We start from the raw sequence: 55,183 nt of genomic DNA, 5'->3' as shown, positions 1-55,183 counted from the left end.
CCGTCCAAAAAGGACGGGCGGGACGCCCATCCCACAATAACAATTAAAATTGTAAGTTATTTAATTCGCGAGCCTTACTATAACGAGGACGGGTTTTGGGCTTTCGACAGAAAGTATTGTTGGCAATCAAAAACAGTCCGAATTGTTGAGAGGCGGACATGGTATAATTCCTGATATTGTAGGGTGCGTCAGCCTCATAATTTTTTACAGTTATGTCAAAAATTGATCGAGCTGACACACCCTACGATAATTTGAATATGAGCTAGATCATAGAAAGATTAGGCAGAATTTGGTAAACTGAGATTAAGGTTACATAGGAGGTCAATTTAATGACCAATACTGCTCTTAATTTTAAGACTGCACCGGGACATGAAGTGCTCGCGGCGGCTGGCAAGAAAATGCTGAGGCCGGGGGGGAAACTTGCTACGGAACAGTTATTTGAATGGGCGGATTTTCAGCCTGGGGAGACTGTTTTGGAGTTGGCTGCTAGTTTTGGATATAGTTCGATCGCCCTTGTTGAACGTTTTGGCGTAAAAGTAGTGGGAGTTGAGAAAAATCCCGACAGTGTGGCCCGCGCTCGTGCTAATGTTGCAGCAGCCGGTTTGAGCGATCGAGTGGAAATTGTGGAAGGAGATATTTTTCACTTGGATCGGATTTCCCAACAGTTTGATTGGGTATTGGCTGAAGCTATTCTGACAATGCAGTCACCGTCGGGGAAAGCTAAAATTGTATCGGGAATTTGCGATCGTTTAAAACCAGGCGGCAAGTTTCTCTCTCACGAACTTTTAGCTAGAAACCGAGAATCAGAAATTCAAAAAGCTTTATCAGAAGTGACTCGGGCTAATTCAACGCCTTTGTCTGAGTCGGGCTGGATTGCTGCTTACCAAAAGGCGGGTTTGCAAGTAGAAAAGTGTCAAACCGGGGCGATGGGACTCCTAAATTTGTCGCGAATGCTGCAAGATGAAGGGTTTGTGGGTACTGTGCGGATTGTGTGGAATATTTTAAGTCGATCGCAAATTCGCGATCGTATCTTAGCAATGCGTCGAGTTTTCCAGCATTACCAACAGGATCTAGGCTACATCGTTATCTCTGCCAAAAAACAATCTTAACCGACTCAATCGATTTTCGATTTTCGATGGAAGAAAGTGAAGCCACTGATAAATTCGAGACTTGTGACCAAATTAATTAATTGTCAAAAACTATGACTACTACTCTTTTACCGCTACAATCTTCAGCAATCCAACTCCGAGACGCAATTGAATATCCCGCCGCCGGAGTGCTTAACAAAATTTTAGTCAAAGACAAAAATTGTCAGTACAGTTTATTTTGTCTGGCTGCAGGAACGGAAATTTCGGAACACTCTTCGGCAAGGAATGCCACAGTTAATGTCATCGAAGGAAAGGGTATTTTGACTCTTGAAGGCAAGGATATTGTTTTGGAACCGGGGGTATTTGTCTTCATGCCCGGTAAAGCTCTTCACGCTTTGAAAGCCGAAGAAAATTTGGCGTTTATTTTGACACTTTCCGAGGCTCATTAATTTCTGCAATATTGCTTGGGGGGCGGGTTTTATACTTGCCTAAAATCAATAATCTCATCAACCCGCCCCGATTCACAGTAGGGGCGGGTTTTACCAACCATAATTGCCTAAAATCAATAATCTCATAAACCCGCCCGATTCACAGATTGTCGGGGGCGGGTTTATGTAGATAGTGAGTTGCAGTCAAATATTGTTTGTGAAACCCGCACTACAAGAATTGGGATTTTAACATTTAGTCTATTTCTTCTCCAGAGGCGGTATCCTCCAATTTTTCCCAATCCAATACAATAATTTTACCGCCTCGACTGTAGGAGACAAACGGCTTGAGTTTCTTAAATAACCGCACGCATTCTTCGTAGGTAATTCCAATGCTGCGAGCGATTTGATAGTAGGGAAAACGTTTTTCTAAACATACACTATTATCAGCAAGCTTCGTACCTTGCTCGACGCCAAAGTAATGAATAAATCGGGCTAGTCGCACGATCGCCCTTTCCGACACCAACCCGTGCACAGTCTCGTGCAGTTGCTGCAACCGCTGATTAAAAACCGCCAATATTCGCAAAGCAATCTCAGGATTTTCCCGAATAGCTGCTAGCAAAAATTCCCGTTCTGTGGTAAGAACTTGCACATCAGTTTCTGCAGTCACCGTTGCGGGGGCAATGCCGTTGCCTAGCAAAGCAGGTGCAGCAAAAATATCTCCCTGAAACAAAGTGCGGAGAATTGTTTCTTTGCCCGCCGTCGCTGTTTTTGCAACCCGTAGAGAACCGCTCAAAAGAGTGTATAATTTTTCGGGGATGCGATCGCCCTCATACATCACAACTTCTCCCTGTCGGTAAGTGCGAATTGCTGTATGTTCTTGCAATCGCTCTAATTCAGTTTGGTTTAAGCTGGTAAATATTCCAATTTTAGCCAGTTGCTCAACAGTTGATTTCATACTTTTAACTCTACCCGCTCGGAGTCTATTTACAGTATAATAACGGTGAATTCAGAATATATCGAAACAAGCAGAGCCATCTACGAAAATGCAGAACCAGAATATCGGCGATATTATTTTGATGAGATAGCTGGCGGATTTGTGCTAATTCACCAACAACATAATCTTAATAATTCGGAAATCTTTATTGCTGAAGTTTTGGCTAAAATAGGGAAGAGAGTTAGAATGTTGAGCGAGCAAGCAGCAGAGGGTGTCAGAACGCCAGATGCTGAGATAGACGGTGAGATTTGCGAATTTAAGGAGTTGACAGAACAGACTCAAAACATCAGAGACCGAGTGCAAGAAGGCATCAGTAGAGCAAAAAAACAAGGTGCAGTAACGGTTATTTTTCACGTAAACCGAAAGAGTTACGAGTTTTGGAAGGTAAACGACGGCATCAGAAAAGCTTTTTATTGGGACGACACACAACGGATTCAGAGCATTATATTAGTATTCAATAGCGAAGAATCTCAAGAAATTACTAGGGAGGAATGGGAAAATGGAAGACGTTTTTAATGAGTTTGAAGAAATTATACAAAGAGGATTAAAAAATAATATGCCGCGAGATGCCAAATTGATAACTGTTGGGCAAATTCTTTATGCAGTTACCCGCGATGAGCTGACAAATAAAGAAGGTTGGCAGCTTGAAGCAATGCTGGGAGGCAGAAAAAACTGGGAAGAGGCACTTGAGTACAGCATTTTTGGCTATCCAGTAGATACAGAAATGCCATCTTTAGACAAACCTCTAATTATTGCCGGCAAAACTTTTCATTCTCGTTTGATGACGGGGACGGGAAAATATCGCAGCATCGCAGAAATGCAGCAAAGTGTCAACGCTAGCAGGTGCGAAATTGTGACTGTAGCTGTGCGGCGAGTGCAAACAAATGCTCCGGGGCATGAAGGATTGGCAGAGGCTCTCGATTGGACTAAAATCTGGATGCTGCCAAATACTGCCGGTTGTCAAACTGCGGATGAGGCGATTAGAGTAGCTCGTTTAGGGCGGGAAATGGCGAAACTTTTAGGGCAAGAAGACAATAATTTTGTCAAATTAGAAGTGATTCCCGATGCTAAATATTTGCTGCCCGATCCGATCGGCACTTTGGAAGCTGCAGAACAATTAGTCAAAGAAGGTTTTGCCGTTTTGCCCTACATCAATGCCGATCCCCTGCTGGCAAAACGCCTAGAAGAAGTCGGTTGTGCGACAGTCATGCCTTTAGGTTCGCCCATCGGTTCCGGGCAAGGGATCAACAATGCGGCCAACATTCAAATAATTATTGACACGGTGAAGGTTCCTGTGGTAGTCGATGCGGGTATCGGAACCCCCAGCGAAGCGGCGCGAGCAATGGAAATGGGAGCAGATGCACTGTTGATTAATTCGGCGATCGCCAATGCCCAAAATTCCCCGGCAATGGCAAAAGCAATGTCCATGGCAGCAGAAGCGGGGCGGATGGCGTACTTAGCAGGCAGAATGCCGATCAAAGATTACGCGATCGCCTCTTCCCCCCAAACAGGCACCGTCACATCCAAATAAATTCCTGAATTTTCCTGGGCGCTTTTTTGGTAGAGTTGTAAGCATCAAAAATATTAAGGATTGTGACTGATGCCTTACATCAAAGATGACGATGGACGCCTGAACAACTTTGCTAAAGAGCCGAAGGTGTATGAAGCCGTACCTCCCAACAAAAATCAGCAACGCAACTACATCATCATGGGTATTGCAGCAGCCATGTTAGTCGCCGGTTTGGTGTACGTGGCTGCCTCCGTCTGAAAACTGGCCTGAGACTCAAAGCTGCTTCAAATCGCAATTTTAAATAATCCTTCGAGAAACCATGTTTTCCTTTCCCAAGGAAACATGGTTTTTGTGTTTCAATACAAAGCAGGTAGTTGCGACAATCCTGAAGCGTGCCGAGCGAGCCCGAAAGCTAAATAAGACCAGCATAAATTTGGTGTTTTCCTCTCTGCTGTTGGGCTCAGGGACTTGGGTTGCAAATACTAACACGGGTTCGTCACTCACATAAAATTGCCAATTGAAAATCTACAATCCTTTAGTCATCACCGGTGCGATTGACAATTCCCGCATCCAGGATACCCGCCACGTGATTCATCCGTCCAGAAATAAAAAACCTGTATCCGAGAAACTTGCCGAACGTATTTATCTCGCGCAAGTCAAGGCTTCAATCTAAAATCTAAAATCTAAAATCTAAAATCGATTGACTGCCTTCGGGGCGCAAGTTGTGAGTTATGAGCGATCGAGATTTCAATTTTCAACTTTCAACTCTACAATCTAAAATCTACAATCCAAAATCTAAAATCTAAAATCTAAAATCGGCTGATCCTGATGTCTATTCCTTCCCAAAAAGTTTCTAGCTCGAACAAGCTGATCTACCAACGCTTGAAACAGGCGATCGACCTCAATTTACGCCGTCAAATTTTTATTGCCGCCTGCGACGACTTGTGCTTGCGAGACTGTCTGGCAGCCCGCTTGCAGACAGAATTAGCCGCAGAGAGCGCAGGCTCCGATCCTCGCTCCCCGATCGACTACCCCCGATTTGTCAGCTTGGAACTCGACTTGAGCGATCCAAATCCTTGGGGTTCGATCGCCGCGTGGCTGACTCAACACCCACCGCCCCAAAACAGGGGCAGCTACAGCCCTTTGCCGGGATTTCAAATTATCGGGGCAGAACACCTGACAAGGCAGTCAGCAGCCGTGCAGTGGTCGTTCCTGAGCTATTTGAGAGACATCGAAGCAAACCTGCAAATGTGCGAGTCTACTCTGTTGCTGTGGGTGTCGCGCCCCTGGCTGAGTTCGATCGAGCAATCGGCCCCAGAATTTTGGCACTGGCGAACCGGAGTATTTGAGTTTGAAGGCGAACCAACTCCAGCTAAGGAAGACTTCGGGCACTTTGAGGACTTCGGAAACTCAGGAGACTTGCGAAACCTGCGCGACAGCGGAGACTTTGGCAACAAACTTTTAATATCTTCTTTGTCTGGACAATCCCCAATTCCCGACGAACAATTCCCAATTTCCTATCCCCCGTCTCCAGCCCCTGATTCTAAATCCGTCCAACTGGCAGATGAGGAACAATCCCCAATTTCCTATCCCCCGTCTCCAGCGCCTGATTCTAAATCCGTCCAACTGGCAGATTTGGTTTTAGCAGCAGCTTCTGAGGATTTGGCAGCCGAAAATAATCCCGCATCAGAGGAGAATTTTCTGCCGCTGCAAACCCTGCAATACATCGAACTGCTGCAAGAACATCAGTGTTGTTGTGAAGCATTAGCTTTGGCTTATCACGGTTTGGGAAATTACTACCGCGATCGCATTCTGGGCGGAGACATTTCAGAGCAAAACCTGACCATCGCCATTGGTGCGATCGAACAAGTGATTGCGTATCTCGAAGTTGACAGCAAGTCGCAGCAAAATCAACCACTAACTGAGGAATGCGCGCGGCTGATTGCCCAATTGACACAAAATTTAACTCAGTACGCCCAGGAGTCCCACAGCCTACCGCCAATTTCCGATCTGCTCAACGATCTCGGCACTCTCTACTGGATGCTATCGCGCGATCGCACGCAGCATAACGCCTCAGATCCAGTATCCAGCCTTGAACGCAGCATCGCCCTCTACCTTGAAGGTTTGAACCGAACAGATGCCGAAACCGTACCCCAAACCCGCGTTAGATTAAACAAAAATTTGGGAATCGCCTCGGCAGATTTAGCTCGCTATCGAGACAAGACAGAGAACTTGCAGCACGCAGTTGCAGCTTACCAACAAGCGCTGCTGGATCTCGATCCCGCCGTGGAGCCCCAGCAGTACGCTGCAGCTCAGAATAATTTGGCGACAGCATACTGGAATTTAGCTCAAGATGGTGAGCCGATCGTATATCTCAAAAGTGCGATCGCAGCTTACACCCAAGCCCTCTCCTGTTACAGTCCCGAACGAGAACCCCTCAACTATGCCGGAGTGCAAAACAACCTCGGTACCGCCTGCTGGAACCTCGCCCAGCACCAACCCTCAGAACCCCTGCTAGTCAGGGCGATTTCCGCCTACCGCGAAGCCTTGAAATACCGCACCAGAGAATTAGTACCCGCAGCAGCAGCAGCCACCTACAACAATCTCGGTACCGCTTATTGGCATTTGGCGAACCAGTTTCAGCAGAAACAGGCGCGGACGGAATCATTGCAGCAGGCGATTACCGCCTACGAAGCCGCCTTGGATATCGCCGGAAAGCTCGATCGAACCCAACTCACCTTTGACGCCTTGGCCGCCCGCAACAATCTCGGACTAGCCCACTATCAACTAGCCACCGACCCAGATTTCGCCACTAACAAAGTCGCACAGACAAGCCATCTAGAAGCAGCACTGCACCACCAGTTGCAAGTGTGCGCCGAATGGGGACAATATCTCAATGACAAAGGGTTAATATATGGGGATAAACTCAACCTGCAAGCCACGGCAAACTCCCAAGCTGCTGATTCCCGGCAAACAGCATTGAGCTATATTGTCAAAACGATTAGAGCTTTCTATAGTGAATGTGGGCTGCCAGGCCAAAATTTAGCCTTATCCAAAGTTCCCGGAGATTTATTGCCCGAAATCTTGCGTAGGTTATAAATATGGCTATAACTATTAAAAGCTCAATTTTTTCGAGATTTGTATCCAGTTTTCTATTATTATGGCTGAATATTCTTGCCTAATTCTTCAAGCAAACTTGTGGTCATGGCCCCTGTAAAAATTCTTGTGGTTGATGACGACCCGGCAATCCGAAATTTAATTCACCGTTTTTTGAGCCAGCAAGGTTATCAAGTTGAGTCTGGCGAGGACGGTCAGACTGGTCTGGAATTATTTGAGCAACTCAATCCTGACTTAGTAGTTCTAGATGTAAATTTACCTGATACAACTGGCTATAAACTGTGTCAAGAAATGCAAAGACGCACGGGCGTGTTTGTGTTGATGCTGACTGCCCGAACCGATGAAGCTGACAAAATGAAAGGGTTTGCCGAAGGTGCTGACGACTACATTACTAAACCTTTTAGTCTTGTAGAGATTGGAGCTCGCGTTGCAGCAATTTTGAAGCGTAAACGCATTGTTACTCCCGCGGAACAACAAAGTCTTACTTTTGGAGAGCTACTAATAGATCCGGTTCGCCGCGAGGTAATTCTCGGCAGCCAGATAGTTGCTTTGACTGCTTTAGAATTCGACCTGCTGTACTGTTTGGCTAGCAAACCCGGTCGCGTGTGGAGGCGATCGGAATTGCTGCATGAAGTGTGGGACTACGAGTATGTAGGAGCCGATCGCGTGGTGGATGTTCATATCGGTCAAATTCGCCGCAAAATTGAACTAGATCCCAATCAAATGCCGATGATTCAAACCGTCAGGGGGGTGGGTTACAAGTTTGAGCCAACAACCTAGTAGCATTCGCCGGCACGTCCGTCGGCACACCAGGCAGAAGGCAGTATAGGGGCGGGTTCACCAATATCTCTGATTCACATCCTCGATATTTGTAAACCCGCCCTCCCCACACAAGAATTCAGATCGATCGAGTATCTGATTGTTTTTTCTGCAAATACTCGCCCACTTCTCGTGCACGCTCAAAACCCCTTCGCACGCAATCTCCCAAAGCCACGCCGCCAACGTAGTTACTGCACAAATACACCCCCGGCAAAGATTTTAAGCCCTCATCGATTTGTTGCAGGCGATCGAAATGCCCCAAATTGTACTGAGGAATCGCCCGCTTCCACACATTCACCGCTAAAACTTTTGGCTGTGGCACATCTGGTTTCAGCAAAATCCGAGACAAATCTCGGTGCACCTCCCGAACGATTTCTTCTGAGTCGAGATTGCCAATTTCCGAGTCTGTTGCGCCGCCGATGAAACTGGTGAGAGTGTGCCAGCCTGCAGGCGTGCGATCGGCAAATAAACTAGATGTCCAAATCGTCCCCAGAGTGCGAATTCCCTGCCCCCTCGGAATTAAATTTCCAAAACCTACTAATTTACTCTTGACATCCGAATGCGGATATGCTAATACAACGCAGGCAACCGTAGGATAAGTAAAAGCTTGTAAAGCAGTGCTAACTTCCGGTTGCAGAGGCTGCAACAAATCGGCTGTAACGTAAGCCGGCGTTGTCAAAACCACGGTACGCGCCTCAACTTCCTGCTGTCCTTCGGGCGTCGAGAATACAGCAATGTAAGTTTCGCGTTGTGTACGATCGAGGCGAGTCAGATGCCAGTTGAGTTTCAGTCGATCGCCCAATTCAGCAGCGATCGCCTCTGGCAAAGCTTTCAACCCCTGTTTAAACGAACCCAACTCCCCCGGCCTAGTTTTAGGAACATTCGGGTCTGCAACAGTCTTTAGCCCCCCCTTGGTAAGGGGGGGTTGGGGGGGTCTTTTCCTAGCAGAAAGCAGCGCCCCCGCCACCAGCCCGCCACCCAGATCGGCCATCTTTGCTACCCGGCCAAAAGCCGCCGCTGCGCTAAGTTGTTGCGGATCGCCCGCATAAACCCCAGAAACAAAAGGTTCCACCAACCGCTGCATCACTTCCGTCCCCAGATGACGGCGGAAAAATTGAGAAACAGTTTCCTCGTTACCCTGCTGCGAAAGTCCAGCGCCCATTGCCGGCGCGACAAACCCCAAAGCCCCGAACAACGCCCGCAGTTTCCCCGGAAAACTCAGTAACTGAGACTGAATCATCGCCGGTGGAGTCATCGGCACCGGTTGCAGCTTTTTTTGCCAATACACAAAACGAGGCAATTTGCGATCGGCAAAAATCAACTCCTGCTTCAATCCCACATCCACAGCCAACTTCATCAATTCTGGCGTCGGCGAAAAACTGTTCGGGCCCTCCTCCCAGAGAAACCCCCCCGCTGTCACAGTGGTGATGTTCCCGCCCACACGTCCCTGACTCTCAGCGACTAAAATCTTCAGCGAGGATGGACTCGTTGCTTCCTTGTGAAGTGCGTGCGCCAAACTCAAACCGCTAATACCCGCACCCACAATCAAGGTATCTAATAGTTCCATATTACATAGAAAAATATCGCAATCTTTATGTTACATGGCTTTGCACGGCTTGCGTTCTTTGCTGGGCGTACTGCCAAACCGCTTTCAGATTACCGAATTGGGAATTGGGAATCGGGAATTGGGAATCGGGAATTGGGAATTGGGAATCGGTAAGCTGTCGGGCATTTCTGAAGCATTTTTCTCGCAGGTTGTGGATTAGCCTCTGCCCACCTCCCCGTCTCCCCGTCTCTCGATCTCGCTTTTGTATCCGCTGGGTCTGCTTTAAAAAAAGAGCATCTGCTTTAATTAAGCTATATTCCCAAAAATACTATTTGTTTAAAATTTTTGTATTATAGGGAACAGCGCCGAAAATTGCACCGGGAAACGCAGCAGTACAGTGTCCAAAAAGATTTGACTGGGTTAAACTAACTTTAGGAAAATTGGAGAGCTTAAGCAAGTCAGCACCCCGCTCGGAAGAGATGGGGCTTTATGCCCTAATCAAAAGACATAGTTGACCAGCTATCGTCTTAACTGATTAGGTTATCAAAAATATGGGTGTAGCTCAAGCTGCTATGAGATAGCGGGTGAAATATTTGAAACGGTAATTGTTCCGTGGAAAGTAGATCGCAAAAGTACCAAGTGACCAAGTAGCCCTGTGTAGTAATAATCAATATTCAAGGCGGTTAAAACTGCCTGATGAGTGCTACCTCGATCGGTCTACTCACATCTTGCACCATTCTCGCTTAACAGGCTTTCCGGCTTGTTCCACAAAGATTTAATTTCTTGTGGGTTTGGCATCCTGCCCGCTCATAAAAGCTTATTGAAAATGGTGCAACATATGAGCCTAAAGACACGAGGTTTCCATAATACTAAGCTTTTCTCATGAAAAAATACCCATGCAGGAAGTTATCAACTCGTTTCAGTCTTTTTTCTCTAACTCTGTTGATGCTTTCCTAGAGTGCGATCGACAGCAAAAGTACCTATCGATAAATCCAGTCGCTGCTGCTTGGATGGGATTGGATCCGGCTGAAATAGTCAACAAAACTAATCAGGAATTATTAAAATTATATCCCAATAATGCTGCTGTTAAAAATATAATCTCGCAGATTGATTCTTGCCTGCAACAAGTATTTATTACCGGGGAAAAACGGCTGGCAATTCATGAGGTGACGACGGCAGACGGCGGGATTAAAATTTACGAAACTGCTTACACGCCAGCGGTGGATGCCTCTAGCAAGCAGATGCGGGTTTTGGGCGTCGGTAGAGATATCACCAGGCATTACCGCTGGCAGCAGCAGAAAACTCAACAGTTGCGCCGATCGAACCATTTACTGTGGTTGAATGCAGCTAACAGTCCCCTGGCAATGGTAGGCTGGGATGAAGATTTTCGGATAGTTCAATGGTCGAAACGCGCCGAAGAAATCTTTGGCTGGACATCCGATGATATGATGGGCAAGCAGTTCGGCGATTTAGATTTGGTTTGCGAGGAAGATAGAGAGACTGTAAGCGCGATCGAGCTTGAACTAGCCACTGGCAACGGCAATACTTCAATTAACCGCAACTATACTAAAAGCGGACAGGTAATTTGGTGTCGCTGGTTCAACTCGATTATTCGCAGCGGCGACACTTTTACTGTGCTTTCTTTGGTGGAAGATATCACCGATCGCAAACGGTTGGAAGCAGAAAAAGCCCAAGCTTCTCGCCTCACAGCAATGGTAGCCGATGTGGGTATTGCCCTCACCAGACACCCTCAAGATATCCTGCTTCCCTGCTGCGAGGCACTGGTGCGAAATCTCGATGTCACTTCGGCGGAAATTTGGACTTTCAACACTCAACATAATGTTTGCCAATTGCAAGCAGTATCGGGAATATACAGCCGCACAGACGATCGCGCTAGCTTTATTGAAAGTAAGGTTAACTCGATCGCCAAACAGCAAAAACCAGAGTTTGACTGCGGATTTGAACTGAACAATTTTGGACTCCCAGAGGAAGAATCCCCGAAAGCAACAGAGGCGCAAAAGTCCGAAGTAGCCATTATCAACACCAGTCAAAAGCCGACAAATTGCCAAATTCCCAACCAAATTATAACCTTCGCCGGCTACCCTTTGATAGTCGAAGAACGGCTGGTGGGAGTCATGGTAATTATCAGCCGCCAGCCGCTGAGTGCACCTTTTCAGGAAACTTTAGCATCGGTTGCTGATGTCATCGCTTTAGGCATCGAACGCAAGCGTGCCGAAGCTGAATTACAATCAGCGAGAGGGTTCCTCAATTCCGTAGTAGAAAATCTGCCGGTGGGAGTTTTTGCTAAAGATGCTTCTTCGCTGAAATTTGTGCTGTGGAATAAAGCGGGAGAAACGATCGCAGGTGTTACCTCTGATGAGGCGATCGGCAAAAATGACTACGATATTTACCCCAAAGAACAAGCTGATGTTTTTACTGCTCAAGACAGGGAAATATTGACAGGCGATCGCAACCAATCTAATGTTAAAGACATAGCCGAAGAGCCGATCCAAACTCGCCACAAAGGTATGAGAATACTGCACACCCGCAAAGTGCCAATTCTCGACGCCGCAGGCCGTCCTCAGTACGTTTTGGGGATTACTGAAGATATTACCGAACGCAGGCAGGTAGACGAAAGCGTGCGCCTCTACGACCAAATTGTGGAGAATATGCAAATTGGTTTGTACGTCTACCATTTAGAAAATATAGACGATGATAGCACTCTCAGGGCGATCGCCTCCAATCCTGCAGCTACCCTATTTACCGGATTAGAAATGGCTGATGTTTTGGGAATGACAATCGACGAGATTTTTCCCCACCTGCGATCGAAAAACATTCCCCAAGCATTTGCTTCGGTAATTCGCACCCAGAAAGCCGTAGAACTTGAAGATATTGACTGCGATGAAGGGGGTCGAATAACTCGCGCTTTTTCTATTAAAGCTTTTCCATTACCCAACAACTGCGTCGGTGTTGCTTTTGAAAACATTACTGCTCGCAAGCGCCTAGAACTAGAACTGCAGGTAGCTTTGGAAAAAACCGAACGTTCCGAACAATTCCTGCGTACAGTTATAGACAAAACCAGCGACTGGATTTTTGCCAAAGACAAAAATTTTTGCTATATTTTGGTCAACAATAGTTTCGCTCGATCGATTGGTAAAACAGTCGAAGAAATCCTTAGCAAATCTGATTTAGACTTAGGGTTTTCAGTAGAGCTAGTGTTTGGAAATTCTGCCAAAAATATCCGAGGCTTCCGCACAGACGACTCTGCTGTACTGGCAGGCGAAATTATCCACAATCCCTGCGATATGGCTACTGTTGCAGACGGTTCAGTACATATTTTGGACACCCAAAAACTTCCCCTGCGCGACGCTGAAGGCAATGTATTTGCAGTGCTAGCTTTCGCTCACGATATTACAGAAAGACATGAATCGGAAGCAGCTTTGCGTAGAAGTGAATCAAGATTTAGGTCTTTGGTAGCTAATATTCCCGGAGTGGTTTATCGCTGGAAGTGCGATTTTTCGACTAATTTTATTAGCGATGCCGTTTACTTATTAACTGGCTACCATGCGGCAGATTTTATTTGGGTTTTGGACAGGAGAAGCCGGACTTTTGCTAGTATTATTTACCCGGAAGATTTGGCAAAAGTAGAAGAAACTATTCGGCAAGGCATAGAAAACAAAGAGTCTTATAACTTGGAATACCGCTTGCTCGCAGCAGACGGCACGGTTAAATGGGTTTGGGATAAGGGTTCTCCTGTGTTCGACGCAGAGGGAAACGTTTGCTATTTGGACGGGGTGATTTTTGATATTAGCGATCGGTACTACGCAGAGGAAGCATTGCGCCAAAAAACTTTAGAGTTAGAAGCTGTTTTTCGCGCTTTACCTGATTTGTATTTTCGACTAGATGCTGACGGTAAAATCGTGGATTATTTGTCAGGAACTTCCTCGGTTTTATACGTGCCTCCCGAACATTTTATTGGTCAACGAATGACAGACATATTGCCACACAATGTCGCCTGCCAATTTACCCAAGCAATCTTTGAAGTTTCCGAAACAAGAAATTCCATCGATATAGAATATTCGCTTTCCATGTCGGAAGGAGAAACAACTTATGAAGCCCGACTGTTGCCGTTTAATTCAGATCAGATTATTATTCTAGCTCGCAATATTACCAAGCGCAAACAAGCCGAAGCTCAATTAAAACATAAAAATCGCCAGCTAGAGCAAACATTGAAACAATTAGGCCGGACTCAAGCTCAACTAATTCAAGCGGAAAAAATGTCTGGTTTGGGACAGCTAGTGGCGGGAATTGCTCACGAAATCAATAATCCTGTTAGTTTTATTTACGGTAATATCACTTACGCTAGTGAGTATGCCAAAAACTTGCTGCAACTGTGCAGTTTGTACCAAGCACACTACCCGGAACCTGTGGCGGTTATCCAAGAATTGGCAGAAGAAATAGAACTGGAATTCATGAAAGAGGATTTCCCGCACCTGCTGAGCTCAATTCAAACCGGAGCAGATAGAATTCGCCAAATAGTTCTGTCTTTGCGTAACTTTTCCCGCCTGGAAGAATCCGATCTTAAGCGTGTTAATATTCACGAAGGAATAGACAGTGCTCTGTTGATTTTGCAACACAAGATTAAAGAAAATGGCAGAAATCGTCCTATTCAAATAGTTAAAGAATATGGGAAACTGCCGCAGATACAGTGCTACGTGGGACAGTTAAATCAAGTGTTTATGAATATTTTAAATAATGCTGTTGATGCTTTAGCAGATGTCAGGCAGCGGAAGTTGGAATTGTCTAGTTATTCGGAAGAGGAGCGGCAAGATTTTCCTAGTTTACCTTTAAGTTGCGCGGCATTGCCGTGGATTCGGATTCGCACGGAGTTGCTGGAGAACAATCGGGTGGCGATCGTAATTTCAGATAACGGGTATGGCATGGCAGAGCCTGTTAAGTGTCGGGTATTTGACCCGTTTTTTACTACTAAACCAGTAGGCAAAGGTACAGGTTTGGGACTGTCTATCTCCTATCAGATTGTGGTGGAAAGACACGGAGGGACGCTGCATTGCATTTCCGCGCCTGGAGAGGGAACTGAATTTGCGATCGAGATTCCAATTCGGCAGAGGTAATTAGTCATTGGTAATTGGTAGTTGCACCAGAAAAATGATAATCTAATTAAAGGTTCTAAAAGTCAGGAATATTAGCATGGTATACAAAAACATACATACTTCTAGTGCCGTTGCCAAACAAATTAAAGAAGAAGAAGATAATGATGATGATTCCTATGTTGACTATTTTTATGACGATCAGGGGGCTCCGCCGGGAACTCTCGACTTAGAACCCGATGCGCCGCCTCCGGAGATTGTATTAATTGACTATTGCGACACAGCAGCTACTCGCGCCCACTTGGCAAATCCTCAAAAAGCGGCTGCGTATTTAGATACAGCATCTGTTTCTTGGGTTGATATGTTGGGATTAGGAAACAAAGAAACTTGGCGGCAAATGGCCGAAGTATTTAATTTGCACGTAATGGCTCAGGAAGATGTAGTTAATGTTCCCCAGCGACCGAAAGTAGTAGACTATGAAGAACATCTTTTAATCATTGCTTGGATGGTGATGCTGCATCCAGAATCAGATACTTTTCATAAAGAACAAGTAAGTTTTATTTTGGGCAAGCATTACCTGCTAACTGTTCAGGAAGAACCGGACTATGATTGTTTTGAACCAGTGCGCGATCGCATTCGTAAAGGACAAGGAATGATTCGCAAACACGGCGCAGATTATCTGGCTTATACTCTGTTAGATTCGATTATAGATGGATTCTTCCCTGTATTAGAAGTTTACGGAGAGCGCATTGAAGAATTAGAGGATGAAGTGGTGGTGAACCCCACCCGCAAAACCCTGGAAAAAATCTATAAAATCCGGCGAGAATTGCTGACGCTGCGCCGCGCCATTTGGCCGCAGCGGGATGCAATTAATGTTTTGATTCGAGATAGTAGTGATTTGATTAGTCCAGAGGTGCGAATTTACCTGCGGGACTGTTACGATCACACGGTGCAGGTGATGGATATGGTGGAAACCTATCGAGAGTTGTCTTCTGGTTTGATGGATGTTTACTTGTCTTCGGTTGGTAATAAAATGAATGAAATCATGAAATTGCTGACGGTAATTTCGAGTATATTTATTCCTCTAACTTTTGTGGCGGGAGTATACGGGATGAATTTCAATACAGAGAAATCGCCCTTGAATATGCCGGAGCTGAATTGGTATTTTGGCTATCCGCTGTGTTGGGCTGTTATGGTAGGAATCGCATCTGGTTTAGTTTACTTTTTCTGGCGCCGCGGCTGGTTTGATAATTTTTCTACTATCAAAGATGACTCATTAAAGTAACCGAATTGAAGATTTGAGATTGGGTATTAAAGATTGAAGAATTCAAAATCCTGTTAGGTGAAAAGGTTTCCTGCCCCTAGTTGAATCCGTGCGATAAATCCTTGGATGATAATTGCCAACTTTTGTGCCCCCTGATTCATCCGTGAGTGATTTTAAGGGAGTTGCAGGGAAATTTACAGCATATTCCATATATGTGTAGTACAGAGAAACCGGGTTTCTTGAACAGAATCAGTTTAAAGGCTAGAACTGTAAAGAAACCCGGTTTCTGAGGTGTACTTCACAAACCTGGAATATGCTGTAATTGTTGGGCGGGCTTTCGGGCCCACCGTACAAGAGTTTGAATAAACACAAATGTTGCACCATTGTCAAGAACAGGCTTTCCGGCCTGTTCCACAATAAAATTCATCTCTTGTGGAACAGGCCGGAAAGCCTGTTCATAAAAAGCTTATTGACAATAGTGCCAGATGTGAGAGTAAACACAAATGTCCAAGTTAAGTGGGCGACAATTTAAAATATTCAATCTCAAATCCCAAATAGATTGACGAACGATCGCGTACAATAAATCTGGGGAAAAAGTAGGCGCAGGCGGTTGCGGATTAGCGAAAGCTTGTCTGAGGAAAGTCCGGGCTCCCGAAAAACCAAACTTGCTGGGTAACGCCCAGTGCGAGCGATCGTGAGGATAGTGCCACAGAAAGATACCGCCAATTAGTCATTAGTCAGCAGTCATTGGCCATTAGTAAGTAACTGAGGATTTTTGACTGGGAAGCAACAACTAATTTGGTAAGGGTGCAAAGGTGCGGTAAGAGCGCACCAGCAGCATCGAGAGGTGCTGGCTCGGTAAACCCCAGTTGGGAGCAAGGTCGGAGGGACTATGGTTGGTTTTTTACCAGTTCCGTTTTTTGGTACCGCTTGAGGCGTCTGGTAACAGGCGTCCCAGATAGATAACTGCCCTCGAAAACTGCTTGCAGTTGAGAGAACAGAACCCGGCTTATGTCCGACTTTTTCCTCCCCCCATTTAATTAAAACTACCGCTTGGGAATCAGGTCAACAAATCTTTTCGACCTGTTTTATGTTGGGAAAGGTGTGCACTGCACACCCGGAGGAAGATTTTGGGTAAGGTGCACCATAAGCACCCGGAGGAATATTTAGTCTTTAAACTAATTTTTTTTTATTAATATGAATCTGATACCTGTTAAAAAAAATAATGCAACTTTTGAAAAGCTCCAAACCCGGATAGTCATCCGTGATTCCCACTTCTAAAATCTAAAATCTAAAATCTAAAATCTAAAATGGTATGATTTATCCGGGTCGCCAAAAGCAACTTGAAACATTAATTGAAAAATTGGGACTGACGAAGAATGCTTCGATAAAATGGCATCTCGTCGATTTAGCTTTGACTCATGCGAGCGCGTCAGCTAAGGCGAATTACGAGCAACTAGAGTTTGTGGGGGATGCAGTAGTGCGGCTGGCTGCGTCGGAATTGTTGTTTGAGATTTATCCTGACTGTACAGTGGGGGAATTTGCTGCTATTCGATCGATCTTGGTGAGCGATCGCATTCTTGCTAAAATCGCTGAAAGTTACGGGTTCGATCGCTATTTAATTGTTTCCAGCAGCGCCGCTGCAGACAAAACAGGCGCTGAGCCCCGGCTGGCCGATGCTTTGGAAGCGGTACTGGCTGCGCTTTATTTGAGTACCCAAAGCTTAGAATTAATTCGCCCTTGGCTAGATTCTCACTTTCAACGCTTAGCGGCGGAAATCCGCAGCGATCCGGCTCGCCAAAACTACAAAGCTGCTCTCCAAGAGTTGACTCAAGGCAAATACAAAACTTTGCCTAAATATAGCGTGCAAGAAACTGGGACAGTGCAGGGCGGAGAGGATCGTTTTACCGCAGAAGTTCTCATTCAGGGAAAGTTGGTAGCAGAGGGAAAAGGTCGATCGATCAAAGCGGCCGAACAAGCAGCGGCTCAGGCAGCTTTCAATAAATTAGTTGGTAGTGAGTAGTCAGTTGACTGTTGACTGTTGACTGGTGTTATCAGTTATTGGTTATTTGTTAGGAGCGCGAATTAAATAACTTACAATTTTAATTGTTATTGTGGGATGGGCTCTTATAGCCCGTCCAAAAAGGATGGGCGTCCCGCCCATCCCACTTTCAAGAGTGGAAGTTATTTAATTCTCATTCCTTAGCTGATACCAATAACCAATAACCAATAACCAATAACTACTGCAAACAGTCAACAGTCAACAGTGATTTTTTTGAGTTAAAACATAGATAATAATAACAAAATATGCTAAAATTGCTGTGCGATTTTTGAACTTATAATTAATGAAAATCGGAATAGCTGTATTGGGTGCAGGCCGCTGGGGAGTTAACCTAATTCGCAACTTTCTCGAACATCCCAACAGCCAAGTTTTAGCGGTGGTAGACCCGAATCGAGATTCATTGGCTGCCGTTCAAAAACAGTTTAATCTTGATGCCTCGGTGATTCTAGCTACCGATTGGTCTCAAGTGCAAGCCTTGCCGGGACTGCAAGCTGTGGCGATCGCCACTCCAGCTTCCACACACTACACCCTCGCAGCAGCAGCGCTGAAACAAGGCTACCACGTCTTAGCAGAAAAACCCCTCGCCCTCAACCTGACTGAAGCAATAGAACTCTGTCAATTAGCCGAAAAACAGCAGCGGCAACTCTTCGTTGACCACACTTATCTGTTTCATCCAGCAGTCGATCGAGGCCAAAGAATTATTCAACAGCATCAACTTGGAAAATTGCGCTACGGTTACGCCCAGCGCACCCATTTTGAACCGGTGCGCCATGACGTTGATGCCCTTTGGGACTTGGCTATTCACGATATCGCTATTTTCAATACTTGGTTGGAACAAACGCCAATTGAAGTAAGGGCGATCGGCACTGTTTTTCCGAAGGAAGAGGGAAGTTCGGCAACGGATTCTGTAACGGATGTAACGGATGTAACGGATGTAATGGATGTCAAAAAGAAGGAAGAAGGAAGAAGAAATAGGGAAGAAGGAATAAATCAAGAAGCAGCAGAAATTGAAAATCAATTTTCTCCTTCACTGCTGACTACTAATCCTGCAGAAAAACTAGCAGATTTAGTTTGGGTAACGCTCACCTATCCCGACGGATTTCAAGCATTTATTCACCTGTGCTGGCTAAATCCCGACAAACAACGGCGCTTAACAGTTGTTGGCAGTTTGGGAACCTTGATTTTTGACGAAATGTCGCCAGAAACTCCCCTGATTGTGCAGCGTGGGAATCCAGATTGGGGAGGCGAAGAGAATAACTCTTTTGAAAGTGCGATCGCGCCGCAGCCAAAGAGCCTCAGACACCGCGAAGTGTTGAGTTTAGAACAAGTAGAACCGCTGAGGCGAGTGTGCGATCGCTTCCTCAATTCCGTGCAAACAAATACCCCCTGTCTTACCTCTTCGGGCACCGCCTCCGTCGAATTAATCCGCATTCTCAGCACTTTGAGCAAATCCCTCGAACTCGGCGGACAGCCCCTAATACCATTTTAGATTTGAGATTTTAGATGGGGAACATCACTCCTCAATTTTTAAAACTTCCCTTTTCCGTTACTAAGTCGGGGCTGTGAAAATAAAAACTTGACTGCTGATTGACAGGCAAAGAAATCATCACCGTAGTACCTTGATTCACGCCCGCGCTGTGCAGGGTAATGCTTCCGCTCATAGATTCCATTATCCTTCGCGAGATAGCCAAGCCCAAACCGTTACCGCCAAACTTGCGAGTTGTAGAACCATCAGCCATCACAAAAGGTTGAAACAATTTCTGCTGGTGCTCGGGATCGATACCAATTCCCGTATCTTTAATTGTCACCACCACCCAATCGCTTTGACCGCTGGGGCCCGTCGTACTTTCAGCACTGCCGTTAAAACTACCAGAATTAGTTCTCGACTCTAGTCGCACAGATATATTAATGCTGCCCGACTCTGTAAACTTAACCGCATTGCTCAAAACATTTAAAAACACCTGTTTTAGCTTCTCCGGATCGGCATGAACAATAATCGGATCGTGAGGAGCTGGCAAACTTAACTTCAAGCCTTTTTCCTCGATTGGACTCGCTTGCAAATCAATCGCGTCTTCAAGTACCTGAGTAATATCAACTACTTCTAACATCATGGAGAACGTGCCGGATTCTATTTTAGCAATGTCCAAAATATCATTAATAATATTGAGCAATTGCATTGACGAGTCGTGGGCCCGCTGTAAAAATTCCATTTCTTCATCTCGGTCATCGCAGTAGCCGTCCCGCACAATTTGAATAAAACCAATAATTCCGTTGAGCGGCGTTCTCAATTCGTGAGAAATATTCCCCAAAAATTCATTTTTTAATTGATTGGCAACTTGCGCTTCTTTGGTGGCGACTTCCAATTCTTTTGCCCAGGATCTAAGGCGCTGCACCATGCTGTTGAGTGCTTCTGATAGTTGATTGAATTCCCTAATTTGGAAATCTTGGGGCACTGTCTGCGACGCTTCTGTATCTACTTTCATCGCGTAGTCTCTCAGTTTTTCCACAGGACGCGCCAAGTCGCGAGACAGATATAAAGTGGCGATGATACTAGCAGCAACCAAACCTACAATTAAATTAAATAAAACTTGCTGAATTTCTTCCAAACCCGACAGAGCGTAATCTAAACGAGAGACAGCTAAAATAATCCACTTGCTGTTCTCCTGTGTAGTTGAAGGACTCGGGATAGCGGCGTATCCTGCTAGCAACTCTACACCATTTCTTTCAAAGGAAAATAGGTGGAGAAAAGCTGTTCCGCCGGCGATCGCCCTTCTGACAATACTTTTTAGTCGAGCGGCATCTGCCTCTTGGTCAATATTGCGGCCCACGCGATTGATATTCGGGTGCGCCAAAATCGTCCCATCTTGGTCGATCGCCACCGTATAGCCAGCTAAAGAACCCTTGGGAGCGCTGGTTTGGACAGGCAAGGCCGACTGCAAACTCAAAGCATAACTCAACTGCAGGGTATTGCCCCGACGAATGTAAACAGGAGCGCTCAACACCAAACTCGCTTGGCTATCGGAGCCTTCTTTACCCGCATCGGGAAAATCCTCAGCCCCCAAAGTCACATTCTGATCGTTTGCTGTCCCCTGTCGCTGCGGAGGTAAGGACAGACTGATGTAAACGCTCTTGTCGTCCAGCAGCGTTTGCTGCTGCTGTACGGGCGGCCAAAATTTTGCCGGCAACGACTGAATCGGCTGCTGCCCGCAAGTGCTTGCTATCACTTGATTTGTCTTTAAATTAGTCAATTGCAAGCAATCAACCTGCGCTGGCAACCGCTGCCCTAATTGGGCAATAAACTTTTGATAATCCTTCGGATCTACCGACTGCAACATCGAGCTTTCCGAAGCGCCGATCAGATTCGACTTCAGCGATTTCGCCCACTGTTCAATAGTGTCTGCTTTTCTGACTGCACTTTCTGTCAAGTTTTGACGAGCAGTTTCCAGAAGCGTCGAGCGTGCCTTGCGATAGGTAACATACTCCCCCACCAGTAGAACAGGTACGCTGAGCAACAAAATCCGCGACAGTAAAATACGGCGAAAGGAGGATTGACCTAACTTAACCATAGGAAATATCTAAATTAAGGTGCAACACCCAACAGCGACCATTAAAGTGAAATAAACCAGACCGAAAGCATGAATCTGTCTAGGGGGCTCTGCTGACTGGACAACACAGCTTCCGAACAACATTTAAACACAATTATAGAAGCCACTGTAATAATCTCGATTCTAAGTGTGTGGGGCCAAAGATGCTCAGCAATTTGTTTCGCAAATGCCTGTGATTTCGGTCACACTTCCCTTCTCAATTCTCGGAACGACTGGCATCCAATCGCCCAGGTGCCATTTTTTCAGGCTGCAAAAAGCGTCGGGTGGACATACCGCCGTTGCTTGAAGCTAGAATCGCATAGATGCACTCGCCCCCAATTAACAGGCAAAAAGTTCGGTTTCCGGCTAGTGTACAGAGATCATTCTTGTTCGATCGGACTTTTTCTTTCCCAATGCCTTCGAGAGGTTGGCCAGAGATGGGCGATGTGAGATTTGGCACCCTGTCAAAGATTTGTTTTGCCATCCGATTGATTCAGTGAAAATAATTCACCTGTCAAACAAAAAGAATGAGACGATCGAGCTGCCGATCGACTCTGACAACCGTAATGTGGGGAACCTTGGCCCCAACAGTGGACCCACGCTCGGTAAATTCGCGGTCTCGGCAATAATCTCCATAGCTTAATCGATGAAAAAAAACTTTACCAATTATACGTATTATTACACAAACAACCGTCCGAGATATCATCACGCATATTTGATATCTCCCCTTTTAGAAATGCTGGCGACACTTCAGCATACCAGCAAGACAAAACTCCGAGTTTTGGATCTCGGCTGCGGCAATGGCAGCCTCAGTCACGTTATCGCAGAGCACGGCTGCGAAGTTGTCGGCGTTGACACTTCAGCGGCCGGAATTGCCATCTCCCGTCAAAGTTTCCCCGATTGTCAGTTTATCCAAGCAGATATTTACGACCTCCCAGATATCGATATTCTGAACTCATTTGATGTTGTCTTAGCTATTGAAGTAATCGAACACTTGCTTTATCCAAAAGAACTAGCCAAAACTGCAAAAAACTGCCTCAATCCGGGAGGAAGATTAATTATTTCCACACCATATCACGGCTATTTTAAAAATCTAGTCTTAGCGATTTCTGGCAAACTAGATCAACATTTTACCGTGCTTTGGGATAACGGTCACATTAAATTTTTTTCAGTAGATACGCTGACCAAGTTATTAACATCTGAAGGATACACGGACATAAAATTTAAATTTGCTGGTCGGTGTCCCTATCTTTGGAAATCAATGTTATGCTCTAGTAAGTTTTCAGGTTGTCCTGAAAACTTATGAGTTGTGAGTTGTCAATAAATTAAGTTTCTTGACTAGACCACCAGGCATCATAAAAAGTAAAAAATAAGTTTCACTAAAAAACAAGTAAAATGACTGTTGGCGTTTGGATCTTAGGCGATCAACTGTGGGAGAACCAAGCTGCTCTCAACCGCACAGATGATAAACCCTCCCTACCGATAATTTTAATTGAATCTTGGCAGCACGTTCAACAGCGGCGCTACCACCAACAAAAATTAGTATTAATTTGGTCGGCCATGCGGCACTTCGCTAAAGAATTGCGCGGCAGTGGATGGCAAGTTACTTACACAAAATCGGAGGACTTTGAAGCACCTCTAAAAGCTTGGATACAAGCTCACAACATCACCGAAGTGCGGGTAATGGCTCCGAACGATCGACCTTTTTTACAGCTCGTTCAAAACTTGCAACTCCCCTGTCCAATAACCATAATTCCCAACAATCAATTCCTCTGGACACAAACAGAATTCAAAGATTGGGCTTCAAGCCGCAAACGTTTGTTAATGGAAGACTTCTATCGAGCCAGCCGCCAGCGTTTTCAAGTTTTAATGGATAGCAGCAATAAACCTGTGGGAGGGAAGTGGAATTTTGACAAAGAAAATCGTCAGCCACCCAAAGGAAAACTGGATACACCGAAACCTCTCTGGTTTGAACCGGACGCCATAACTCAAGAAGTTATCGCACAAGTTAAATCTCTATCTTTCCCAACTTACGGAAACATTGAACCTTTTCGCTGGGCGGTTACACGAGAGCAAGCACTGCAAGTATTAGATAATTTCATCCAACAGTGTCTCCCCGCTTTTGGCCCTTATCAAGACGCGATGGTAACGGGGGAGGAAACAATGTGGCATTCCCTAATTTCTCCGTATCTCAATATTGGATTACTTCATCCTTTAGAAGTTATTCAAGCCGCCGAAACAGCCTACCTCGAAAAAAACTTAAATTTAAACGGCGTCGAAGGTTTTATCCGCCAAATTCTGGGCTGGCGAGAATACATTCGCGGTGTGTATTTTTACGTGGATGCTGATTATTTTGAAAAGAATTGGTTCAACCACACTCAACCGCTGCCGGAGTTTTTTTGGGACGCTAGTAAAACAGATATGAACTGTTTGCGCCAAGTTTTAACTCAAGTCGAAGGCAGCGGTTACGCGCACCATATCCAGCGGTTGATGATTTTGAGCAATTTTGGTCTAATTGCGGGAATCTCGCCCCAGGAGCTAGAAAAATGGTTCCACAGTGCGTTTGTGGATGCCTACGACTGGGTAATGCAGACTAATGTGCTGGGCATGGGTTTGTTTGCTGACGGCGGTGTGTTGGCCTCGAAGCCCTATGCTGCTTCTGCCAATTACATCAATAAAATGAGCGATTATTGTCGGGGGTGCAAATTCGATCGCACTGTGCGATCGGGCGAAAACGCCTGTCCCTTCAACTTCTTCTACTGGGATTTCCTAGCGCGCCACCGGGACAAACTTCAGTCGATCGGTCGCATGAGCTTTATCTTAGCCAATCTCGACAAAATGCCGCCGGCAGAATTGGCAACCATCCGCCAAAAAGCAGCAGAGTGGCACTTAGTCAGTTGACTGTTGTCAGTTGTCAGTTGTCAGTTGTCAGTGGTTAATCCTTTGCAGTGGCTAATAACAAATAACCAATAACATTAATCAACAGTCAACAGTCAACAGTCAACAGTCAACAATGCCCCATGCCCCATGCCCCATGCCTCATGCCCCATGCCCTTTGCAATTCTTATTTTTTCCCTGACTTTTCCCTAAACATTCCACAGCGTTTCCACAGGCAAGTCTGAGGTTTTCCACAGATCCGACAAAGTTTTCCACAGAAATTAACGGCACGGTAGCATCTTGCTGCGGAATTGGGGATTTCCTTAACTTGCTGGCTAATTCCTCATAAACCCCCCAACACATAAAGATATGTAACAAAAAAATCCCTGAAAAGCTGATTATTTGGTAAACCTTTTTTTTATCTAAAGGACTTTGTAATATTTCGCAACATTGACAAACCCACCCCCCCATAGCGCACAATGATGCGACCGACCTAAAAAAAAGCGCTCTGATTTCGGCTGTGCCTGCACCTGTATCCGGCCGAAGGGGGGTTCTGTTTTCAATTTATTAGCGAGACTAAACAAAATGATCAACCCAACAGTCAGTATTTTTGCTGAAATTCCCGAAACGCTGCACGATTCTCTCAAAACTTACCTGGAAACCCATCCTGAATGGGATCTAGACCGAGTATTTTGCGCCGCCCTGTCGCTGTTTTTGTTGCAGAATGCCGATAGCGGTACGCCTGAAGCTTCGCGCAGTTATCGCCAAGCTGCGAGAGTTTATCTCGAAACTCTGTTTCAATCTCCTCAAGACTTGCACAGCAACAATGTAACTCCGTCGTCTTAAAGGATAAGGGGAGAGGGGGAGACGCGGTTTCTGGAAAGGATTTTAGTTGACCGAGAGGGCCCGCACTGCATAGGTGGCAACTTCAGCTTAAAATCCCTGAGAACTATCGCTTATAGCTTAATGCCGAGCCCCATTGCATCTCCCTTAAGAAGCAGGGCTGTTTCATTCTCATGAAAATCAGGCTTTTGTAGGGGTAGTGCCCGTGCCGACCCCCTCCACGGACGAGGGAATCGGTGTTTCAAATATTGGGGCAACCACGGGGGATTGCCCCTACAAGAGAATGAAAAATCCCCCCGGACTATCAGGATGCCGGGGGGATAAGCTGCCTTAATCGTCAAACAGTAGACGGGTAGTACATAAGACGCGCTTGTTTACACGCATGGTGCTTATGGCTGAAGACTACATCATGCCCATGCCGCCCATGCCGCCCATGCCGCCCATGCCGCCCATGCCGCCCATGCCGCCCATGCCGCCCATGTCGCCCATGTCGCCACCGGCTTTTTTCTTCTCGGGTTTTTCGACAATCACAGCTTCAGTGGTCAACACCATGCCAGCAATGGAACCGGCATTTTGCAAAGCCGATCGCACTACCTTAGCCGGGTCAATAATCCCGGCGGCAATCATATCTTCGTACACGTCGGTGAGAGCGTTGTAGCCAACGTTGAACTCGCTCGCCCGCACTCGTTCGATGACGATCGAACCTTCAACGCCGGCATTATCAGCGATTTGACGCAAAGGTGATTCCAAAGCTTTCTTCACCAAGTCAGCGCCTACTTGTTCTTCGGTGTCTAAAGTATTTCTGATCGCATCTATTTTTGTAATCAGGTGAATTAGGGTCGTGCCACCTCCGGCAACGATACCTTCTTCCACAGCAGCTTTAGTAGCGTTCAGAGCGTCTTCAATACGCAGTTTACGGTCTTTGAGCTCGGTTTCGGTAGCTGCGCCGACTTTAATTACAGCGATGCCGCCGGCGAGTTTGGCGATGCGTTCGGTTAGCTTTTCCTTGTCGTAGTCGGAATCCGTCGCTTCTAGCTGTTTGCGGATTTGCTCGATCCGTTTTAGCACGTCAGCTTTGTGTTCGTCGCCAGCAACAATGATGGTGTTTTCTTTGTCGATCGTAATTTTGCGGGCGGTACCGAGCATTTCTAGGGTTGCGGTATCGATGCTGAGTCCGACTTCTTCAGAAATCAGTTGACCGCCGGTGAGTACGGCGATATCTTGAAGCATAGCTTTGCGTCGATCGCCAAAACCAGGAGATTTGGTTGCTGCGATGTTCAATACGCCGCGGGCTTTGTTGACTACCAGAGTTGCCAAAGCTTCGCCTTCAATATCTTCGGCGATAATTAGCAGCGGTTGACCTGTGCGGGCGATTTTTTCGAGAACTGGAATTAGTTCTTGAATTGAGCTAATTTTTTTGTCGGTAATCAGGATGCGAGCGTTTTCGTACTCAACTTCCATGCGATCGGTGTTAGTGACGAAATACGGAGAAAGATATCCGCGATCGTACTGCATCCCTTCGACCACTTCCAATTCCGTTGTCAGAGATTTCGACTCTTCTACAGTAATTACGCCGTCTTTCGTGACTTTTTCCATTGCTTGGGCAATCATGGCGCCGACTTCTTCGTCGTTACCGGCGGAGACAGTGGCGACCTGAGCAATGGCGCTTCCTTCGACGGGTTTGGCCAATTTCTCGATTTCCAGCACCAAGTGGGCGATCGTTTTTTCAATACCCCGGCGCAGCGCGACTGGGTTTGCGCCTGCTGCGACATTCTTCAAACCTTCGCGAATGAGGGATTGAGCGATAACCGTTGCGGTTGTTGTGCCGTCGCCTGCGATATCTTTAGTTTTGGAGGCGACTTCTTGAATTAAGCGAGCGCCAGCATTTTCCAGGGGGTCTTCGAGCTCGATATCCCTAGCAACGGTGATACCGTCGTTAACGATTTGGGGACTGCCGTATTTCTTTTCCAATAGGACATTCCGGCCTTTCGGGCCCAAGGTGATGCGGACAGCATCGGCGAGTTGATTGACGCCGCGTTCTAGTGCCCGGCGAGATTTGTCGCTAAATGCAACTATTTTTGTCATGTTTGTCTCCAATCGCTTACATTAGCAAATTTAGCACTCTCTGAGTCTGAGTGCTAAGTCGATCGATTTTTGATTGTAGCGCGCCTCAACCGTGTGGGGGATTGGGGGGGCGGATGGGAGATTGGGGCGATCGTTCCGGGTGGCTAAGGACAAGGCAATGCCGTGTCCCCACATATCTCGTGTCGCCACAGATATAATAATGTGGTTTGTTACATATCGATATAATCAGGTTTTGGTTCAGGCCTAAACCCAATTTTGATGGCGCGTTATCCCAAAGCAGATTTTTTATTAAAAATTTCTTAACTTGTGTTTTCGGTCATCTACCTTTCGATAGAGCTTCTATTATTTTTTCAGATTTCTACCTTCTATGGATCGTCAATTAAATAATTTCCCTTTTTTCTTGTGGGATGGGCGTCCCGCCCGTCCCCAATAGACGGGCGGGACGCCCATCCCACAACAGTCATGAAAAGTGGATTTTATTTAATTCTCATCCCTATAGCAACCGCCAAGACTATTAGCACGTTCTTAATTGCTGAAAACCTTGGGGAAGACTCCTTCTTCCTTCAGCATCCATCCGTTACATCCCGTACATTGCTCGTTGCCGAACCTTCTTCCTTTCCTCAATCAATCTCAAATTACGCACTAACAAATGGCTCGTTATTCTCGACTGCAAAAACTCGGCTCTTATATGCGCCCGCACTGGAAACCAACCTTCTGGGGCGTTTTTTCACTATTAGTTGTCAATGCTGTGGGCGTTTACATCCCCCTGCTGATTCGGAATTCAGTTGACACTCTGCAAGTGGCGACTAAATTTGACGAAGTTTTCAATTTCGTGGCACTAATTCTGATTCTCGCCTCAATCATGTGGGTGATTCGGATGGCGTCGCGGATTTTGCTGTTTGGCGTCGGGCGTCAAGTCGAATTTGACCTCAAACAGCAAATATTTAATCATTTATTAACATTAGAACCGTCTTATTTTGCAGCCAATACGGTAGGAGATTTAATTAACCGCGCTACTTCCGATTTGGACAATATTCGGCGCTTGGTGGGGTTTGCGGTGCTGAGTTTGGCGAATACGGCATTTGCCTATGCTTTGACTTTGCCGGTGATGCTGGGGATTAATGTAAGGCTGACACTGTTTGCGATCGCAGTTTATCCTTTAATGCTGGTTTTGGTACAGTTATTTAGCGACAAACTTCGCATCCAACAGTTAGCCGTGCAAGAGGAATTGTCGGCGATGAGCGATTTAATTCAGGAAGATATGAGCGGGATGTCCGTAATTAAAATCTACGCTCAAGAAGAAAACGAACGCCGAGCTTTTCGCAATTCCAATGCGAAGTTGCTATCAGCAAATTTGGAATTAGCAAAAACTAGAAACTTTATTTTTCCGCTGCTGGGCGGTTTGGCAAGCATTAGTTTGTTGGTGCTGCTTTCTGCTGGTGGCGGGGCAATTGCTAATGGTCAAATTAGCATTGGCGATTTTGTAGCGTTGCTGATTTATGTCGAGCGTTTGGTGTTTCCGACGGCGCTGTTGGGTTTCACAATTACTGCTTACCAGCGGGGAGAAGTGAGTGTCGATCGCATCGAATCAATTCTGACGGTGGAACCGCAAATTAAGGATGCTCTCGATGCAGTTGAACTTGCAACTCCAGTCAAAGGCGAAATTGCGGCTCGCCATCTAAATTATACTTATCCGGGCGCTAAGACACCCGCGCTTAAAGATGTTGATTTTACCATAAAACCGGGAGAAACTGTCGCAATTGTCGGGGCGATAGGCTCAGGAAAATCAACTTTAGCTAATGCGCTGCCACGCTTGCTAGATATCGATCCGGGCGAGTTATTTGTAGACGGACAGGATATTACCAAGGTAAAATTGACCGAATTGCGCGGGGCGATCGCCTACGTTCCGCAAGAAAGTTTTCTGTTCGGCACTACCATCAAGAATAACATCCGCTACGGAAACCCTTTAGCGGAACAGCCGGAGATTGAAGCGGCGGCCAAACAAGCACAAATTCACGCCGAAATCCTCAACTTTCCGCAGCAGTACAAAACAGTTGTCGGCGAGCGCGGCATTACTTTATCCGGTGGACAGCGGCAGCGGACAGCACTTGCTCGCGCTTTGTTAGTTGACGCCCCGGTGTTAATTTTGGATGACGCTCTTTCCAGTGTTGACAATCAAACTGCTACCGACATTTTGCGAAACTTGGCAACGGGAACCGATCGCAAAACAGTAATTTTTATCTCGCATCAAATGTCGGCGGCGGCTAGTGCCGATCGCATTTTTGTGATGGAGCAAGGAGAAATAGTTCAGAGTGGCACTCACCTTGAATTGGTAGGGCAAACAGGGCTTTATCAGTATTTGTGGAACCAGCAAAAATTAGAGGAATTGCTGCATTGACAAGTGACAGATACTTTGAGTGATCTAGAGTTAGACCCTAGATAAATAGGCAGGTGCAAATAAACTGGTCACGAGGAGGGCGGGTTTTGTCAGAATAAACTGGCTGCTAGCATAGCTCCCGGCTAAACCCGCCAGACCCATCTAATGTTTATTTGTAACCACCTACTTAACTATAGCAATCCTAAATCATTTGTGAATTTCTTACTCCCTCCCCTTAGTAAGGGGAGGGTGGGGGTGGGGTCAAAAATTTACGACTCCTGCGAGGATGGCTATAGGAAAGTTACTGTTAAAATTTCTCCCACTCGCTGCATCCCTAATCATAGGATTTTGGGGAGCAAGAATCCACCAAATTTATTGCCCCCCGATTTTAATTAGCTACATTACTGAAGGGAATTTCTTCTTGTTGCTGAAATAATTTAATCGATTGCAGACTATCTGAAGCAGCATCCCAAAGAATGAATTGGAAGCAGTCAGGAATATCGCGAATTGTCAGTGATTTTGAATTAGCAAGCAGGTGAATATTAGCATTGTGACAAGCCCGAAGATTATAGTTAGGTATTCGCTCAGAGAGATGATGAATATTGTGGTAAGCAATATCAGCAGAAAACCAATTGAGAATACTCGGTAATTTGAGGTAACTACTGCCTTCAATTGCGCCCAGAAGATAGTCCCAACCTTCGGCTTTATGAGCGTAGGAACCCTCAAAATTATGCTGAACAAAGAAAATACAGATAAATATTGCCGCCGAACAGGTCATGACAATTGAGTAAACACTCCAGAAAAAGCCAAACCCCAGTAAGTTGCTCAGATAAATCCAGCTACCAACAACACAAATATTGTTGAACAGTAAATCCCAAAATTCAGCCGTCGTATACCAATGTTTGGATTTATAAGAAGCAATGATTGCAGATAAACCCATGCCTAAATCTTGATTGAGACAAGCAAAAATATGTCGGATAAAACCCGTAGTTCCCAATATCAGTGCGAGTCTTGGTTTAATAATTAGATAGAAAAAACCACCGGGAAACAGCATCAATGGGTGTCGGAGTAACTGATACATCTTTTTACTAAATGGACTTAGCGCCGCAAATTTTTCGGTGGATATCAACGCCGAAGGGCCGCGGTACATATCCCAATTACCATTATGTTTGTGGTGATAAGCGTGCCCCCTCGACCAGGGGTACTGAGGAATCGCATTGATGATACCTAGCAGGAAACCCATAATGCGATTGACTTTTTTGGAACTAAAAAGAGAATAGTGTCCGCAATCGTGCATCAAAGAGAAACAACGTCCTGAAAAAAGTGTCATCAACACCATTATCGGCGGAAGAAGGAATACAGAAATGGCAGCAGCTTTAAATGCTAAAAACCATAAGCATATATAAGGAACCACTGTATTGAGTATTTGGCAACTAGCTTTCAAGTTGTTGCTCTTCATATAAGGAGCTAGCACAAAATCCGACTTTTTGATCGCGCTTTTCATTCAGTATGTTTATGGTGTGTGGATAAGTGCTTCGCTTAGCATCACAGTTGCGGGACAGCGGCGGATTTACCCCGGACTTTCCCCGTTTCTTCCCAAAGTTTTGTTGGAACCGATTTTTGCACATTTATGAGGTTATCACAACTCTGCTTTGTTTACAGAAAAAACTGTGAAGCCTGTCAACAGCCGAACAAATCGCTGCACCGGAAGGCATTAATATGATTGGTTGGTTGCAGGCTATTCAGTAATTTATGCCACTATTTTTGCTTGCATCGTCTGTGGCACACTTTATTGTACCGGGTTGTAGCCCAACTCGATCGCACGCTCAAAATTTGGGCTACTCCCGAAAACTTTTTATTGGCGGGCTAGAGGGGCGATCGACAAACCGCCCGCCCCGGAAACCAAAGCTGACACAACATCCAGAAGCGCAGAGGATTTTGGATCAACTCCTTGAGACGAGAATTTGAAGGACGATCGCAATTGGCTGCGTTTTTTGTGCTCGGAGATAGCTCGGATTTGCTACAATCTAATCGCACACGCGATTAGAAGGGATTATGACCGAACTATTAGATGAGGCGCTTTCTATTGAAATGGCGACTCGCATCAAAAGCAACCGTAAAAACTGCTTTGACAACGCCTGTAAAGCAGCGTTAGCCACCGAGGGCGCAATTTATGTTCAAGGCTTTTTAGCTGTGCCCGGAGTGCCATATAAACCCATCGAGTATAGCTGGATTGAACTCGACGAGCGAATTGTTGACCCAACATTTCCCCATCTCGGTTTCATCGCTCAAGACATTCATTACTTCCCAGTCCAGCGCTTCAGCGTCAAGAAACTCAAAGCAATCCTAGAAGAATCAAAAGAAGATTATCCTGAAGACGACCCGCTGCCGATTTATGGCAATCAACCTTATGAATATTACGGCGATTTGATGTTAGGCGGTAGCGATTACCAAAATGCTTACGATTTGGCTGCCGCTAAATGCAGGGAATTAAACCAACCCAAAAAACAGGATGCAAACTAATTGAGGACTTACAAAAAAATGGTTAGGCGCGCTACTTACAGCGGTACTTTAGCCACTGTTGTGTCGATTAATATACTTCATGATGACTTCCCAAATCTACAAACACGGCTTTTCCGTCTTCTGTAAAGTAGAAAATTACTCTTTCGTCACTCGGAGTTCATTGATGTTAGCGAAAAATTTCAGTTCACCTTTTTGTTGTTCAATCTGCGCTGACTTAAAGTTTTGATACATCTCTTCGCGACGTTCTTCCCGGAGATATTGCTTCAACAACAGTTGAAGCTCTTGCTTTTCGTCAGTAGAAAGATTCTTGATCGTCTCGACCACATCACTGAAAGTCATAACTTACAAAACCCTATTGTGCTGATTAGATTATAGCAAAAAATATCCTTTTGGTTGACTTTCGTTTCTCGTTATGCGGCTCTGCCTCGTCTTAAAAAAAGCAACAAATCTCACTATTTACCATTTTAAACCTTCCAAGATTCAGGAAATCTCGAATAATGAAAAGCAGCCAATAACGGATCTGATTTCTGATTCCCAATCAAATCAGCCAACAATTTAGCCGTCACCGGAGCCAATAAAATGCCGTTGCGGTAATGCCCCGTAGCCCATGTCAAATTCTCCCAAGCACTAGCACCCAAAATCGGCAATTCATCGGTCGTAGTCGGCCGAAATCCCCACCAAAACTCCAAAATCGGATAATTTTGTAATTCGGGATATAACTTAATCGCTCCTGCTAGCAAACTTTGGATTCCCGCAGGCGTATTTCCCGGCGTGAAATCCACATTTTCGCTAGTTGCGCCAATAATAATTCTGCCATCTTGACGTGGCACAATATAAATTCCCGTCCCGAATAGAACGGTTTGCAGGGGCTGGATAACTCCACAATCTTCTGGTACACATACTGACAGCATTTGTCCCTTTCTTGGAAAAACAGGAATATCCAATAATTTCTCAGACCAAGGGCCCGCAGCCAAAACATAACGGTCAGCTTGTAATTTTCCTGCCGTTGTTTCCACTCCAAAAACTCGGTTTTTCTGCCGAATGATTTCCTCTGCACTGCCTTGAATAATCTCAATCTGCAATTCTTTAGTTGCGGCCTGAAGCGTCCGAAATAAAGCGCGGTTGTCTACTTGAGCGTCGTCAGGATACCACCAACCGCCAATTACTTCTTGACCTAATCCAAACTGGTGCTGGCGAACAGTATCTCTGTCCAACCATTGATAATTAAGGTTGGCCAAAAGCGGCTTTTCTTGAGGCTCATTTTGACAAAGTGGTGCGAGAATTCCCGATCGCCAATATCCCGTTTTCAATCCGGTAATGTCTTCTAGCTGTTCCACCCAGGCGGGATACAGTGCGCGGCTTTGCAAGCACAAATCTAGCATCGGACTGGGGGGAATTCGTTCGGCTTGCGGGGCAAGCATTCCAGCGGCAGCCCGGGTAGTCGGTTGTTTATAATCGGCGGTGAGAACCGCGACAGATGCACCTCGCAATTTCAGTTCTACTGCTAGCGAAAGGCCAATTATTCCGCCGCCAATAATCAGAATATCTTTAGATGAATTCATTAACTTTTATATGGACTGTCTGAGCTTTTTGACAATCAAGCATCTAGGATACAAGCCCCCGGATTCATCCGTGGAGAAATAAAAAAAAAACGTGTATCCGAGAAACTTGCCGAACGTATTTATCTCGCGCAAGTCAATGCTTCAATCGAAAATCGAAAATCTAAAATCTAAAATCGATTGACCTCTCGGCTTTCTGGAGGGTAAGGTGCGCTAAGCACACCTTACAGTTAGAATTATTATGCAAGTCTTACAGATTATCTGGCAAGGCGATCGTCCTATCAGCCTTTCTTAACAAAAAATCTATCCTTGGGGTTTCCAGACAGTTTCAGAACCCTGACCCCAGAAACCGTCATATTTTGTCACCTTAATATCGCCTAAAACCTTGGTTTGGCAGGACAAACGGCGGTTGGAGGCGGGAGAATGGGGAGGAACCGAAAGTCGGGCTTTTTCGCGCCACTGGGGCTCGGAAACTTCGCCCTCGACGGTGACGGCGCAGGTGCCGCAAGTGCCGAGGCCGTGGCAGTTGATGACTTTGGCATTGCCGTTGTAGAGATCGATGCCGTTTTTGAGCAAAACTTCACGGAGATTGGCTCCGCGATCGCACTCAAATGTTTTTCCTTGCGCTTGTACCTTGACCACAGCAATTTACCCCAGTTAGATTTATGTTAATTTTCCTATATATTATCGCATTAAATTCAAATAAATTCATCTAATATGGTAAGTGATATATTACCAATTTCTCGATCGCAATTTCCCATGACAAATCGGCTCTGGATCTACGATACCACGCTGCGAGACGGTGCTCAGTGTGAGGGACTCTCCTTATCTCTCGAAGACAAACTGCGAATTGCTCGACAGTTAGACAGTTTAGGAATTCCCTTTATTGAAGGCGGCTGGCCGGGGGCGAATCCTAAAGACGTACAATTTTTTTGGCGTCTCAAAGAACAGCCCCTAACTCAAGCAGAAGTTGTAGCTTTTTGTTCGACTAGGCGGCCGGGAACTACGGCAGCTAATGATGAAATGTTGCAGGCTATTTTGTCCGCCGGTACTCGCTGGGTGACGCTGTTTGGCAAGTCGTGGGATTTGCACGTTATTGAAAGTTTGAAGACCACGCTAGAAGAAAATCTGGCGATGATTCGAGATACAATTGAATATTTTCGGAGTCAGGGAAGGCGCGTTATTTACGATGCCGAACACTGGTTTGACGGCTACAAAGACAATCGAGATTATGCTATTAAAACTTTAGAAGTAGCCGCCGCTGCCGGTGCAGAATGGCTGGTGCTTTGCGATACTAACGGCGGTACTTTGCCTCACGAAGTCAGTCAGGTTGTTCGCGAGGTGGCAGAAATAATAGAAAGTTGGGATATTTCTGAATCGGAAATTAACCCCCCCCAACCCCCCCTTATTAAGGGGGGGATAAAGTCTCAAATTCAACCCCTTATTAAGGGGGGGATAAAGTCTCAAGTTCAACCCCTTATTAAGGGGGGGATAAAGTCTCAAGTTCAACTGGGAATTCACACTCATAACGACTCTGGAGTTGCGGTTGCTAATGCTTTGGCTGCTGTGCAAGAAGGAGTGACGATGGTACAGGGAACTATAAACGGTTACGGCGAACGCTGCGGCAATGCCGATTTATGTTCCTTAATTCCTAATTTTCAACTAAAGTTGGGTCAGAATTGCATTGAAGACGAGCAATTAGTTAGATTAACTCAAGTAAGTCGCTCGATTAGTGAAATTGTCAATCTTGCTCCCGACGATCATGCTCCTTTTGTAGGCCTTTCGGCTTTTGCTCACAAAGGCGGAATTCATGTATCGGCGGTTGAGAAAAATCCGTTAACTTACGAACATTTGGAACCGGAAAAAATTGGCAACAGGCGGCGAATTGTGATTTCGGATCAAGCGGGTTTGAGCAATGTTTTGGCGAAGGCGCGCACTTTTGGCATGGATCTCGATCGCAAAAATCCTGCTTGCCGCCAAATTTTGGAAAAATTGAAAGATTTGGAAAGCCAGGGATATCAATTTGAGGGTGCAGAAGCTTCTTTTGAATTGTTAATGCGGGAGGCTTTGGGAAAGCGCAAGCGTTTATTTGAAATCAAAGGTTTTCAAGTTCACTGCGATAAAGGTAGGGAGGAAACAGTTAATTCTTTAGCAACCGTGAAGGTGACTGTTAACGGTCAAGATATTCTGGAATGCGCGGAAGGAAACGGGCCTGTTTCGGCACTTGATGCGGCTTTGCGGAAGGCTTTGCGGAATTTTTATCCGGCAATTACTGATTTTAACTTAACCGATTATAAGGTGCGAATTCTGGACGGATGTGCGGGAACTTCTGCTAAAACTCGCGTTTTGGCTGAGTTTAGCAATGGTCAAGACCGCTGGACGACTGTGGGGGTTTCTGGTAATATTTTGGATGCTTCTTATCAGGCGGTTGTTGAGGGTTTGGAGTATGGTTTGGTGTTGGGAGATAGGGAGGCGATCGTTTTAAATGTGTCGAGTTATTAGGTTAAGGGCGAAGATAAGTTGCCTGAATATTGATGTTTAAATAGATACCAAGGGGAGCCTCTCAATGAAAGCAGCCAAGCCAAAAATTGGAGTTTTGACGCAGGAGGAAAGAGTCAGAAGGAAGGAGCCAGAAGAACAATACGCTTGGGTTAAAACTATTTATTCCGGGCGAGATCCCCCTAAATCCCCCTTAAGAAGGGGAGTAGGGGTTGACTTTGAGTAATTTCTTGTCCCCCCCTTTTTAAGGGGGGCTAGGGGGGATCGAGCTTAACTGAACCGTAGTGGCCAGAAAAAGTGTTTTTACAAATATGAGATGCTCCCTACTTGTTCACGTCATTATTATTACCTTCCCCAACGATCGATCGCATTCCTTCGAGCGTGGCGGGAATGCTGCGCGGGTCCATAAACATCACCTTGCTGCTGTCGCTGGTGCCAATTTTTAGACCCATATCCAGATAGTTTTGAGCTAACAAAAATTGTAAAGCTTCGCGAGCGGTGGGGTCATTTTGCAGAGTTTTGGCGATTATTTGCAAGGCCTCAGAAGTAGCTTGAGCTTTCAAAACCTGACTTTGGCGTTCTGCTTGAGCTTTCAGGACGATCGCCTTTTGTTGAGCTTCTGCTTCCAAAATAGTCGCTTTTTGGCGCGCTTCTGCATCCAAAACTTGCGCTTCTGCTTTACCTTTGGCGCTGTTAACTGCTGACTCGCGTTCTCCCTCGGATGTCAGAATTAGCGCCCGCTTGCGTCGATCGGCTGCCATCTGCAATTCCATCGATTCCTGTACAGTTTTAGAAGGGATAATATCGCGCAATTCTACCCGCGTTACTTTTACTCCCCAAGGATCGGTAACAATATCTAAATCTCTGAGCAAGATTTCATTAATTTGAGAACGAGCAGTAAAGGTTTGTTCGAGATCCAGTTGACCCATTTCGGCGCGAATTTGAGTCAGCACCATATTTACCATTGCTGACTGGAGATTTTCTACTTTGTAACAAGCTTTTTCCAAGTCTACAATGCGCCAGTAAACCACAGCATCAACGGTGATGGAAACGTTATCGCGGGTAATACAAGCTTGCGGGGGAACATCTAAGACTTTTTCCCGAATGGTTTGCTCGTACACGACGCGATCGAGAAACGGCTTGACAAAATTCAAACCGGGTTCCAGTCTCCTGCCACTGTATTTACCTAAAGTTTCCACCAGCGCTTCATTTCCCTGATTGATAATCTTGACGGAACCTGCGAGGGCTGAGCCGCCAAGTGCTAAAAATACAAGTAAAAAAAATTGTTCCACGGTTGCCTCCTATAAATTTTGACTAAAGACTGATGACTAACTACTAATTGTCTGTGATTAATTACGCATTTTGTTTAAGAATGCAATAAATTTTCTGGCAAAACTATCAGAGTAGTGCCTTTCCGTCCGACGACAATTACGTTTTGGTTGGGGGGGATAGTGGCCTTCGTGTCTTCGCAGCGAGCTTGCCAAGAATTCCCCTCATAAATGACTCGGCCGGCTTCTCCGGGGGGAATTTCTGTTAAAGTTTTTGCTTCCTGAGAATCTGCGATCGCCCTTGCCGTGCCTTTTGGTATCAACCGCCGAGACAGCAGCACAAAAACGGTCGAAAATACCATCCAGAGGAAAATTTGTAAATTAACGTAAGGTAGAACTAGAGAGCATCCAGCTACGGCGAAGGCGCTCAGTCCCATCATAAAAGCGACAAAAGCAGTCGGGAGAAATAGCTCTGCCAAACAGAGCAAAGACCCAGCTATCAGCCAAAGGAGCGTCGGAGTCAAGATCATAAAAAGAATAGGTGATACTATTTAGATCTTAGATTGGAAATTTAAGATTTAAGAAATGCAAACAACTGACTCTGCAAGGGTTTGCCACTTGCAAGCCCTCAGACCGATTTTTCGCGCAGCGGTACCAGGTTGAGGCTTCCATCGTACTCCAAGTCAGAGTTTAGTAACTTAGATTACAATTTTAGCCGGTGCAGACTGGCAGAAACTACAATTTCTAGGGGCCCAAAGGCAGTTAAGAAATTGATAGGGCCTAAAATCAGTTTATTCTCAAGCTCATGAATTTGGGCTGGCGAATCATATATCTTCAGAATCTTTTTACACAAACTATTTCGATATGATCAGCAGTTTCTCCGAACCCATTTATTGCCCGAATCTTAGCTGTCCAGATCCCCGCAATACCTTTGGCCGCCAGCACTGTGCAGCGTGCGAAACGGATTTAATTTATCGCTATGTGTGGGTGGTGGGGCCAGCAGCCGAGGAAGTGCCGGCGGGTAAGGTAATAGCCGATCGATACTTTGTCATTGCACCGCAAATCTGGCTCGACAGCCGCCCAGCTTTGCCTCCAAGCGTCCCGGAACACCTGCCGGATACGATTATGCCTTACCTGCATTTGTATCCCCAACGGCTGCATACGCCGGAAGTATACGGTTATTGTTCCCTGGGGGAAGCACCCGAAGCGACAGAGGTGCTGTTGTTGGAAAATGTGCCCATCAATAATTTCGGTCGCCTGTATCCTTCTATTTTAGAAGCTTGGTCTGGGACAACCGGCGCGCGCCAAGTTTACTGGCTGTGGCAAATGCTCCAACTGTGGGGGCCGCTATCGGAACAGGGAGTCGCTTCGAGTTTGCTGGTACCGGAAAATTTGCGGGTGGAAGGTTGGCGGGTACGCCTGCTGGAACTGCACCGGGGCAATTTTGTACCGACGCTGCGGGATTTGGGAGATGTGTGGTCAGGTTTGGTGGAATCCGCGCAACCCGAGGTGCAGTCGAAACTCGGAGAGATTTGTCAGTTTATGCGCCGCAGCAGCATGAATTTCGACGCGATCGCCCTGGAACTAAACGATTTACTATTAGAACAAGCCGCTCAATTGCCTCTACACTTAGAAGTAGTCGGCATGACTGATACCGGGCCACAGCGCTCCCAAAATGAAGACAGTTGCTATCCGGTTGCTGCTGATTTTCAATTTAGCAAAACTTCAGGGGGCGAGAAATTAATTCCTTACTTAACAATGGTTTGCGACGGGGTTGGAGGCCACGAAGGAGGAGAAGTTGCCAGTCAATTAGCCGTGCAATCCCTGAAAGCTTTAATCCAAAATTTGCTCGCAGAAATTGCTCAACAAGAAGAGTTGATGACGCCAACAATGGTGATCAAGCAACTCGAAGAAATAGTCCGAGTTGTGAATAATGTGATTTCTGCTCAAAATAACGAGCAGGGAAAAGAGTTGCGGCAGCGGATGGGGACGACTTTGGTGATGGCCCTCCAGTTGCCTCAAAAAGTGAAAAATTCCGAGGATTTGCCCTCGAATAACAGCCACGAACTTTATTTAGTCAATGTTGGAGACAGCCGCGCTTATTGGATTGGCAGAAATTACTGTCACCGGCTGACTGTGGACGACGACGTAGCCTCAAGGGAAGTCCAGCTAGGACATTGTTTGTACTGGGAGACTCAACTGCGATCGGATGCAGGAGCCCTGACTCAAGCTTTGGGAACGCGGGATGCCGATTTCCTGCGCCCGACGATTCAGCGATTTATTGTCGAAGAGGAAGGCTTACTGCTGCTGTGTTCCGACGGTTTGAGCGACAACGACTGGGTAGAGAAATCTTGGGAGAATTACGGCCCAGAGGTGCTTGAGGGCAAAATGTCTTTGGAAGCTGCGGTTCAGTCTTGGATTCGTCTCGCCAACGAGAAAAACGGTTATGACAACACCTCCGTGGTGGCCACTCACTGTCGGATGTCGCCGGAGAGATTGGTACTGTTTGATCCGGCGGTGGCGTCAGCGCCGGCGTCAGCGCCAGTGTCAGCCTCGGTGTCGCTGCCGCCTTCCCTCGTCGCTGCGTCCCTCCAGAAGTCCGGGAGGATTCCAGAATCTCAGCTTTCAGAATCGTCCAAACAGTTGTTGTACCCCGAAACTTCCCCCGCCCCGGAACCCGTTCAAAAACAGCGATCCAAGCTGCCACTGCCCCTACTGGCGGTGTTGGGGCTGATATTAGCCGGCGGCGGTTTAGGTTTGTGGGTGCAAAGCCGCCAAAGCCCCCAGCCAGAACCCGCACAAGTTCCCCCACCGCCGGAAACTCCTGCCCCGATTCCTTCGGAGACTCCCTCGCCAGGGGCCGAGAGTCCCTCGCCGTCGCCCGAATCGACTCCTGCGGAAATTCCGCCCCCCGATAGCGAGAGTCTCTCGCCGTCGCCGGAATCGACTCCTGCGGAAATTCCGCCCCCCGAAGAAGCGGAAACTCCTTTGCCATCAGCGGAGTAAGGGAGATTACACCTGTGGCAAAAATCCTTTTCCTCAATTGATGGGACTGGCTCTGGGGCCCATCCCACAAGAGTTATTTTTGCTTGTGGGATGGGCCCCAAAACCCGTCCTAATTATTTTTGCAAGAGGTCTATTGAATTAATTTGAGGCATAAGGAAATAGGCAGAAGGAAGGAGCCAGAAGAAGTGTTTTTACAAATATGAGATGCTCCATCACAGTTAATGATTTTGTATCATATTCCGCTTGCAGAAACAAGATGGCTAAAAAGTCAGCCATCACTACAAAAAGTAGTTAAAAATGCTTAAGAATCTCCATGCAGCTAACAATTAGCGATTAGGAACTAATACCAATTTCATAAAGTAGCGCTAGATATTACCCCCCCCAACCCCCCCTCCCGCGGGGGGGCTAAGACTTCATCCATAGCACATCTTTAGATAAATGGTATAACAACATAAGCTTTTTTATATTGACCACGAATTTCTTCATGTGGTACCCGCCACGTGATTTATCCATGGAATCAATCGAAAATCGAAAATCAGAAGAGCCCCCGCATTTATCCGTGGGGTCGCCTCTAAAATCTAAAATCTAAAATCTAAAATCTAAAATCGATTAGCGATTAGGAACTAACAACATAAGCTTTTTTATATTGACCACGAATTTCTTCATGTGGTACCCGCCACGTGATTTATCTCGCGCAAATCAATCCCAAATCGAAAATCGAAAATCACTTATTGCCCCCGCATTTATCCGTGGGGTCGCCTCTAAAATCTAAAATCTAAAATCTAAAATCTAAAATCTAAAATCGATTGACGGCGCACAATTTATTAACTATAATTACCAGACCCGAAATAACAAAATTGTTACGCCTAACAGTTTTTCTCAAATAACCGTTAAACTATTCTAACGTTTGCGCGTACCCAACGTTGCAGGCACAACCTATATCTGTTAAGGATTCGTCCTGATTCACAGGAGCAAGATTTTAAAATATGCATCTCAGCGAACTGACTCACCCAAACCAATTACACGGCCTCTCGATTCATCAACTCGAACAAATTGCCCGACAAATTCGAGAAAAGCATTTAGAAACTGTAGCCGCTAGCGGCGGCCACCTCGGCCCAGGATTGGGTGTAGTCGAACTGACCTTAGCACTCTACCAAACACTCGACCTCGATCGCGACAAAGTTACTTGGGATGTCGGCCACCAAGCTTATCCTCACAAATTGATAACCGGCCGCTACAACCAATTTCACACCCTGCGCCAAAAAGACGGCGTTGCAGGCTATCTCAAGCGCTGCGAGAGCAAATTTGACCACTTCGGCGCCGGCCACGCTTCCACAAGCATTTCCGCAGCGTTAGGGATGGCGATGGCGCGCGACCTCAAGGGGGAAAACTTTAAAACTGTAGCAGTCATCGGCGACGGCGCCTTGACTGGGGGCATGGCACTCGAAGCGATTAACCACGCGGGCCATATGCCGAAAACCAATTTGTTAGTTGTGCTCAACGACAACGAGATGTCAATCTCGCCCAACGTCGGCGCAATTACCCGCTATTTGAACAAGATGCGATTGTCGCCACCGGTGCAGTTTCTCAAAGATAACTTAGAGGAACAATTCAAACACATTCCCTTTGTCGGCGAAACTTTTACTCCAGAAATGGAACGCCTCAAAGAAGGGATGAAACGCTTGGCTGTCTCGAAAGTTGGAGCAGTAATTGAAGAATTGGGCTTTACTTACATGGGCCCGGTAGATGGACACAATTTGGAAGAGTTAATTACCACTTTCAAACAAGCTCATACTATCCAAGGGCCTGTGCTAGTTCACGTTGTGACGGTGAAGGGCAAAGGATATGCGATCGCCGAAAAAGACCAAGTAGGATATCACGCCCAAAATCCCTTTAACTTAGCCACAGGCAAAGGCATTCCCTCCACTAAACCAAAGCCTCCAGCTTACTCGAAAGTCTTTGCCCACGCCCTAGTCAAGCTAGCAGAAGATAATCCGAAAATTGTCGGCATTACCGCTGCTATGGCAACCGGAACTGGTCTGGATAAACTTCATGAAAAACTGCCTAAACAGTACATTGATGTCGGGATTGCCGAACAGCACGCCGTGACTTTATCCGCTGGTTTAGCCTGCGAAGGAATGCGCCCGGTTGTGGCAATTTACTCGACATTTGTCCAGCGGGGATACGACCAAATAATTCACGATGTTTGTATCCAAAATTTGCCAGTTTTCTTCTGTTTGGATCGCGCGGGCATTGTCGGTGCTGACGGCCCAACTCACCAAGGAATGTACGACATTTCTTTCTTGCGGTGCCTGCCAAATATGGTAGTTATGGCACCAAAAGATGAGGCAGAATTGCAGCGGATGGTAGTCACGGGAATTAACCACACCAGTGGCCCGATCGCCATGCGTTACCCGCGCGGCAACGGTTACGGCGTGCCTTTGATGGAGGAAGGTTGGGAAGAATTGCCGATCGGCAAAGCTGAAATTCTCCGCAACGGCGACGATGTGCTGATTTTGGGTTATGGTTCAATGGTTTATCCGGCAATGCAAACCGCCCAGATTCTGAGCGAGCACGGTATTGAAGCAACTGTCATCAATGCGCGTTTTGTCAAGCCTTTGGACACCGAATTAATCTTGCCTTTAGCACAGCGAATCGGCAAAGTTGTCACAATGGAAGAAGGCTGTTTGATGGGAGGCTTTGGTTCAGCAGTAGCCGAATCTTTGCTCGACAATAATGTCCTCGTGCCCCTGATGCGGTTGGGTGTACCCGATACATTGGTAGATCATGCAACGCCTGAACAATCATTTGCCAGTTTGGGATTAACTCCGTCGCAAATGTGCGATCGTATCTTAGCAACATTCAGCCGCAAACAGTCTCCTGTTAGCGTGTAAATAGCTAGAATGGTAGGGTGCAGCGCACCTTACCATTCTAGCTCCGATCTATGACAGTGAAAGAGCAGCATGATTGAAGGAAGATTTGAGGATAAGGGAGAAAAAACAATGACTAACGTAAAACCAAATCGTACCGTGCGGCGGGGAAGACTGTTCCCAGAAATTCAGTGGTCAGAAGAAAAAAAAGCCCAGTGGCGAGCCGAAAGAGAAGCATTTTATCAGCGCTGCAAACCAATTTTCGATCGCCTCAAACCAGAATTGATTAAAACCCACTACAACTGGTACATGGCCGTTGAACCCGACAGCGGAGACTATTTTATCGACAAAGATGATATGGTGGCTACCAAAATGTGTCGCCAGAAACATCCAAATGCTATCCCCTTCATGTTCCGCATCAACAATACAGGGGCGTGTGGCACGATATGATTCAAGGAACATTTGGTGATGAGGATGAGCTATTTTTGGAAATTGAATTGATTGCTGATAACGGCTTAGAATTACCTGTTGATGCCCTGCTAGATACAGGTTTTTCGGGCTGGTTAGCAATGGACAGTCAATCGATTTTAGATTTTAGATTTTAGATTTTAGATTTGAAATTGAATAATTGAATAAAGCGAGATTACGGATGAATCCGGGGGATTTTACCCTAATGGGTGCCGGAGTACCGGAAATTTTAATCGGCCGCCAGTTGTTGAAAAATCGGCGATTGGTAGTTGATATTTCGGCGGGTGTTTTGACATTGGAAGCGAGTTAAAAGCAAAATGAATTTAAAAAGTTTTGACATAGTAATAGTAGGAGCAGGCCCTGCAGGCGGTCACTGCGCGAGAATCCTAGCCCAATCCGGCCACAAAGTCTTGCTGGCAGAGCAAAACGACAATTTTAATAAAAATGACTTTTCTAGCGCCGCTACACCTCTAGAAACCCTCTCTAAATTCGATTTACCTGAATCCGTTATCGGCAGTTTTTGGCACAAACTTACTATTGAAACTAGCAAAGTCAGTCAAACTTGGGAGTCTCCCGAAAGCTTGGGAGTTGTTCTCAACTTTGCTAAATTTAGAGCATTTTTGGCTGGCGAAGTTGAGCGATTTGGCGGTGAAGTTTGGCTTGGTTATCGCTACATTCGACACTCACAAGAAAACGGCGAAACAATAGTCGAATTTAAACAGTTATCCGACGGTAAACTTATCCAAGTTAGCACGAAAGTATTGGTTGATGCTACTGGCTTCGCTAGGGCGGTTATGTACGAAAAAGAGAATGATAAGCCCAATTTTTTGTCGGGAACTGGAATTGAATATTTAATTGAAGTAGAGCCAGAAGTTTACAATAAATACAGCGGTGATTTAATCTTCTTTTTGGGCGATAAATGGATGCCGAAGGGTTATTCCTGGATATTCCCAATGGAACAAAACCGACTGAAAGTTGGTGCGGGTCGCATTTTTTTAGACCCGAAAACGGTGAGGCATTTGTCACCGCTGAAAAAATATATTGATTTACTGATTGATGAATATCTGAAGTCTAAAAGTTATAAAATTATTGACAAACATGGTTCGACGCTGAAGTACAGTCCTGGTTTGAAGGATATTTATTGGAAAGAAAATAATGTAATTGCGATCGGCGATACTGTCTCGACAGTAAATTTTTTGGGCGGCGAAGGGATTAGACACGGGATGGATGGTGCCCAAATCGCAGGGAAATATATTCAAAGCTATTTGCAGGGGAAAATCTCAGATTTTCGGGATTATGAGACCCAAATGCACCGCAAGTTTGATCGGAAATGGAATATTTCAGAAAGGTTGGCGGTGAGAAAGTATATCGATGATGTTAATGATGAACTAACCGATAAAATGATTTCTTATTTAAAGTATATGAAAACTGAAGAGGTGATGGATATTTTATTTTATTATAAATTTGAGAGAATTTCCAGAGGATTCGGCGGTTATTTGCAGCGGAAAATCAAGGGATTGATTAAGCGATTTCACTTGTAAGGTGCGTCTGTTGAAAAATTGTTAGTTGAGGGAAAAATCTCGCTGGCTGACGCAGCCTACTGACTTAAAAGTAAGGTGCGTCTGTTGAAAAATTGTTAGTTGAGGGAAAAATCTCGCTGGCTGACGCACCCTACAAACCTAATTGCCATAAAAATTTTTCTCCTGTAACTTTAATGCGCGGCAGAGACATTAAATTATCGTCAAAACTGCTATAATTTAATTTATATGATACACCAAAAGTATATCCACTCGCTCCAATTAAATGCGCTACAATTGGATCGACATCCCCGTAAGGATAGGCAAAACATTTAACAGATTTCTCTAATCCCCGTTCTAAGATAGCACGGGATTTCGCCCCCTCCCGCACAATTTCTGTCGGCGACAATGCCGTCAAAGGTTGATGAGTAGCAGACATAGAACCGAATTCAATTCCTGCATTCTGCAGTTGCAAAATTTCCGGCCATCCCATTAACTGCACTTCTTCAAATTCGGCTTTTTCCCAACTATTTGTCTTTCCTATTGACTCAGCTACGAGAAAAACAGTCGCTGTAAAATCAAAGCGTTTTAGCAGAGGCCAAGCATATTGGAAAAAGTCGAGATAGCCGCCGTCAAAAGTCATCAATACAGCTTTACCGGGTAAAGGAGTTTTATCCCGTTTCGCACTTTGCCAATTTTCCCAACTCGCACTATAATAACCGCGATCTTTGAGATACTGCAACTGTTGTTCCAAAACCTGGGGGCTAACTGCGTCTAAACTGTCAGGAGAAATGCGGCGGTAGGAGAGAATCGGCAGCCTTTGTGTAACGCTATGGTTGTCCAAAACTTGAGGTTTCACGGAGTGAGAAACTTCCTGATAAGAAGATTTTGAGCGAATGATTTCCGGTGCGTAAAATACTTGCTTTGGGAACTCGTTTTCTTGGGGAATTTGCATTGTCGGTTCCCCCGCGATTGCTGCGGCTGACTCGATTTCCTGTAGCGCAGCCGCCGGGAGTGAGGCGCGACGGCTGACACTTGTCCCGATCGCACCCGATCGCCTGCCGAAGATCACCGCATTTTGGGGGTAAATGCCCCCAGCACCCGGTGCATTCAAACTGTCTGGCAAATTTGACCTTTGTTGAGCACAAGAGGCTAAGCGCGATCGTAGCCATTGCTTGCCGTTGAGTGGTTTTCCCAGCAAAGCTTCTCGCACGGCGGCGACGCACAACTCAAAACCCATATTTCGATTAATTGTCGATCGCAATTTTTGAGCCGAAACAAAATTATTTTCCACCGCAACAGTGACAATCCCGACAGCAACGCCGCCTACTTTCACCAGCAGGTTTATTTCAGAAAGCTCAACTTTTATATTAGCAAATTCCTCGCTAACTTCTACAGCAATCAAATCTTTTTCGAGGGTAATTGTTGGGACTTCCTCAGCTATTTCATGATTGTAGAAATCCTCCAAATTCCAATGGGGACGCCCCCATAATTCTTGCAAAAATAGCGTCCAGTCATGTTTAGGGTGCAATGGTTTCAGCACAGTTTCCCACAATTTATTGCCTTTTTCGCAGCGATTGCGTTGAAAGAAGCGATCGAGAATTTGCCAAGCAAACTGGGCTGCAACCGCATCCGCCAACACCGAAGCCGCAACCATGCCATCGCAAATCGGCAATTCAACAATACCGAGTTTAATTCCTTCTAGTTTTATCGTACAGCACAGGCGATCGTATATTTGCGGAAGATTACAAATATCGGAAATTGGTTCGCTCACTTCCACCGTCAACTTCCAGGCAATTTCACCCTTTACTCGCTTAATCTTATCTAAAATATATCGAATTTCCTGGTCATTAAAAATTTTATGATATTTGTGAACCTTATTACTTTTAACCTCTCTATCAATCCCTTGATGCCAAGGCAGATTTAAACTGAGATGAGCAGCTTTTTCTTGATAAAACTCCAGCATTTTATCATCATACTCAATTTCCATAAACTGACAAAGTTTTTCTAATTTTTTGACTTTATTGTCGAGTATTTCCTCATACTTGACTAATATATGATTAGAATTTTTAGCATATTTGTGACTAATTAACATCGCCTCCTTCCAGCGATGGATACAGTGGTTTAAATCCCAACCAGGCCCCCACAAATCATGAGAATTCCTAGTCGCCTCATGCAGAGAAGCTATTGTATCCATACTGTTTCGCAAAATATGTATAAATTTAGCATCCGGCAAAAAGCGCTGTATGTCCTCAATAAAATATATGTGTTCCGGCGTTTTTTCCAACCAAATACTTTTGTTTTGTTCCGCCGCCAAACCATCCAAAACTCCGACAAACCAACTAACTTTAGTTGCCACAGTTTGACTATCATCAAAACCTTGCAAAAGTTCAGGCCGATTAATCTCATCCTTAAAAAAAGCTTCCATCCTACCTGGCAACTTTCCCGCAAACTTCTTGTACAGTAAATAGTGAAAAAACTTAGATTCAGGAAAAGAAATAACTTCAGGGTGAGCAGCTAATAAACTTTGAAGCATGGTTGTGCCGCTTCTCGGAGAGCCTACTAAAAATATCCGTTTCATTTTTCTAGCTGATAGATGGTTTGTGAATTAATTTTTTTTTTAGGAACCGCAGAGAGCGCAGAGGGCACAGAGGAAGAGAAGAAAGAGGTATGATTCATGTTCGTCTCTGGGCACTCTGCATTTAAAAACTTTTTTCCTAACTCCAACTAAAATCCTCATGCAATAAATCCGAAAGTTCCTGATTGTAAGGTTTGAAATAATTAGTCAATTCTTGTTCTATTGTCGCTGGCATTTGGCTGTATTCATCGACATGATTAATTTCATATTTTTTACTTGTATTTTCACTAATATCCAGGAATTTCAATACTTCGGAAAATACTTTGCCTGTATGTGCGTAAAAATCTTCGCTCTTGATAATTAGCAACTGTTCTCTCGGAAAATAGTCGAGCCAATTTTTGATTTGTTCTACATAAATTCCCCGCGACAAATAGGAATAATGCTGGTGATTGAAACTGTAATAATTTTCATCTGCTTTGATTTTTTCAATCTCACCTTTGAGTCGAGCGGGTTCAGAAGCGATCGCCTTTTCAAAATCCAACTTTTCGGTGCCTCGCGCCACTTCTAAATGATAGTGCATCCACGCTCGTTTTACTGGGTTTCCCAGCATTACAATCAGCTTAACATCCGGGAAACACTTGTAAACTCGCTCCGCCACCAAAGGATGATAAATATAGTAAGAAGTCATCTCCCACAGGATCACCTTCTCACTCGCTACACTCCGTGTCAACTGCTTGCTGTACCAATCAACACCACGCTCAAAATTTAATTCAAAAAAGTGAATATCTCGAGAACCTTCTTTGATAATTTGCAAGTGATTTTCGAGATGGCTGTATAGATATTCTGTGCCACAGTTTTGAGCGCCAATTATTAAAAAGTCAGGTTTTTGCTTGTTTTCCAACTGAGTCAAAATCTTGGCGTAGCCTGGATTATTCTTATCCAAATCGTAAGTTGCCGTGGCTGGTTCGGCCACATCCATAAGCGGCATTTTGCCCTCAAATTCCCAGCGGTACGGCGGACAAAGAATCGTTTTTTGGTTTACAGTCGATCGCACGTACAGCGGATAAACCTGCCACTGATAATCGTAGGCGTAAGCCAAAGTTTCCTCGTAAACCCCAGCATTCACGTAATACTGACCGTTTCCTAAATCCAGCCTATCTATTTGCAGCCGGATTTTGCCTTTCCCTTTCACCAGCGGCAGCAGTCTGCCCATTTGATTAGTATTAGTCTCAAAACAACTTTGACCATCATCCCTGCTGATTGTCACGGCAAAAATAGCAGCAGAAATTTCCTGCGCCACCGAATAATGAATTTCAATGCTAATAGCATCACCGCTATCTATTTCCGTATTTGGCGACACTTTGACATCGGTAATTTCTACTTCCATAGTACCGAAGCGATTCTGATTACCTCGCAGTGGCGAACCGCTACTTGTAGCTTCAGCAGCACGCAGGGGAGTGCTATTTTCTGTGGACGATCGCATTTCTGACAAATACTGACCGACTACCACTTCCGGTTCCCCGTAAGCGACGATTTCACCGGATTTCAGCCACAAAGCCCGATCGCACATTTTCTGAATTTGCGACGCAGTGTGAGAAATCAAAACAATCGCGCATCCTTGATTCTTAAACTCAGTTATCTTATTCAAACATTTAGTTTGAAAAGCCACATCACCAACCGACAAATGTTCATCAACTAACAGCACTTCTGGATCGGTATGCACCGCCACCGAAAAAGCCAGCCGCATTTTCATCCCCGTACTATAAGTCCGCGTCGGGCTGTCAATAAACTGTTTTAACTCTGCAAATTCCACAATATCGTCAAACCTGCGCGCCACTTCCCGGCGAGTCAAACCGGCCACCACCGCGCCCACAAACACGTTTTCTCTGCCCGTTAGATCCGTGTGAAAACTCGCACCCAAATCTAACAACCCGCCAATTCTGCCGTTAACTTTAATAGAACCTTCCTCAGCCCTGCAAATACCGCCTACAACTTGCAGCAGCGTTGATTTTCCCGCGCCATTCTTTCCAAGAATTCCCAGCATTTCGCCAGGAGAAACAGTAAAATTTATATTCCGCAGCGCCCAAAAACTCGCCTCCGGCTTCAGCTTCCACCAACCGGACAAAGCGGCTTCCATAATCGTATGAGGTTTCGCGGTAGAGTAGCGGTTAAAACGCTTACCCAAACCTTTGACAATAATTGCTTCACGCATTTACACTTCCTCCACAAAATGAGCGCTTTGCCGTCTAAAAATTCCCAGTCCGATGGGTAAAAGAGCCGCCACAGCCAAGCTCAAAATTAACAGAGCAGACCAATCCGGCTGCATACCTTTAAGAAGTATGGCGCGGTAAGCTTCAATCAGGGGCACCATTGGATTTAAGTAATAAAAAATCTTAAATTTTTCGGGGACGCTGCTGATGTCGTAGAAAATCGGAGTCAGGTAAAACAGCATCTGCAAAACTACTCCCAAAGTGTGCTGAGTGTCGCGGAAAGTGACATTCAAAGCGGCAAGGGGATAAGCAAAACTAACTGTCAGGAAAAACTGAATAATCATCAGCAGCGGCAACAACAAGAGCACTGCATTCAGAGGAGCGCCATCAATTGCCAGAAAGATAAGTAACACCGGCAATGCTAAGAAAAAGTGAATGAGCCCCGTCGTCGTCGTGACTATCGGCAAAATTGCCGACGGGAAATTTGGCTGCCTGATTAGTGGCTTATGATTGGTAATTAATGCCGTTGATTTAAATAATACCGTTTGAGACCAATTCCAGATTAACAAGCCGCTGAAAGCAAAGGAAGAAAATTTTGGAATATTAAGGGGTACTACAGAGCGAAACAAAAAGGAAAATACAGCCAACTGTAACAGCGGACTGATTAAAGTCCAAGCAATCCCCAAGGTCGATCGCTTGTAAAGTAATTTCATCTCGCGATCGACCAATACCCGTAGCAAATCAAAGAAATGAGTTATTTTGCGAATATAAGCTACCTTTCCCGCATTTCTCACAGCACACCCCCAGCAACTATCTGAGGTTCTCCCCCGGATAAATTCCAGGGCAGAATCTTAACCAAATTCAGGGTCTGTACCAGAGTCTGTTTGTCAGAAATTGGTTCTAAAAAATCTGCTTCGATCAATTTTATTGTCATAATTACCTTTGTCACTTTCTGTGGCTTTTAATATCTAAATTACTATTTTCTATCACTTAATGTCTGACTTGATTACACCTCTATATTCTGTTTTTTATATAATCTAATTATGTCATTTCTAGGAAGAAGTTTTCAGGTTTTTTTTCTCCAATACTGTAAACAACTGTAGATTTTGAAGTAGGGTGTTGTCAACCAAGCTAGGCTCGGAATGAGCAGCACTTTTGGGCATACCCTTAACCGCGATCGCCCGAGCCAGGGGTTCGGCAAAGTCAAGGGCCAGAATCGATCGCAAGTGAGCGCCCCGCAGTGGCTCTACACCGAATTTGGGAGTGACGTGACCGACAGACAGTTCACCGTAACTGAGGTAAATGCCATCGGGTTTTTTCTCGTCAATGATTCGTTCTGCTGCTTCCCAACCTTCCTGCAAATCGATTTCAATTTCATGTCTGCCCAAGTCAGCACCAGCAGGCTCACCTTGCATAAAACTAGAAAGAGCCGATCGACTTTTCAACTCATCAATAGCACCCCGCAAATACCAATAAGCGCGCAATTTTGCCCGCAACCACCGCCAAGTTCCCCGCATCCCCAAGCTTTCGAGTAAATCAAGAGATTTCCTGGCTCCCACAGCCAGCCAATCCACAGCAGCCGGCCAGAAAAACGTGACCGCCACCACAATTTTATCCACCAGCGAGTCAGCAGTTTCGTAGACTGCTATCGGCAGTATCGGTCTAAGTTCCGGGTGTCGGTACCCGATCAAAACATTCGATCGCCCTTCCTGACGAAATCTGCCGAAAGAGCGATCGAGATTGTTAGTTTCGTGTTCGTAATGATAGCCCACTGCTTCAGCAGCCACAACAAAAGGTACATTAGCTTTCAGCAAACGCATCCCAAACTCATAATCTTCTCCGCCACAGTTCCCAAAAGCCGAATCAAACCCATCGAGACGAGCAAACAGTTCTGCATCCAAAGAAAGGTTGCCGCTGAGCAAATCTAGATAAGTAAATCGATGACCGGGCTGACTCATCTGATAAAACTTCTCTTCCCACCACGATCGCACTTCCACCTCGAACAATGTAGTTCCTCCATGCAACTTAGGCGGATAGGGGCCCATGACAGCCGAGCCCGGACGCAAAGAGTGAACCCGCGCATGACTTTCCACCAAAGGCGGCAGCGCTTCGATATCGTCGTCGAGAAACAGCAGCAATTGCCCCGTAGCCGAAGCCGCTCCCGTATTGCGGGCGATGGCAGCACTCCGGCAATTTTCCTCGATCGCCTGCACTTTAAACCGAGCTTTATAGTCTTGTAGCATTGCCAAAGTATTATCTATGCAGCTATCTGCCACTACAATAACCTCGATCAGGTCGATCGGATAAGTCTGCAAGTGCAAAGCATCCAAAGCCCGCCGCAGCGAAGAACTTCGGTTGTGGCTAGGAATAATTATGCTAACTGTTAGATTTTCCATATTTACATTACAACAATTAACTTCATCTGCATTTCATCTCCCTTCATCGACCGTTAAAAATAATCTACAAATCCCTATTCATTGCTCCCCTTCATTTTTTGTAACAACTTCCTAGAAGCAAAATAAGCCATCGGCCCGCTAATGCAGCCCCGCAGTTGAGCCCACAGCAAATCCCTCGGAACCGCATCCGGCTGCTTTCGCAAAGAAGCAATTAATTCAGGAATTTGCTTATACCACAGCCATCCCCAAGCTAATAGAGGCACACTGAATTCTCTGTTGATTACAAACATCCGCGTCCAGAAAGCATAGACTCCGATGCCGTAGCCTTGGAGCGTTTTTCGCAATTCTTCCCAAGTGCGCCGATGGCGGTGCCAACTCAATGCTCTCGGCTCGTAGACAATGCAGTAGCCCGCGCGCAAAATGCGGGCAAAAAGTTCACAGTCTTCGCCACCCACCGTGGGCGTTCCCGCCCCCAAAGCTTCGTCAAACAGCCCAATGTAGTCGATCGAACTTTTCCGCAAAGCCATACTCGCCGAAACTCCCACAAGATGCACAATCAGAGGATTGCAGTGCGCCCCATCAACAACTCGGCGCTCAAATCCCCGCCCGTGGGGGCTGTAGCGCTCGAACCATTCTTGCGCTTCGGTTTCCAGTTCCAAGGGCATCACCAGCCCCGTGACGCACATCACTCGCGGATCGCTGAAATTTCGCAAGAGCGATCGCAGCCAGTTCGGATCGGGGGCCGCATCGTCATCTGTAAACGCTACGAATTCATGTTTAGCTTCGCGTAAAGCTCGGTTACGGGCAGCGCTGGAGCCTGGTAAGTCTTCGCGCACATAGCGGGCTTGTGGGTAATTTTTGACCAGTTCCTTCGTCGCGTCCGTGCTGGGGCAATTGTCAATTACTAAGTATTCCTGACCCTCGTCTGGGAGCTGCATCAGCGCGTCAAGAGTGCGCCGCAAATCTTCCGGGCGATCGCGCGTGCAAACCGCTACTGTAGCGATCGGCAATACCTCCACCGACCCCCGCTCATCCCATTCTAGAGTCTCGTAGAGCAAGTTTTTCCACAAGTTGTCCCCCGCAGCCTTCATCAGTGTTTCCCGTAATTCGTCACCGCCAATGCCACCTCCGACTACGGACAAAAGAGCTTGACCGATCGGTTTTCCGTGCAGTCGAATTAAAACCAAGGCTTTGCTGTAACGCTCATCAACCGTAATTTCTGGCGGGAGTTTGGAGATTTCCAGCTCAACAATAGCTGTTGCCATTTTAGATTTTATCTTTTATATTTTAGATTGCGAAAAAATCCTAGATACTCCGTATATTACCGGATGTATTTTAGCATAAATTGTTTTAGGGTATAGCAACTTCTCAATGCCACACTTGCCGATCGCCGATTGCGAATCAAATTGCGAATCAAATTGCGAATCAAACATAAAGCCTCATTGCTTTTATTGCTTTTATTTATTTTTACTTTCAATTACCCGCTGATGTCAAGTTTTTTCCCAACACAAGTTTTACCATCGGCAACGATCCCGCGTCGAGGATTGTGTCAATTGCAGGTATTATTGGCAGCCGATCGCCACCAAGCCTCGCCATTAATGCCACATCTAAAAACCCGATTTTTTGATAAAACCGGGTTGGTGCGATCGCTCCTCATTTCAGCTCTAATTGCGCTCTGATAAGCTGTGGAGCATTTAAAATAGTATTGTAGGGTGCGGAGCGTCCTCCGCGTTTCCCTTGCCGGTGGAAGCGATCGAGAGCTGACGCACCCTACTGGCCTCGTTAGTGGTTTAAATGCTCCACAGCTTACTATTCTCAAAAACCTAAGCTGTGGCGGCATTTAAATTGTATATCAAAAAAAATAAATTCGTGTGGGAAGTAGGGGGTTCGGCGTCCCGCCCGCCCTGAATATACAATTTAAATGCACGACAGCATACCAAATAATTCAACACTCTCGCCCTTCAAACTTTCGCGATCGAACCGCGCACGGATTAGGTGAAAAATACTCCCAAACTCAACCCTAAATCAGACCCATAAACGATAAAAGAAACAGGAGATTACAGGCTGGTTGGAGACTCATCGAGCTGAGATTACTTCTGGCAACTTAGTGGTATTTTTACAGAATGAATATCATGTATTGTCTGGGGATTTATGTGGCTATGTTTGGGGTTAAACAAAAAAACGCATCGTTTTGCCCCCTTGTCAATGAGCGGAGTAAACAAACGTATTATGGGGCAGTCAATCGATGGCGCGATTTTAGATTTTAGATTTTAGATTAAAGAATTGAAGTATTGACTTGCGCGAGATAAATTCGGGGGATCCTTTATCGGATACAGGTTTTTTATTTCTGCACGGATGAATCACGTGGCGGGTATCCTGGAGGCTTTCGGTCAAAAAGCCATTTACACTCTCTCCTCGATAGCCACAAGGTTTACTTAGAAGAATGTATCAAACTTTTACAAAAAAACCCATCAAACTCATAAAGTCTCTCTCTGCCTTGACAAAAGCAGTTAGGAATGAGAATTAAATAACTTCCACTCTTGAAAGTGGGATGGGCGTCCCGCCCGTCCACTCATGACGGGCGGGA

42 protein-coding genes and 1 other RNA gene are annotated in these 55,183 nt (G+C 45.7%); 26 read left to right on the top strand and 17 right to left on the bottom strand.

The window, feature by feature from the left end; genetic code table 11:
• The first annotated feature begins 329 nt into the window (after nt 1-329).
• Both QT973_RS20775 and QT973_RS20770 read left to right on the top strand, forming a co-directional pair.
• Nucleotides 330-1,109 carry a class I SAM-dependent methyltransferase gene (locus QT973_RS20775; protein ID WP_333051394.1) on the top strand — a complete coding sequence of 260 codons (780 nt, stop codon included), beginning with the start codon at nt 330-332 and terminating at the stop codon, nt 1,107-1,109.
• 92 nt (nt 1,110-1,201) lie between these two features.
• Complete coding sequence (locus QT973_RS20770) at nt 1,202-1,537, top strand: cupin domain-containing protein (protein WP_333051396.1); 336 nt, start codon at nt 1,202-1,204, stop codon at nt 1,535-1,537.
• Nucleotides 1,538-1,769: 232 nt separating this feature from the next.
• On the opposite strand, the gene QT973_RS20765 is transcribed toward QT973_RS20770, so the two are convergent.
• Nucleotides 1,770-2,471: a Crp/Fnr family transcriptional regulator gene (locus QT973_RS20765; protein WP_333051397.1), complete on the bottom strand. Its 702-nt coding sequence runs from the start codon at nt 2,469-2,471 to the stop codon at nt 1,770-1,772.
• A gap of 45 nt (nt 2,472-2,516) precedes the next feature.
• Here QT973_RS20765 and QT973_RS20760 point away from each other — a divergent pair, with 45 nt between their 5' ends.
• From QT973_RS20760 to QT973_RS20740, 5 genes are all read left to right on the top strand, one after another.
• The gene (locus QT973_RS20760) at nt 2,517-3,026 is read left to right on the top strand and encodes a CdiA C-terminal domain-containing protein (RefSeq protein WP_333051398.1); all 510 of its coding nucleotides are present in this window, start codon (nt 2,517-2,519) and stop codon (nt 3,024-3,026) included.
• A 208-nt stretch (nt 3,027-3,234) separates the two neighbouring features.
• A complete protein-coding gene (locus tag QT973_RS20755) occupies nt 3,235-4,041 on the top strand; it encodes a thiazole synthase (RefSeq protein ID WP_333051818.1) in 807 nt (268 codons plus the stop codon).
• A 69-nt stretch (nt 4,042-4,110) separates the two neighbouring features.
• Entirely contained in the window at nt 4,111-4,278 is a 168-nt protein-coding gene (psb34, locus tag QT973_RS20750) for a photosystem II assembly protein Psb34 (RefSeq protein ID WP_106333461.1), read from the top strand.
• A 570-nt stretch (nt 4,279-4,848) separates the two neighbouring features.
• The gene (locus QT973_RS20745; protein WP_333051400.1) at nt 4,849-7,119 is read left to right on the top strand and encodes a hypothetical protein; all 2,271 of its coding nucleotides are present in this window, start codon (nt 4,849-4,851) and stop codon (nt 7,117-7,119) included.
• A gap of 105 nt (nt 7,120-7,224) precedes the next feature.
• On the top strand, nt 7,225-7,917 hold the full coding sequence (locus QT973_RS20740) for a response regulator transcription factor (protein ID WP_333051401.1): 693 nt from the start codon (nt 7,225-7,227) through the stop codon (nt 7,915-7,917).
• A 118-nt stretch (nt 7,918-8,035) separates the two neighbouring features.
• Here the strand turns inward: QT973_RS20740 and hemG are convergent, their stop codons facing one another.
• Entirely contained in the window at nt 8,036-9,523 is a 1,488-nt protein-coding gene (hemG, locus tag QT973_RS20735; RefSeq protein ID WP_333392086.1) for a protoporphyrinogen oxidase, read from the bottom strand.
• A gap of 34 nt (nt 9,524-9,557) precedes the next feature.
• On the opposite strand from hemG, the gene QT973_RS20730 reads away from it, so the two are divergent.
• The 6 genes from QT973_RS20730 to QT973_RS20705 all read left to right on the top strand — a co-directional run bounded on the left by QT973_RS20730 (nt 9,558) and on the right by QT973_RS20705 (nt 19,425).
• Nucleotides 9,558-9,722: a hypothetical protein gene (locus tag QT973_RS20730; protein ID WP_333210952.1), complete on the top strand. Its 165-nt coding sequence runs from the start codon at nt 9,558-9,560 to the stop codon at nt 9,720-9,722.
• 676 nt (nt 9,723-10,398) lie between these two features.
• Nucleotides 10,399-14,634 carry a PAS domain S-box protein gene (locus QT973_RS20725; protein ID WP_333051404.1) on the top strand — a complete coding sequence of 1,412 codons (4,236 nt, stop codon included), beginning with the start codon at nt 10,399-10,401 and terminating at the stop codon, nt 14,632-14,634.
• Between the two features lie 76 nt (nt 14,635-14,710).
• On the top strand, nt 14,711-15,895 hold the full coding sequence (corA, locus tag QT973_RS20720; protein WP_333051405.1) for a magnesium/cobalt transporter CorA: 1,185 nt from the start codon (nt 14,711-14,713) through the stop codon (nt 15,893-15,895).
• Between the two features lie 572 nt (nt 15,896-16,467).
• Nucleotides 16,468-16,901: RNase P RNA component class A (rnpB, locus tag QT973_RS20715), an RNA gene on the top strand.
• Nucleotides 16,902-17,189: 288 nt separating this feature from the next.
• Nucleotides 17,190-17,897: a ribonuclease III gene (rnc, locus tag QT973_RS20710; protein WP_333051407.1), complete on the top strand. Its 708-nt coding sequence runs from the start codon at nt 17,190-17,192 to the stop codon at nt 17,895-17,897.
• A 322-nt stretch (nt 17,898-18,219) separates the two neighbouring features.
• Nucleotides 18,220-19,425 (top strand): Gfo/Idh/MocA family oxidoreductase, encoded by a 1,206-nt coding sequence (locus QT973_RS20705; protein WP_333051409.1) that lies wholly within the window; start codon nt 18,220-18,222, stop codon nt 19,423-19,425.
• Between the two features lie 31 nt (nt 19,426-19,456).
• Here the strand turns inward: QT973_RS20705 and QT973_RS20700 are convergent, their stop codons facing one another.
• Entirely contained in the window at nt 19,457-21,502 is a 2,046-nt protein-coding gene (locus QT973_RS20700; RefSeq protein WP_333392085.1) for an ATP-binding protein, read from the bottom strand.
• 235 nt (nt 21,503-21,737) lie between these two features.
• Nucleotides 21,738-22,004: a hypothetical protein gene (locus tag QT973_RS20695; protein ID WP_333233718.1), complete on the bottom strand. Its 267-nt coding sequence runs from the start codon at nt 22,002-22,004 to the stop codon at nt 21,738-21,740.
• A gap of 162 nt (nt 22,005-22,166) precedes the next feature.
• Between QT973_RS20695 and QT973_RS20690 the strand changes: the two genes are divergently transcribed.
• The 3 genes from QT973_RS20690 (at nt 22,167) to QT973_RS20680 (ending at nt 25,243) form a co-directional block, all read left to right on the top strand.
• On the top strand, nt 22,167-22,826 hold the full coding sequence (locus QT973_RS20690; protein ID WP_333051414.1) for a class I SAM-dependent methyltransferase: 660 nt from the start codon (nt 22,167-22,169) through the stop codon (nt 22,824-22,826).
• A gap of 89 nt (nt 22,827-22,915) precedes the next feature.
• Nucleotides 22,916-24,421, top strand: coding sequence for a cryptochrome/photolyase family protein (locus tag QT973_RS20685; protein WP_333051415.1), 1,506 nt, complete (start codon nt 22,916-22,918; stop codon nt 24,419-24,421).
• A gap of 564 nt (nt 24,422-24,985) precedes the next feature.
• A complete protein-coding gene (locus QT973_RS20680) occupies nt 24,986-25,243 on the top strand; it encodes a DUF2811 domain-containing protein (protein ID WP_050813024.1) in 258 nt (85 codons plus the stop codon).
• Between the two features lie 399 nt (nt 25,244-25,642).
• On the opposite strand, the gene groL is transcribed toward QT973_RS20680, so the two are convergent.
• Nucleotides 25,643-27,325 carry a chaperonin GroEL gene (gene groL, locus QT973_RS20675; RefSeq protein WP_333392083.1) on the bottom strand — a complete coding sequence of 561 codons (1,683 nt, stop codon included), beginning with the start codon at nt 27,323-27,325 and terminating at the stop codon, nt 25,643-25,645.
• A gap of 30 nt (nt 27,326-27,355) precedes the next feature.
• A complete protein-coding gene (locus QT973_RS20670) occupies nt 27,356-27,514 on the bottom strand; it encodes a hypothetical protein (protein WP_333241003.1) in 159 nt (52 codons plus the stop codon).
• Nucleotides 27,515-27,974: 460 nt separating this feature from the next.
• Between QT973_RS20670 and QT973_RS20665 the strand changes: the two genes are divergently transcribed.
• The gene (locus tag QT973_RS20665) at nt 27,975-29,723 is read left to right on the top strand and encodes an ABC transporter ATP-binding protein (RefSeq protein ID WP_333232791.1); all 1,749 of its coding nucleotides are present in this window, start codon (nt 27,975-27,977) and stop codon (nt 29,721-29,723) included.
• 367 nt (nt 29,724-30,090) lie between these two features.
• Here QT973_RS20665 and QT973_RS20660 read toward each other — a convergent pair whose 3' ends face one another.
• A complete protein-coding gene (locus tag QT973_RS20660) occupies nt 30,091-31,206 on the bottom strand; it encodes a fatty acid desaturase (protein ID WP_333298326.1) in 1,116 nt (371 codons plus the stop codon).
• 551 nt (nt 31,207-31,757) lie between these two features.
• On the opposite strand from QT973_RS20660, the gene QT973_RS20655 reads away from it, so the two are divergent.
• Nucleotides 31,758-32,225, top strand: a complete 468-nt coding sequence (locus tag QT973_RS20655; RefSeq protein WP_333051426.1) for a hypothetical protein — start codon at nt 31,758-31,760, stop codon at nt 32,223-32,225.
• A 135-nt stretch (nt 32,226-32,360) separates the two neighbouring features.
• On the opposite strand, the gene QT973_RS20650 is transcribed toward QT973_RS20655, so the two are convergent.
• The 3 genes from QT973_RS20650 to QT973_RS20640 form a co-directional block, all read right to left on the bottom strand.
• Nucleotides 32,361-32,564, bottom strand: a complete 204-nt coding sequence (locus QT973_RS20650) for a hypothetical protein (RefSeq protein WP_333210962.1) — start codon at nt 32,562-32,564, stop codon at nt 32,361-32,363.
• A gap of 125 nt (nt 32,565-32,689) precedes the next feature.
• Nucleotides 32,690-33,787 carry a glycine oxidase ThiO gene (gene thiO / locus QT973_RS20645; protein WP_333232783.1) on the bottom strand — a complete coding sequence of 366 codons (1,098 nt, stop codon included), beginning with the start codon at nt 33,785-33,787 and terminating at the stop codon, nt 32,690-32,692.
• Nucleotides 33,788-34,087: 300 nt separating this feature from the next.
• Entirely contained in the window at nt 34,088-34,426 is a 339-nt protein-coding gene (locus tag QT973_RS20640) for a 2Fe-2S iron-sulfur cluster-binding protein (RefSeq protein ID WP_333051432.1), read from the bottom strand.
• A gap of 75 nt (nt 34,427-34,501) precedes the next feature.
• Between QT973_RS20640 and cimA the strand changes: the two genes are divergently transcribed.
• Nucleotides 34,502-36,286: a citramalate synthase gene (gene cimA / locus QT973_RS20635; RefSeq protein WP_445243117.1), complete on the top strand. Its 1,785-nt coding sequence runs from the start codon at nt 34,502-34,504 to the stop codon at nt 36,284-36,286.
• Nucleotides 36,287-36,350: 64 nt separating this feature from the next.
• Nucleotides 36,351-36,509, top strand: coding sequence for a hypothetical protein (locus QT973_RS20630; RefSeq protein WP_333051433.1), 159 nt, complete (start codon nt 36,351-36,353; stop codon nt 36,507-36,509).
• A 97-nt stretch (nt 36,510-36,606) separates the two neighbouring features.
• Here QT973_RS20630 and QT973_RS20625 read toward each other — a convergent pair whose 3' ends face one another.
• Nucleotides 36,607-37,575 (bottom strand): SPFH domain-containing protein, encoded by a 969-nt coding sequence (locus QT973_RS20625; RefSeq protein WP_333392081.1) that lies wholly within the window; start codon nt 37,573-37,575, stop codon nt 36,607-36,609.
• A 74-nt stretch (nt 37,576-37,649) separates the two neighbouring features.
• Nucleotides 37,650-38,081 (bottom strand): NfeD family protein, encoded by a 432-nt coding sequence (locus QT973_RS20620; RefSeq protein WP_333051437.1) that lies wholly within the window; start codon nt 38,079-38,081, stop codon nt 37,650-37,652.
• A 334-nt stretch (nt 38,082-38,415) separates the two neighbouring features.
• On the opposite strand from QT973_RS20620, the gene QT973_RS20615 reads away from it, so the two are divergent.
• From QT973_RS20615 to QT973_RS20590, 6 genes are all read left to right on the top strand, one after another.
• Nucleotides 38,416-40,557 carry a protein phosphatase 2C domain-containing protein gene (locus QT973_RS20615; protein ID WP_333392079.1) on the top strand — a complete coding sequence of 714 codons (2,142 nt, stop codon included), beginning with the start codon at nt 38,416-38,418 and terminating at the stop codon, nt 40,555-40,557.
• A 986-nt stretch (nt 40,558-41,543) separates the two neighbouring features.
• Nucleotides 41,544-43,451 carry a 1-deoxy-D-xylulose-5-phosphate synthase gene (gene dxs / locus QT973_RS20610; protein WP_333051441.1) on the top strand — a complete coding sequence of 636 codons (1,908 nt, stop codon included), beginning with the start codon at nt 41,544-41,546 and terminating at the stop codon, nt 43,449-43,451.
• A gap of 108 nt (nt 43,452-43,559) precedes the next feature.
• Entirely contained in the window at nt 43,560-43,877 is a 318-nt protein-coding gene (locus QT973_RS20605) for a hypothetical protein (RefSeq protein WP_333051443.1), read from the top strand.
• Nucleotides 43,874-44,032: a hypothetical protein gene (locus tag QT973_RS20600; RefSeq protein ID WP_333212694.1), complete on the top strand. Its 159-nt coding sequence runs from the start codon at nt 43,874-43,876 to the stop codon at nt 44,030-44,032. Before QT973_RS20605 ends, QT973_RS20600 begins: the two co-directional genes overlap by 4 nt.
• Nucleotides 44,033-44,055: 23 nt before the next feature.
• Nucleotides 44,056-44,205, top strand: coding sequence for a hypothetical protein (locus tag QT973_RS20595; protein WP_333051445.1), 150 nt, complete (start codon nt 44,056-44,058; stop codon nt 44,203-44,205).
• 7 nt (nt 44,206-44,212) lie between these two features.
• Entirely contained in the window at nt 44,213-45,436 is a 1,224-nt protein-coding gene (locus QT973_RS20590) for an NAD(P)/FAD-dependent oxidoreductase (RefSeq protein WP_333262442.1), read from the top strand.
• Nucleotides 45,437-45,566: 130 nt separating this feature from the next.
• Here the strand turns inward: QT973_RS20590 and QT973_RS20585 are convergent, their stop codons facing one another.
• The 5 genes from QT973_RS20585 to QT973_RS20565 all read right to left on the bottom strand — a co-directional run bounded on the left by QT973_RS20585 (nt 45,567) and on the right by QT973_RS20565 (nt 53,861).
• Entirely contained in the window at nt 45,567-47,993 is a 2,427-nt protein-coding gene (locus tag QT973_RS20585) for a sulfotransferase (protein WP_333392077.1), read from the bottom strand.
• 136 nt (nt 47,994-48,129) lie between these two features.
• Entirely contained in the window at nt 48,130-50,202 is a 2,073-nt protein-coding gene (locus tag QT973_RS20580; protein ID WP_333392076.1) for a Wzt carbohydrate-binding domain-containing protein, read from the bottom strand.
• The gene (locus QT973_RS20575; RefSeq protein ID WP_333051451.1) at nt 50,203-50,994 is read right to left on the bottom strand and encodes an ABC transporter permease; all 792 of its coding nucleotides are present in this window, start codon (nt 50,992-50,994) and stop codon (nt 50,203-50,205) included.
• A 258-nt stretch (nt 50,995-51,252) separates the two neighbouring features.
• Nucleotides 51,253-52,596: a glycosyltransferase gene (locus QT973_RS20570; RefSeq protein WP_333051453.1), complete on the bottom strand. Its 1,344-nt coding sequence runs from the start codon at nt 52,594-52,596 to the stop codon at nt 51,253-51,255.
• A gap of 74 nt (nt 52,597-52,670) precedes the next feature.
• Complete coding sequence (locus QT973_RS20565) at nt 52,671-53,861, bottom strand: glycosyltransferase (RefSeq protein WP_333392074.1); 1,191 nt, start codon at nt 53,859-53,861, stop codon at nt 52,671-52,673.
• Nucleotides 53,862-55,183 lie beyond the last annotated feature (1,322 nt).

Source organism: Microcoleus sp. Z1_A1 (assembly GCF_036700305.1).
Classification (GTDB): domain Bacteria; phylum Cyanobacteriota; class Cyanobacteriia; order Cyanobacteriales; family Microcoleaceae; genus Microcoleus.
The sequence above is the reverse complement of the archived record's forward strand: the minus strand, read 5'-3'. Positions and strand labels throughout refer to the sequence as shown.

Coding starts and splice junctions, on each gene's coding strand:
- QT973_RS20775 (WP_333051394.1), top strand. CDS start 330: ATGACCAATACTGCTCTTAATTTTAAGACTGCACCGGGACATGAAGTG.
- QT973_RS20770 (WP_333051396.1), top strand. CDS start 1,202: ATGACTACTACTCTTTTACCGCTACAATCTTCAGCAATCCAACTCCGA.
- QT973_RS20765 (WP_333051397.1), bottom strand. CDS start 2,471: ATGAAATCAACTGTTGAGCAACTGGCTAAAATTGGAATATTTACCAGC.
- QT973_RS20755 (WP_333051818.1), top strand. CDS start 3,235: ATGCCATCTTTAGACAAACCTCTAATTATTGCCGGCAAAACTTTTCAT.
- psb34 (WP_106333461.1), top strand. CDS start 4,111: ATGCCTTACATCAAAGATGACGATGGACGCCTGAACAACTTTGCTAAA.
- QT973_RS20745 (WP_333051400.1), top strand. CDS start 4,849: ATGTCTATTCCTTCCCAAAAAGTTTCTAGCTCGAACAAGCTGATCTAC.
- QT973_RS20740 (WP_333051401.1), top strand. CDS start 7,225: ATGGCCCCTGTAAAAATTCTTGTGGTTGATGACGACCCGGCAATCCGA.
- hemG (WP_333392086.1), bottom strand. CDS start 9,523: ATGGAACTATTAGATACCTTGATTGTGGGTGCGGGTATTAGCGGTTTG.
- QT973_RS20730 (WP_333210952.1), top strand. CDS start 9,558: ATGGCTTTGCACGGCTTGCGTTCTTTGCTGGGCGTACTGCCAAACCGC.
- QT973_RS20725 (WP_333051404.1), top strand. CDS start 10,399: ATGCAGGAAGTTATCAACTCGTTTCAGTCTTTTTTCTCTAACTCTGTT.
- corA (WP_333051405.1), top strand. CDS start 14,711: ATGGTATACAAAAACATACATACTTCTAGTGCCGTTGCCAAACAAATT.
- rnc (WP_333051407.1), top strand. CDS start 17,190: ATGATTTATCCGGGTCGCCAAAAGCAACTTGAAACATTAATTGAAAAA.
- QT973_RS20705 (WP_333051409.1), top strand. CDS start 18,220: ATGAAAATCGGAATAGCTGTATTGGGTGCAGGCCGCTGGGGAGTTAAC.
- QT973_RS20700 (WP_333392085.1), bottom strand. CDS start 21,502: ATGGTTAAGTTAGGTCAATCCTCCTTTCGCCGTATTTTACTGTCGCGG.
- QT973_RS20695 (WP_333233718.1), bottom strand. CDS start 22,004: ATGGCAAAACAAATCTTTGACAGGGTGCCAAATCTCACATCGCCCATC.
- QT973_RS20690 (WP_333051414.1), top strand. CDS start 22,167: ATGAAAAAAAACTTTACCAATTATACGTATTATTACACAAACAACCGT.
- QT973_RS20685 (WP_333051415.1), top strand. CDS start 22,916: ATGACTGTTGGCGTTTGGATCTTAGGCGATCAACTGTGGGAGAACCAA.
- groL (WP_333392083.1), bottom strand. CDS start 27,325: ATGACAAAAATAGTTGCATTTAGCGACAAATCTCGCCGGGCACTAGAA.
- QT973_RS20665 (WP_333232791.1), top strand. CDS start 27,975: ATGGCTCGTTATTCTCGACTGCAAAAACTCGGCTCTTATATGCGCCCG.
- QT973_RS20660 (WP_333298326.1), bottom strand. CDS start 31,206: ATGAAAAGCGCGATCAAAAAGTCGGATTTTGTGCTAGCTCCTTATATG.
- QT973_RS20655 (WP_333051426.1), top strand. CDS start 31,758: ATGACCGAACTATTAGATGAGGCGCTTTCTATTGAAATGGCGACTCGC.
- QT973_RS20650 (WP_333210962.1), bottom strand. CDS start 32,564: ATGACTTTCAGTGATGTGGTCGAGACGATCAAGAATCTTTCTACTGAC.
- thiO (WP_333232783.1), bottom strand. CDS start 33,787: ATGAATTCATCTAAAGATATTCTGATTATTGGCGGCGGAATAATTGGC.
- cimA (WP_445243117.1), top strand. CDS start 34,502: ATGGTAAGTGATATATTACCAATTTCTCGATCGCAATTTCCCATGACA.
- QT973_RS20630 (WP_333051433.1), top strand. CDS start 36,351: ATGAAAGCAGCCAAGCCAAAAATTGGAGTTTTGACGCAGGAGGAAAGA.
- QT973_RS20620 (WP_333051437.1), bottom strand. CDS start 38,081: ATGATCTTGACTCCGACGCTCCTTTGGCTGATAGCTGGGTCTTTGCTC.
- QT973_RS20615 (WP_333392079.1), top strand. CDS start 38,416: ATGATCAGCAGTTTCTCCGAACCCATTTATTGCCCGAATCTTAGCTGT.
- dxs (WP_333051441.1), top strand. CDS start 41,544: ATGCATCTCAGCGAACTGACTCACCCAAACCAATTACACGGCCTCTCG.
- QT973_RS20605 (WP_333051443.1), top strand. CDS start 43,560: ATGACTAACGTAAAACCAAATCGTACCGTGCGGCGGGGAAGACTGTTC.
- QT973_RS20600 (WP_333212694.1), top strand. CDS start 43,874: ATGATTCAAGGAACATTTGGTGATGAGGATGAGCTATTTTTGGAAATT.
- QT973_RS20590 (WP_333262442.1), top strand. CDS start 44,213: ATGAATTTAAAAAGTTTTGACATAGTAATAGTAGGAGCAGGCCCTGCA.
- QT973_RS20585 (WP_333392077.1), bottom strand. CDS start 47,993: ATGAAACGGATATTTTTAGTAGGCTCTCCGAGAAGCGGCACAACCATG.
- QT973_RS20580 (WP_333392076.1), bottom strand. CDS start 50,202: ATGCGTGAAGCAATTATTGTCAAAGGTTTGGGTAAGCGTTTTAACCGC.
- QT973_RS20570 (WP_333051453.1), bottom strand. CDS start 52,596: ATGGAAAATCTAACAGTTAGCATAATTATTCCTAGCCACAACCGAAGT.
- QT973_RS20565 (WP_333392074.1), bottom strand. CDS start 53,861: ATGGCAACAGCTATTGTTGAGCTGGAAATCTCCAAACTCCCGCCAGAA.